The 54,824-nt window shown below is 71.1% G+C and carries 53 protein-coding genes, 1 tRNA gene, 1 pseudogene and 1 riboswitch (1 of these 56 only partly in view); of the genes and pseudogenes, 31 read left to right on the forward strand and 24 right to left on the reverse strand.

Annotation, left to right across the window (positions count from 1 at the left end; translation table 11 throughout):
* Positions 1-157 precede the first annotated feature (157 nt).
* Together murQ and ACFYY7_RS15305 are read left to right on the forward strand one after the other, a co-directional pair.
* Positions 158-1,123, forward strand: a complete 966-nt coding sequence (gene murQ, locus ACFYY7_RS15300; RefSeq protein WP_388661708.1) for an N-acetylmuramic acid 6-phosphate etherase — start codon at positions 158-160, stop codon at positions 1,121-1,123.
* A gap of 48 nt (positions 1,124-1,171) precedes the next feature.
* Complete coding sequence (locus ACFYY7_RS15305) at positions 1,172-2,731, forward strand: PTS transporter subunit EIIC (RefSeq protein ID WP_388661710.1); 1,560 nt, start codon at positions 1,172-1,174, stop codon at positions 2,729-2,731.
* Between the two features lie 96 nt (positions 2,732-2,827).
* On the opposite strand, the gene ACFYY7_RS15310 is transcribed toward ACFYY7_RS15305, so the two are convergent.
* Both ACFYY7_RS15310 and ACFYY7_RS15315 read right to left on the reverse strand, forming a co-directional pair.
* Positions 2,828-3,061, reverse strand: a complete 234-nt coding sequence (locus ACFYY7_RS15310; RefSeq protein WP_388661712.1) for a hypothetical protein — start codon at positions 3,059-3,061, stop codon at positions 2,828-2,830.
* Complete coding sequence (locus ACFYY7_RS15315; RefSeq protein WP_388661713.1) at positions 3,051-3,299, reverse strand: hypothetical protein; 249 nt, start codon at positions 3,297-3,299, stop codon at positions 3,051-3,053. Before ACFYY7_RS15315 ends, ACFYY7_RS15310 begins: the two co-directional genes overlap by 11 nt.
* A gap of 114 nt (positions 3,300-3,413) precedes the next feature.
* Between ACFYY7_RS15315 and ACFYY7_RS15320 the strand changes: the two are divergent.
* The 3 genes and pseudogenes from ACFYY7_RS15320 to ACFYY7_RS15330 form a co-directional block, all read left to right on the forward strand.
* Positions 3,414-3,680 (forward strand): annotated as a pseudogene (locus tag ACFYY7_RS15320) (helix-turn-helix domain-containing protein); the annotation flags it as partial.
* Entirely contained in the window at positions 3,654-3,872 is a 219-nt protein-coding gene (locus ACFYY7_RS15325) for a DUF397 domain-containing protein (RefSeq protein WP_388662022.1), read from the forward strand. The pseudogene ACFYY7_RS15320 and the gene ACFYY7_RS15325, both read left to right, overlap by 27 nt.
* A gap of 170 nt (positions 3,873-4,042) precedes the next feature.
* Positions 4,043-5,653, forward strand: coding sequence for an adenosine deaminase (locus ACFYY7_RS15330; protein WP_388661715.1), 1,611 nt, complete (start codon positions 4,043-4,045; stop codon positions 5,651-5,653).
* A gap of 96 nt (positions 5,654-5,749) precedes the next feature.
* Here ACFYY7_RS15330 and ACFYY7_RS15335 read toward each other — a convergent pair whose 3' ends face one another.
* Positions 5,750-6,349, reverse strand: coding sequence for a TetR family transcriptional regulator (locus ACFYY7_RS15335; RefSeq protein ID WP_388661717.1), 600 nt, complete (start codon positions 6,347-6,349; stop codon positions 5,750-5,752).
* Between the two features lie 112 nt (positions 6,350-6,461).
* Here ACFYY7_RS15335 and ACFYY7_RS15340 point away from each other — a divergent pair, with 112 nt between their 5' ends.
* Together ACFYY7_RS15340 and ACFYY7_RS15345 are read left to right on the forward strand one after the other, a co-directional pair.
* Entirely contained in the window at positions 6,462-7,652 is a 1,191-nt protein-coding gene (locus ACFYY7_RS15340; RefSeq protein WP_388661719.1) for a cytochrome P450, read from the forward strand.
* 5 nt (positions 7,653-7,657) lie between these two features.
* Positions 7,658-7,876 (forward strand): ferredoxin, encoded by a 219-nt coding sequence (locus ACFYY7_RS15345; protein ID WP_376633388.1) that lies wholly within the window; start codon positions 7,658-7,660, stop codon positions 7,874-7,876.
* A 31-nt stretch (positions 7,877-7,907) separates the two neighbouring features.
* Here the strand turns inward: ACFYY7_RS15345 and ACFYY7_RS15350 are convergent, their stop codons facing one another.
* Positions 7,908-8,363 (reverse strand): MerR family transcriptional regulator, encoded by a 456-nt coding sequence (locus tag ACFYY7_RS15350; RefSeq protein ID WP_388661721.1) that lies wholly within the window; start codon positions 8,361-8,363, stop codon positions 7,908-7,910.
* 24 nt (positions 8,364-8,387) lie between these two features.
* Here ACFYY7_RS15350 and ACFYY7_RS15355 point away from each other — a divergent pair, with 24 nt between their 5' ends.
* The gene (locus ACFYY7_RS15355) at positions 8,388-9,857 is read left to right on the forward strand and encodes an MFS transporter (protein WP_388661723.1); all 1,470 of its coding nucleotides are present in this window, start codon (positions 8,388-8,390) and stop codon (positions 9,855-9,857) included.
* A gap of 45 nt (positions 9,858-9,902) precedes the next feature.
* Here ACFYY7_RS15355 and ACFYY7_RS15360 read toward each other — a convergent pair whose 3' ends face one another.
* Both ACFYY7_RS15360 and ACFYY7_RS15365 read right to left on the reverse strand, forming a co-directional pair.
* Positions 9,903-10,688 (reverse strand): GNAT family N-acetyltransferase, encoded by a 786-nt coding sequence (locus ACFYY7_RS15360; protein ID WP_388661725.1) that lies wholly within the window; start codon positions 10,686-10,688, stop codon positions 9,903-9,905.
* A gap of 203 nt (positions 10,689-10,891) precedes the next feature.
* Positions 10,892-11,359 (reverse strand): RICIN domain-containing protein, encoded by a 468-nt coding sequence (locus ACFYY7_RS15365; protein WP_388661727.1) that lies wholly within the window; start codon positions 11,357-11,359, stop codon positions 10,892-10,894.
* 537 nt (positions 11,360-11,896) lie between these two features.
* On the opposite strand from ACFYY7_RS15365, the gene ACFYY7_RS15370 reads away from it, so the two are divergent.
* From ACFYY7_RS15370 to ACFYY7_RS15380, 3 genes are all read left to right on the forward strand, one after another.
* Positions 11,897-12,730, forward strand: a complete 834-nt coding sequence (locus tag ACFYY7_RS15370) for a hypothetical protein (RefSeq protein ID WP_388661728.1) — start codon at positions 11,897-11,899, stop codon at positions 12,728-12,730.
* A gap of 142 nt (positions 12,731-12,872) precedes the next feature.
* A complete protein-coding gene (locus ACFYY7_RS15375) occupies positions 12,873-14,114 on the forward strand; it encodes a hypothetical protein (protein ID WP_388661730.1) in 1,242 nt (413 codons plus the stop codon).
* A 236-nt stretch (positions 14,115-14,350) separates the two neighbouring features.
* Positions 14,351-14,485: a hypothetical protein gene (locus ACFYY7_RS15380; RefSeq protein ID WP_388661732.1), complete on the forward strand. Its 135-nt coding sequence runs from the start codon at positions 14,351-14,353 to the stop codon at positions 14,483-14,485.
* Between the two features lie 120 nt (positions 14,486-14,605).
* On the opposite strand, the gene groL is transcribed toward ACFYY7_RS15380, so the two are convergent.
* From groL to thrC, 4 genes are all read right to left on the reverse strand, one after another.
* Positions 14,606-16,228, reverse strand: coding sequence for a chaperonin GroEL (groL, locus tag ACFYY7_RS15385; protein WP_388661734.1), 1,623 nt, complete (start codon positions 16,226-16,228; stop codon positions 14,606-14,608).
* A 477-nt stretch (positions 16,229-16,705) separates the two neighbouring features.
* Positions 16,706-16,912: a cold-shock protein gene (locus tag ACFYY7_RS15390; RefSeq protein WP_003967346.1), complete on the reverse strand. Its 207-nt coding sequence runs from the start codon at positions 16,910-16,912 to the stop codon at positions 16,706-16,708.
* 421 nt (positions 16,913-17,333) lie between these two features.
* Positions 17,334-17,612 (reverse strand): MoaD/ThiS family protein, encoded by a 279-nt coding sequence (locus ACFYY7_RS15395; RefSeq protein ID WP_072487929.1) that lies wholly within the window; start codon positions 17,610-17,612, stop codon positions 17,334-17,336.
* A gap of 30 nt (positions 17,613-17,642) precedes the next feature.
* A complete protein-coding gene (gene thrC / locus ACFYY7_RS15400; RefSeq protein WP_351258514.1) occupies positions 17,643-18,968 on the reverse strand; it encodes a threonine synthase in 1,326 nt (441 codons plus the stop codon).
* Between the two features lie 17 nt (positions 18,969-18,985).
* Positions 18,986-19,112: riboswitch (SAM riboswitch) on the reverse strand.
* A gap of 153 nt (positions 19,113-19,265) precedes the next feature.
* On the opposite strand from thrC, the gene ACFYY7_RS15405 reads away from it, so the two are divergent.
* A complete protein-coding gene (locus ACFYY7_RS15405) occupies positions 19,266-20,222 on the forward strand; it encodes a glucosyl-3-phosphoglycerate synthase (protein ID WP_376634940.1) in 957 nt (318 codons plus the stop codon).
* Positions 20,223-20,312: 90 nt separating this feature from the next.
* The gene (locus ACFYY7_RS15410; protein WP_388661736.1) at positions 20,313-21,704 is read left to right on the forward strand and encodes a trehalose-6-phosphate synthase; all 1,392 of its coding nucleotides are present in this window, start codon (positions 20,313-20,315) and stop codon (positions 21,702-21,704) included.
* Positions 21,705-21,738: 34 nt separating this feature from the next.
* Here the strand turns inward: ACFYY7_RS15410 and otsB are convergent, their stop codons facing one another.
* On the reverse strand, positions 21,739-22,665 hold the full coding sequence (otsB, locus tag ACFYY7_RS15415; RefSeq protein WP_388661738.1) for a trehalose-phosphatase: 927 nt from the start codon (positions 22,663-22,665) through the stop codon (positions 21,739-21,741).
* Positions 22,666-22,849: 184 nt separating this feature from the next.
* Here otsB and ACFYY7_RS15420 point away from each other — a divergent pair, with 184 nt between their 5' ends.
* A complete protein-coding gene (locus tag ACFYY7_RS15420) occupies positions 22,850-23,335 on the forward strand; it encodes a hypothetical protein (RefSeq protein WP_388661740.1) in 486 nt (161 codons plus the stop codon).
* Between the two features lie 9 nt (positions 23,336-23,344).
* Positions 23,345-24,187 carry a hypothetical protein gene (locus ACFYY7_RS15425; protein WP_388661742.1) on the forward strand — a complete coding sequence of 281 codons (843 nt, stop codon included), beginning with the start codon at positions 23,345-23,347 and terminating at the stop codon, positions 24,185-24,187.
* 42 nt (positions 24,188-24,229) lie between these two features.
* Here ACFYY7_RS15425 and ACFYY7_RS15430 read toward each other — a convergent pair whose 3' ends face one another.
* Positions 24,230-24,487 (reverse strand): DUF3263 domain-containing protein, encoded by a 258-nt coding sequence (locus ACFYY7_RS15430; RefSeq protein WP_266730802.1) that lies wholly within the window; start codon positions 24,485-24,487, stop codon positions 24,230-24,232.
* Between the two features lie 39 nt (positions 24,488-24,526).
* Entirely contained in the window at positions 24,527-25,747 is a 1,221-nt protein-coding gene (locus ACFYY7_RS15435) for an extracellular solute-binding protein (protein WP_388662024.1), read from the reverse strand.
* 450 nt (positions 25,748-26,197) lie between these two features.
* Here ACFYY7_RS15435 and ACFYY7_RS15440 point away from each other — a divergent pair, with 450 nt between their 5' ends.
* The 4 genes from ACFYY7_RS15440 to ACFYY7_RS15455 all read left to right on the forward strand — a co-directional run bounded on the left by ACFYY7_RS15440 (position 26,198) and on the right by ACFYY7_RS15455 (position 30,376).
* Entirely contained in the window at positions 26,198-27,130 is a 933-nt protein-coding gene (locus tag ACFYY7_RS15440; protein ID WP_266730807.1) for an ROK family protein, read from the forward strand.
* The gene (gene nagA / locus ACFYY7_RS15445) at positions 27,130-28,284 is read left to right on the forward strand and encodes an N-acetylglucosamine-6-phosphate deacetylase (RefSeq protein ID WP_388661745.1); all 1,155 of its coding nucleotides are present in this window, start codon (positions 27,130-27,132) and stop codon (positions 28,282-28,284) included. Before ACFYY7_RS15440 ends, nagA begins: the two co-directional genes overlap by 1 nt.
* A gap of 170 nt (positions 28,285-28,454) precedes the next feature.
* On the forward strand, positions 28,455-29,465 hold the full coding sequence (locus ACFYY7_RS15450; RefSeq protein ID WP_388661747.1) for a 1-phosphofructokinase family hexose kinase: 1,011 nt from the start codon (positions 28,455-28,457) through the stop codon (positions 29,463-29,465).
* Positions 29,466-29,524: 59 nt separating this feature from the next.
* Entirely contained in the window at positions 29,525-30,376 is an 852-nt protein-coding gene (locus ACFYY7_RS15455) for a ketose-bisphosphate aldolase (protein ID WP_388661749.1), read from the forward strand.
* 83 nt (positions 30,377-30,459) lie between these two features.
* Here the strand turns inward: ACFYY7_RS15455 and ACFYY7_RS15460 are convergent, their stop codons facing one another.
* Both ACFYY7_RS15460 and cdgB read right to left on the reverse strand, forming a co-directional pair.
* A complete protein-coding gene (locus ACFYY7_RS15460; RefSeq protein WP_388661750.1) occupies positions 30,460-31,434 on the reverse strand; it encodes a carbohydrate-binding protein in 975 nt (324 codons plus the stop codon).
* Between the two features lie 152 nt (positions 31,435-31,586).
* The gene (gene cdgB / locus ACFYY7_RS15465) at positions 31,587-33,233 is read right to left on the reverse strand and encodes a diguanylate cyclase CdgB (protein ID WP_266730817.1); all 1,647 of its coding nucleotides are present in this window, start codon (positions 33,231-33,233) and stop codon (positions 31,587-31,589) included.
* A gap of 349 nt (positions 33,234-33,582) precedes the next feature.
* On the opposite strand from cdgB, the gene ACFYY7_RS15470 reads away from it, so the two are divergent.
* Entirely contained in the window at positions 33,583-34,089 is a 507-nt protein-coding gene (locus ACFYY7_RS15470) for a flavin reductase family protein (protein ID WP_383717044.1), read from the forward strand.
* Positions 34,090-34,191: 102 nt separating this feature from the next.
* Here ACFYY7_RS15470 and arfB read toward each other — a convergent pair whose 3' ends face one another.
* Entirely contained in the window at positions 34,192-34,626 is a 435-nt protein-coding gene (gene arfB, locus ACFYY7_RS15475) for an alternative ribosome rescue aminoacyl-tRNA hydrolase ArfB (RefSeq protein ID WP_266730820.1), read from the reverse strand.
* Positions 34,627-34,809: 183 nt separating this feature from the next.
* On the opposite strand from arfB, the gene ACFYY7_RS15480 reads away from it, so the two are divergent.
* Both ACFYY7_RS15480 and ACFYY7_RS15485 read left to right on the forward strand, forming a co-directional pair.
* Positions 34,810-35,385, forward strand: a complete 576-nt coding sequence (locus ACFYY7_RS15480) for a TerD family protein (protein WP_072487943.1) — start codon at positions 34,810-34,812, stop codon at positions 35,383-35,385.
* A 303-nt stretch (positions 35,386-35,688) separates the two neighbouring features.
* Complete coding sequence (locus ACFYY7_RS15485; RefSeq protein ID WP_388661753.1) at positions 35,689-37,269, forward strand: M4 family metallopeptidase; 1,581 nt, start codon at positions 35,689-35,691, stop codon at positions 37,267-37,269.
* Positions 37,270-37,298: 29 nt separating this feature from the next.
* Here the strand turns inward: ACFYY7_RS15485 and ACFYY7_RS15490 are convergent, their stop codons facing one another.
* Genes ACFYY7_RS15490 through ACFYY7_RS15505 form a run of 4 tightly spaced genes read right to left on the reverse strand, consistent with a single transcriptional unit; the run spans position 37,299 to position 41,121 of the window.
* The gene (locus ACFYY7_RS15490; protein WP_388661754.1) at positions 37,299-38,708 is read right to left on the reverse strand and encodes a M1 family metallopeptidase; all 1,410 of its coding nucleotides are present in this window, start codon (positions 38,706-38,708) and stop codon (positions 37,299-37,301) included.
* Between the two features lie 53 nt (positions 38,709-38,761).
* The gene (locus tag ACFYY7_RS15495; protein WP_388661756.1) at positions 38,762-39,925 is read right to left on the reverse strand and encodes a hypothetical protein; all 1,164 of its coding nucleotides are present in this window, start codon (positions 39,923-39,925) and stop codon (positions 38,762-38,764) included.
* Positions 39,922-40,518, reverse strand: coding sequence for an ankyrin repeat domain-containing protein (locus ACFYY7_RS15500; protein WP_388661758.1), 597 nt, complete (start codon positions 40,516-40,518; stop codon positions 39,922-39,924). Before ACFYY7_RS15500 ends, ACFYY7_RS15495 begins: the two co-directional genes overlap by 4 nt.
* A 45-nt stretch (positions 40,519-40,563) precedes the next feature.
* Positions 40,564-41,121 (reverse strand): heme-binding protein, encoded by a 558-nt coding sequence (locus ACFYY7_RS15505; RefSeq protein ID WP_388661759.1) that lies wholly within the window; start codon positions 41,119-41,121, stop codon positions 40,564-40,566.
* A 386-nt stretch (positions 41,122-41,507) separates the two neighbouring features.
* On the opposite strand from ACFYY7_RS15505, the gene ACFYY7_RS15510 reads away from it, so the two are divergent.
* The 3 genes from ACFYY7_RS15510 to ACFYY7_RS15520 all read left to right on the forward strand — a co-directional run bounded on the left by ACFYY7_RS15510 (position 41,508) and on the right by ACFYY7_RS15520 (position 44,051).
* Positions 41,508-42,788, forward strand: coding sequence for a sensor histidine kinase (locus ACFYY7_RS15510; protein WP_388662026.1), 1,281 nt, complete (start codon positions 41,508-41,510; stop codon positions 42,786-42,788).
* Positions 42,785-43,414, forward strand: coding sequence for a response regulator (locus ACFYY7_RS15515; protein ID WP_388661761.1), 630 nt, complete (start codon positions 42,785-42,787; stop codon positions 43,412-43,414). The genes ACFYY7_RS15510 and ACFYY7_RS15515 overlap by 4 nt, the downstream gene beginning before the upstream one ends.
* A 139-nt stretch (positions 43,415-43,553) precedes the next feature.
* Positions 43,554-44,051, forward strand: coding sequence for a hypothetical protein (locus tag ACFYY7_RS15520; RefSeq protein ID WP_388661763.1), 498 nt, complete (start codon positions 43,554-43,556; stop codon positions 44,049-44,051).
* A 25-nt stretch (positions 44,052-44,076) separates the two neighbouring features.
* Here ACFYY7_RS15520 and ACFYY7_RS15525 read toward each other — a convergent pair whose 3' ends face one another.
* Positions 44,077-44,757 (reverse strand): pentapeptide repeat-containing protein, encoded by a 681-nt coding sequence (locus ACFYY7_RS15525; protein ID WP_388661765.1) that lies wholly within the window; start codon positions 44,755-44,757, stop codon positions 44,077-44,079.
* Positions 44,758-44,847: 90 nt separating this feature from the next.
* A complete protein-coding gene (locus tag ACFYY7_RS15530) occupies positions 44,848-45,324 on the reverse strand; it encodes a GNAT family N-acetyltransferase (protein WP_266730829.1) in 477 nt (158 codons plus the stop codon).
* 148 nt (positions 45,325-45,472) lie between these two features.
* On the opposite strand from ACFYY7_RS15530, the gene ACFYY7_RS15535 reads away from it, so the two are divergent.
* Both ACFYY7_RS15535 and ACFYY7_RS15540 read left to right on the forward strand, forming a co-directional pair.
* Positions 45,473-46,147 carry a rhomboid-like protein gene (locus tag ACFYY7_RS15535; RefSeq protein ID WP_388661768.1) on the forward strand — a complete coding sequence of 225 codons (675 nt, stop codon included), beginning with the start codon at positions 45,473-45,475 and terminating at the stop codon, positions 46,145-46,147.
* Positions 46,148-46,198: 51 nt separating this feature from the next.
* Entirely contained in the window at positions 46,199-47,608 is a 1,410-nt protein-coding gene (locus tag ACFYY7_RS15540; RefSeq protein ID WP_388661770.1) for an NAD(P)/FAD-dependent oxidoreductase, read from the forward strand.
* A gap of 501 nt (positions 47,609-48,109) precedes the next feature.
* On the opposite strand, the gene ACFYY7_RS15545 is transcribed toward ACFYY7_RS15540, so the two are convergent.
* On the reverse strand, positions 48,110-49,615 hold the full coding sequence (locus tag ACFYY7_RS15545; RefSeq protein ID WP_388661772.1) for an MFS transporter: 1,506 nt from the start codon (positions 49,613-49,615) through the stop codon (positions 48,110-48,112).
* A 174-nt stretch (positions 49,616-49,789) separates the two neighbouring features.
* On the opposite strand from ACFYY7_RS15545, the gene ACFYY7_RS15550 reads away from it, so the two are divergent.
* The 3 genes from ACFYY7_RS15550 (at position 49,790) to ACFYY7_RS15560 (ending at position 53,495) form a co-directional block, all read left to right on the forward strand.
* A complete protein-coding gene (locus ACFYY7_RS15550; protein WP_388661774.1) occupies positions 49,790-50,515 on the forward strand; it encodes a TetR/AcrR family transcriptional regulator C-terminal domain-containing protein in 726 nt (241 codons plus the stop codon).
* A gap of 119 nt (positions 50,516-50,634) precedes the next feature.
* Positions 50,635-52,269, forward strand: a complete 1,635-nt coding sequence (locus ACFYY7_RS15555; protein WP_388661776.1) for a 5-guanidino-2-oxopentanoate decarboxylase — start codon at positions 50,635-50,637, stop codon at positions 52,267-52,269.
* Positions 52,266-53,495 carry a Glu/Leu/Phe/Val dehydrogenase dimerization domain-containing protein gene (locus ACFYY7_RS15560; RefSeq protein ID WP_388661778.1) on the forward strand — a complete coding sequence of 410 codons (1,230 nt, stop codon included), beginning with the start codon at positions 52,266-52,268 and terminating at the stop codon, positions 53,493-53,495. Before ACFYY7_RS15555 ends, ACFYY7_RS15560 begins: the two co-directional genes overlap by 4 nt.
* 133 nt (positions 53,496-53,628) lie before the next feature.
* On the opposite strand, the gene ACFYY7_RS15565 is transcribed toward ACFYY7_RS15560, so the two are convergent.
* Positions 53,629-53,702: transfer RNA gene (locus ACFYY7_RS15565), tRNA-Thr, on the reverse strand.
* Between the two features lie 156 nt (positions 53,703-53,858).
* Between ACFYY7_RS15565 and ACFYY7_RS15570 the strand changes: the two genes are divergently transcribed.
* A protein-coding gene (locus tag ACFYY7_RS15570) for an RNA-guided endonuclease InsQ/TnpB family protein (RefSeq protein WP_388661780.1) crosses the window boundary here: on the forward strand, positions 53,859-54,824 show its 5' portion. It continues 435 nt past the right edge of the window; 966 of the gene's 1,401 nt are visible here — the first part of the coding sequence; the start codon lies at positions 53,859-53,861; its stop codon lies beyond the right edge, outside the window.

Here is a 54,824-nt window from a genome sequence, read left to right on the forward strand (position 1 = left end):
CCCTCTCACCATCATTTTTTTGTTATGGTTTTTATTTTGTTGTCCTCTGCCGAATCCCCCCCCCCCCCCCCCCCCCCGCCGGGCCCCCCCCCCCCCCCCCCCCCCCGCAGCCGCAGCCGCTGAACCGCACGCGACCGAGAAAGCAGAGCCGCCCTCCATGACCTCCACCACCGACGCCGACCCCACCGCCTCCGACGGCTACGGGGAGCTGCGCGCCCAGCTCGCGACGCTCACCACCGAGGCGTTCCGGCCCGAGCTCGCCGAGATCGACCGGCTCGGCACACTTGAGATCGCCCGCATCATGAACGGCGAGGACCAGTCCGTCCCGGCCGCCGTCGGCGCCCGGCTGCCCGAGATAGCCGCCGCCATCGACGGCACGGCGGAGCGCATGGCGCGCGGCGGCCGGCTGATCTACGCGGGCGCGGGCACCGCCGGCCGGCTCGGCGTGCTCGACGCCAGCGAGTGCCCGCCCACCTTCAACACCGACCCCTCCGAGGTCATCGGCCTGATCGCGGGCGGCCCGACCGCCATGGTCAAGGCCGTCGAGGGCGCCGAGGACAGCAAGGAGCTGGCCGCCGCCGACCTCGATGCCCTGGACCTCACCGCCGACGACACCGTGGTCGGCATCTCCGCCTCCGGCCGCACGCCGTACGCGATCGGGGCCGTCGAGCACGCCCGCGGCAAGGGCGCGCTGACCATCGGTCTCTCCTGCAACGCGGACTCCGCGCTGGGCGCCGCGGCGGAGCACGCCATCGAGGTCGTCGTCGGCCCGGAGCTGCTCACCGGCTCCACCCGGCTCAAGGCGGGCACGGCCCAGAAGCTCGTCCTCAACATGCTCTCGACGATCACGATGATCCGGCTCGGCAAGACGTACGGGAACCTGATGGTCGACGTCCGCGCCTCCAACGAGAAGCTGCGCGCCCGCTCCCGCCGGATCGTCTCGCTCGCCACCGGAGCGTCCGACGAGGAGATCGAGGCCGCCCTCGCCGCGACCGACGGCGAGGTGAAGAACGCCATCCTCACCATCCTCGGCCAGGTCGACGGCCCCACCGCCGCCGACCTCCTGACCGCGTCCGGCGGCCACCTCCGCGCCGCCCTCGCCGCCGCCCCCCGCACCACCTGAACCACCGGCTCCATCCCCGCACCCCCGCACAGCAAGGCACCACGCACCATGGCAACAGAAGACAAGAACCGCGCCACCGCCGCCGCGATCCTTCCGCTCGTCGGTGGCGCCGCGAACGTCAGCACCATCGCCCACTGCATGACCCGGCTCCGGCTGGGTCTGCACGACCGCTCCCTCGTCGACGACGAGGCCCTGAAGGCGGTCCCCGCCGTCATGGGCGTGGTCGAGGACGACACGTACCAGATCGTCCTCGGCCCGGGGACCGTCGCCCGGGTCACGCCGGAGTTCGAGCGACTGGTTGAGGAGGGCGCGGAGGGCCGGGCAGCAGCCCCTGATCCGGGCGAAGCCGCGCCCTCGGCATCCGCCTCCGCCTCCGCCTCGGCGGACGAGCTGGCCGCCCATGGTGCCGCGATGAAGGCGGCCCGGAAGACGAAGAACGCCACCCCGTTCAAGCTGTTCCTGCGCCGGATCGCGAACATCTTCGTCCCGCTGATCCCGGCGCTCATCGGCTGCGGCATCATCGCCGGCCTCAACGGCCTGCTGGTGAACCTGGGCTGGCTGACCTCGGTCACCCCCGCCCTCGCCGCGATGGCGTCCGGTTTCATGGCGCTGATCGCCGTCTTCGTCGGCTACAACACGGCGAAGGAGTTCGGCGGCACGGCGATCCTGGGCGGTGCGGTCGCCGCGATCATCGTCTTCCCGGGCGTCGCGAACATCGAGGCGTTCGGCCAGAAGCTCTCCCCCGGGCAGGGCGGTGTGCTGGGCGCGCTCGGCGCGGCGGTGCTCGCGGTGTACGTGGAGAAGTGGTGCCGCCGCTGGGTGCCCGAGGCACTGGACGTACTGGTCACCCCGACCCTCACGGTCCTGGTCTCCGGCCTGGTGACGATCTTCGGCCTGATGTACGTGGCCGGCGAGGTCTCCACCGCCATCGGTACGTTCGCCGACTGGCTGCTCTCCAACGGCGGTGCGGGCGCGGGCTTCGTGCTCGGCGGTCTCTTCCTGCCCCTGGTGATGCTGGGCCTGCACCAGGCGCTCATCCCGATCCACACCACCCTGATCGAGCAGCAGGGCTACACCGTGCTGCTCCCGATCCTCGCGATGGCGGGCGCCGGCCAGGTCGGCGCGGCCGCGGCGGTCTACTTCCGCCTCCCGCGCAACGAGTCGATCCGCCGCACCATCAAGTCCGCGCTCCCGGCCGGTCTGCTGGGCGTCGGCGAGCCCCTGATCTACGGCGTCAGCCTCCCGCTCGGCCGCCCGTTCATCACGGCGTGCGTGGGCGGCGCGTTCGGCGGAGGCTTCATCGGCCTGTTCAACCAGCTCGGCGACAAGGTCGGCTCCACGGCCATCGGCCCGTCCGGCTGGGCCCTGTTCCCCCTGCTCGACGGCAACCACGGCCTGGGCACCACGGCCGCGATCTACGGGGGCGGCCTGCTGGTCGGCTACCTCGCCGGGTTCCTCGCGACGTACTTCTTCGGATTCAGCAAGGACCTGCTGACGGAGTTCAACGTCTCACAGGAACCCGCCGCGTCCACGGTCACGGCAACGGGCGCCCCGGCGTCCCCGGCCCCCGGCCCCGACACCCCCACGAAGGAACCGGCCGGAGTCTGACCCCGGTCTGAGCAGGCATGGATGAGGGCGGCACCCGACCGGGGTGTCGCCCTTCCGTGTATCCAAAGCCGGGTCACACCCGGCGCAACAACACCTTCACGGCAGCCTCCCCTCCCTGTTGACCTCCCGGACCCGGGCCCGCAGCACCTCCCCCAGCGGCGCCGGGCGCACCGACTCCGGCGGGCAGTCCCACTCCGCCCCACCGCCCGGCGCCCGCAGCTGTACGTACGGCCCGACGTGCCCCATCACGCGCCCCACCCGCCCGTCCCGGGTGTCCACCGCGAACGAACCCGGCTCCGGCGCGCTCGACTCAGGTCCTTCACCGTTCATGACCGGCCAGTCCCTGCGCCTCCAGCACCACACTCAGCCTCAGCACCGTGTCGAGATTGCACCGTCCGAGGTCCACCAGCGGCGTCCCCGGGTCGCTCCCCGCACATGACACCGGGTCGATCCGCAGCGATGGCAGCGTGATCCCGACACCCGAGAACCCCTCCTTCAAACGCGCCACCGCGTCCTCCGCTGCCCGCACTCTGCCCTCCGTCGCCCTGCGCCGTTCCTTGATCGTCATGATCCATTCCTTTCCACGCTGAGTAATGACAATGCATACCCAGCGTGTCCAACGTGTCGCTAACCTGGAAGAGGCGCAGAACCAACAACCGCACATGTGTCACAGGGAGTTGTCATGCCGGGGCCCAAGAAGCTCGACCCCTCCTCCTCTCCACGCGCCCTGCTCGGCGCGGAGCTCCGCCACCGAAGAGAGGGCGCGGGTCTCTCGCAGGAGGCGCTGGGCATCCCGCTGTTCGTGAGCGGTTCCTTCATCGGGCAGTTGGAGTCCGGTACGCGTCGGATGCAGTTGGATCAGGCCGAGAAGCTGGACGAGATCCTGAAGTCGGAAGGCTTCTTCGTCCGCAACTGCGCGGCCCTGAAGAAGTCGAAGTACCCGGATCACGCATTGCCCACCGCGACTTGGCGGAAGTCCACGTACAGCGACGGCAGCGGCGGCGACTGCCTCGAAGTCGCCGACGGCCACCCCGGCATCGTCCCCGTGCGGGACTCCAAGGTGGCCGAGGGGCCGGCGCTCGTGTTCCGGGACGCCGCGTGGACGTCGTTCATCGCGGACCTCAAGAGCGTCCGGGCCTGACGGAACGGGCCGGATCGACCGAGGCCGTCGGTCGGTCCGGCCCGCGTCCGGTCCAGTGGTCAGGCCCTGACCCGACCGCCGGGCGGTGCACCCACTCGATCGAGTGGAGGTTTCAGGCCATATATGCGGTTTGCGTGAAGAATACCCTCGGCTGACGCGATCATTCGGCGGTGAACTCAACATTCCGGACGGCCCACCGTCCCAAGTCACTGCGTGCGGCCGGATTCGGCGCGCTCGCCGTGCTGACCCTGCTTCCGGCGATCCCGGCCGCCGCCTCCACCGCGAAGGAGGCGTCACCGCGGCCCGCGGCGCAGGCGATGCACCGCCCCGTCACCCAGGCCGAGGCCAGGACCTCCGCGCGCCTCGACTCGTTGCAGGGCAGGCCGGAGAAGCTGAAGGCGTTCTTCAAGGCCCTGCCCAAGGGCGGTGACCTGCACAACCACCTGTCGGGGGCGGTCACCACCGAGTACCTGATCCAGCTCGCGAGCGAGGCCGGGCTGTGCATCGACGCGACGGACACGGCCGTGGCGCCGCCGTGCGGGCCGGGTACGAGGCCGGCGGCCGACGCGCAGCACGACGCCGCGTTCCGGCAGCGGATCATCCGGGCCTGGTCCATGCAGGACTTCCCGGCCGACCAGTCCGGGCACGACCACTTCTTCGACACGTTCGGCAAGTTCGGCATGGCCACCTGGTACACCCGCGGCAAGATGCTCGCGAACGTGGCCAACACCGTGGTCGAGCAGAACCAGTTCTACCTGGAGACCCTGGTCACCCCCGCTTCGGACGCCGGCAGGGCGCTCGCCGACAAGGTGGGCTACGACGCCGACCTGGCCGCCCTCCACGCCAAGCTCGTGGCCGGTGGCCAGCTCGACCGGGTGGTGGACGAGGCGGTCCAGGAGGCCGACGACACCGACGTGCAGTTCCGCGAGGCCGCGCACTGCGACACGCCCCGCCCCGACCCGGGCTGCAAGCTCCCCGTCAGGTGGATCTCCCAGGTGTCCCGGGGCAGCTCCCCGGTACGGGTGTTCACGCAGATGGCGGTCGGCATGCGACTGGCCGAGCGCGACCCGAGGTTCCTCGCGGTCAACCTCGTACAGCCGGAGGACGGCGAGAGCGCGCTGACCAACTACAGCCTCCAGATGCGGATGCTGAAGTACCTGCGCGGCCAGTACCCGGACTCCCACCTCACCCTGCACGCCGGTGAGCTGGCCCCCGGCCTGGTCAAGCCCGAGGACCTGACCTTCCACATCCGTGAAGCGGTGCTCGTGGCCGGAGCCGAGCGCATCGGCCACGGCGTGGACCTGGTCCACGAGGACGACTGGCGGCAGCTGGCCCGCACGATGGCGCGGCGCAACGTGGCCGTCGAGGTGCCGTTCTCCAGCAACAAGCAGATCCTCGGCATCGCGGGCGACGACCACCCGTTCAACGCCTACCGCCGCTACGGCGTCCCGATCGTCCTGGCCACCGACGACCCGGGCGTCTCCCGGATCGACATCAGCCACGAGTACCAGTACGCGGCCAATACGTACGGCCTCGGCTACGTCGAGCTGAAGGACCTGGCCCGCGCCTCGCTGGAGTACGCGTTCCGCGAGGGCCGCAGCCTGTGGGCCACCGACTCCGCCCGGTCCGGCTACCGCCCGGTCTCCGCCTGCCAGGGCAACCGGCCGGGCACCGACCGCCCGAGCTCGCGCTGCGCCCGCTACCTCGCCGACAACCCGAAGGCGGCGACCGAGTGGCGCCAGGAGACGGCCTTCGCCGTCTTCGAGCGCGACAACCGCTGACCCGAGCGCCCCGGGCCGGGTACGGGGCTTGAGCCCCGGGCCCGGTACGGGGCTTGAGCCCCGGGCCCGCCGCGCTCTCCGTACGGGCGTCAGGCGTCACTCGCCTCGTTCGTCCTGCTCCGCCGCCCACAGATGGCCGAGCGTCCCGAGGACCAGACGGCAGACGTCGTCCGGATCGGCCCCGGCCAGGGGTTCCCGGGCGACGACCGTCCGCATCAGGCCGATTCCCAGCAGCCAGGCCATGGCGAGATCCGCGCGCAGCGCGCCGTCCTCGGCCCCGGACAGCCCGGCCAGCGCGCTCTGGTACGCCTCGCCCAGCTCCCGCAGGGTTCCGGCCGCCTCGTCGCCCCGCCCGACCGACCGCAGATAGACCTCCAGGGAACGGTCCTCCGGCCCCTCCGCGCTCCGGGTCAGCATCGAGCGCAGGGCGGTCTCGAACAGCTCCTCCGGCGGCGTCGCCCGCAGCTGCTCCAGCCCGCCGAGCGCGACGACCTCCGTCAGCAGCCCCCGCTTCGAGCCGAAGTACCTGAACAACAGGGCCTGGTTGACCCCGGCCCGCGCCGCTATCTCCCGGACCGTCGCCCCCTCGTAGCCACGCTCCGCGAACAGGTCCCGGGCCGCCTCCAGCAAGCGGCGACGGGTGGCCGCGGCGTCCCTGCGGCGCTCTTCGGGCTGCGGGGCGGAAGCGGTCTCCATGGCGGCTTTCCTCTCGAACGGCCCGTCAGGATAACGGCCTTAAAGCGTCGTTGACTGCCTGGGAAGACCACTTCTACCGTTGTAAGCAGCTGCTTACATCCGGGAGGCCGCAGTGAACACAGCAGATACCGAACCCCTCGCCTACCCCTTCAACACCCCCGACGGGCTCCAGCTGGCCGAGGCCTACGAGCACGTACGCGAACGGCCGGGGCTCTTACGGGTCCAGATGCCGTACGGCGAACCGGCCTGGCTCGTCACCCGCTACGCCGACGCCCGGCTCGTCCTCGGCGACCAGCGCTTCAGCCGGGCCGCCGCCGCCTCGCACGACGAGCCCCGGCAGTCCGAGGGGCAGCGCGACGGGGGCATCCTCGGCATGGACCCGCCGGACCACACCCGGCTGCGTTCCCTGGTCGCCAAGGCGTTCACCGTCCGCCAGGTCGAGAAGCTGCGCCCCCAGGTCCGGGAGCTGACCGCCGGCCTGCTCGACGAGCTGGAGACCGCGGGGCCGCCCGCCGACCTGGTCGACCTGTTCGCACTTCCGTTGCCGGTCGCCGTGATCTGCCGGATGCTGGGCGTACCAACTGAGGACCGGCCGCGCTTCCGGGTGTGGAGCGACGACGCGCTGTCGACCAGCTCCCTCACCGCCGAGGAGTTCGACGCGAGCCGCGAGGAACTGCGCGCCTACATGGCCGGGTTGATCGACCAACACCGCCGCGCACCGCAGGACGACCTGATGACGGCGCTCATCGAGGCCCGCGACGGCGGCGACCGGCTCTCCGAGCTCGAACTCGTCGATCTGTGCGTGGGCATCCTGGTCGCGGGGCACGAGACCACCGCGTCCCAGATCCCCAACTTCGTCCTCACCCTGCTCGACCACCCGGACCAGCTGGCCAGGCTCAGGGCCGAACCCGAGCTCGTCCCGAACGCGGTGGAGGAGCTGTTGCGCTTCGTCCCCCTGGGCAGCGGTGCCGGTCAGCCCCGGTACGCCACCGAGGACATCGAGGTCGGCGGGACCCTCGTCCGGGCGGGCAGCCCGGTCCTGGTCGCCGTCGGCGCCGCCAACCGCGACGCACTGCGGTTCGCCGCCCCGGGCGTCCTCGACATCGCCCGCGAGGGCAACCAGCACCTCGGATTCGGCCATGGCGTCCACCACTGCCTGGGCGCCCCGCTGGCCCGGCTCGAACTCCAGGAGGCGCTGGCCGCCCTCATCGCCCGCTTCCCGGAGCTGCGGCCGGCCGGGGATGTGACCTGGAAGTCCGAGATGCTGGTGCGCGGCCCGCGCGTCATGCCGGTGGAGTGGTGAGCGCCATGGCCTGGAACGTACGCGTCGACCCCCAGCTCTGCCAGGGCTCGGGCATGTGCGCAGGGACGGTCCCCGAGGTGTTCGCCCTGGACGGTGAGCGCGCCCGTGTCCGGTCCGACGGGATCGAGCCGGACGAACGGGTCCTGGACGCCGCCGACATCTGCCCGGCCCTGGCGATCACCGTGCACGACGGGAACACCGTCATCGGCCCCCGCCGCGACTGACCCGTCCCCCAGCCGGTATCGGCCTGACTTCTCAGTGGCCGTCCGGTGCGCGGTGGGGTGCCCACAGCTGGTCGGCGTCACCGGCGGCGAGTCTGCCCCGGTAGACGTCGACCTTGTGGGCGATGAGCTTCAGGTTCTCCTGGAGTTCGGCGATCCGGGCGAGCACCTGGTCCTCGTGCGCTTCGAGCAGCTCCAGTCGCTGCTCCTCGTTGCCCCGGCCCGCCGCGACAAGTTCGGCGTAGCGGCGGATTCCTCTGATGGGCATGCCGGTCGCCCGGAGCCTGGTGCAGATGGTGATCCACTCCAGGTCGAACGCGCGGTAGCGGCGCCGGCCGCCGTGGGTCCGGTCCACGGGGGTGACGACCAGTCCGGCGCGTTCGTAGTAGCGCAGGGTGTGTGCGCTCACCCCGGTACGACGGGCGGCCTCGGCGATGCTCAGCCCCGACTCGGGTACGGGCTCGGGCAGTTGTTGGTTGACTTCGACCACGCTCTAGAACCTAGCGTCCCGGACATGCCCGAATCCGTGCCCGTACTCAGTCCTCGCCGTCGGCTCCTGGTGCTCACGATCTGCTGCGCGAGCGTGATCGTCGTGGTGATGGACATCTCTGTCGTCAACGTCGCCCTGCCGTCGATCCGCCACGACCTGCGGGCCTCGGTGTCCGGCCTGCAGTGGACGGTCGACGCGTACACCCTGGTGCTGGCCGGCTTCCTGGTGCTGGCCGGGTCCACCGCTGACCGGTTCGGCCGTCGGCGCGTCTTCCAGGCCGGCCTCGCCGCCTTCGGGCTCGGCTCGCTGCTTTGCGGACTGGCGCCGGGCATCGGCTGGCTGGTCGCGGCGCGTGTGCTGCAGGCTGTCGGCGGCACGATGCTCAATCCGGTGGCGATGGCGATCGTCGCCACCACGTTCCCCGAACCGGCCGCGCGGGCCAGGGCCATCGGTGTGTTCGGCTCGATGACCGGCCTGTCGCTGGCACTGGGGCCGGTCATCGGCGGCGCCCTGGTCGACGGCCTCGGCTGGCACTCCGTCTTCTGGGTCAACGTGCCGATCGTCGCCGCCGCGATCGTGTGCACCGCGCTGTTCGTACCCGAGTCCCGTGCCCCGCGAGTGCGCCGCTTCGACCCGGTGGGCCAGGCTCTGGTGATCCTCGTACTGGGTGGCGTCGTCTTCGCGATCACCGAATCCAGGGCCCTGGGCTGGACCTCTCCGGTCATCCTGGGCCTGCTCTCCCTGTCCGTCCTCGGCGTGCTCGGCATACTCGGCCACCAATCGCGCCGGGTGGACCCGCTGTTGGAGCTGCGCCTGTTCCGCAGCGTGCCGTTCAGCTCGGCGATCCTGATGGCGCTCTTCGCTCTGTGCGGGTTCGGCGCGTTCCTCTTCGTCACCACCCAGTACCTGCAGAACGTACGCGGCATGTCGGCGTTCACGGCCGGGCTGTGCCTGCTCCCGGTCGGGGGGCTGGTCGTCGCGCTCTCTCCGTTCACCGGCAGGCTGGTCGGTGCGCGCGGTCCGAGAGTGCCGCTGGTGGTCGCCGGGTGCGCGCTGGCGCTGGGCGGCGGCGCATCGCTCTGGCTCACACCGGCCACCCCGCTGCCGGCCCTGCTCGCGGTCTACCTCCTGTTCGGCATTTTCCTGAGCACCGTGAACCCACCGATCACCAACACCGCCGTCTCCGGAATGCCCCGCTCGATGGCCGGGGTGGCGGCCTCCCTGGCCTCCGCCGGCCGCCAGACCGGCACCACTCTGGGCGTCGCCGTCTCCGGAACGATCGTGGCTTCGGCCCTGCCCCGCGGCGGACCGGCGTTCACCGACGCGGAGCACACCGTGTGGTGGCTGGTACTCGGACTGGGCCTCGGCATCACGGCCCTGGGCCTGCTCAGCACCGGCCGCTGGGCCATGAACACCGCCACCCGAACGGCGACACTGTTCGAGCAGCTGGACCACGGCACGGCCCTCCGGACCGCCCCTGCCGCCCGGCGGTGATCGGAGGCGCGGCCGAGCGGCAGAGCATCTGCGAAACCGTCCCGATCAGGCCAACCGAATGCTGAGCTGGGAACCGAGCTCGCTGAACCCCAGCGCGACCGCCACCTTCCTCGATGCCGGGACGCGGGCCCGCCATTGCAGCAGCAGGTCCTGTGCGAGCGCGTGCCGGACCGAGGCGGATCCGGTCGCGCGGGCAAAGCCCCTTCCGCGCCAGGCGGGCGAGGTCAGCACGCTCACGTGAGCCGTCGAGTTCGGCCATACGCGATATCCGGAAGCAGCGACGATCTCACCGTCGGTCCGCAGAACGAACGCGGGTGAGGTGATCTCGGCGAGGGATGCCTCTCCGACATCCTCCGCCCCCGCCGCCTTCTCAAGGGCCCTCACCTCCGCATGGTCGGCGGGCAGTACCTCCACACGTGGCTCTGCGAGCGCTACTGGCCGGAAGCCACCGGCCTCTGCATAGGCGAGTGCGGCGGGCCCGAGAACCTCACCGATCGGGAGAACCCTCCCCACCGCTTCCGGGTCCGTCAACCTGTCGGCAGGCAGCTCAGCCACAGCCTGACGGACCCGGGCAGCGGACTTCACGCTCGGAGCGGTGACGACGGCTGCTCCGCCCAGGAGCACGATGCCCACCCACCCAGGTGGGCAGAACCTCGAATCAGGAGAGGCGACGACGCCGACCTCGCCCACCGCCCCGAACGAGACCGGCGCCGACGCCACCTCCTGCCATAGGCCTTGGGCCCTGATCAGCAACGAATCGTTGGACATGAACCGACCCTTCCAGAGCCGCGTGCTCGCACGCACTCGGAATGAATGCATCAGGACCGGCATCGAAGACCACCCCGACTGACGGAGAGCCGAGCACTTCTGACCGCGAGCGCGCTGCCGTAGGCGAGGTCGACGCCATCGGCCGACAGAATCTCCGAACCACTGACCTCAAGTGGTTCCGGAGCGTTGCCAACGCTGCGCCCCCTCAGAGACACGACCGGGCCCGGAGCTCAAGCCCCGGGCCCGGTCGCGGAAGGCGAGGGGCGCTAGCCGACCCGTACCAGGACCCACTCGCGCTCGCCCTGGCCGCCCAGCCTCGCGCGGTCGTCCTGCGGGGTGAGCGTGCCCAGGTTCGAGGCGCCGTCGAGGCTCAGGGCGACGCCCAAGCCGTTGGACGAGCCATGGATCAGCCACTGGTCCGGAGAAGTGTTGCACTCACGCTCGGCCACGGCGGGCGGGTAGATCTTCAGGGGCGACAGGGCCAGGCAGCGGTTCTCGTCGTTCGCCTCGCGGAACTGCACGGACCCGTTCGGCAGGTTGATCGCGTGCCAGCCGGAGTTGCTGCCGCAGTCGCCGAGCTCACCGCCGAACACGCCTCCGCCGGAGTTCAGACACTGGCCGCTCTCGGCGTTCTGGATCAGGTAGTAGCCGTTGTCGACGGCCTGGGCGGGGGTGGAGAGCGCCACGACCGCGACGGCGGACGCGGCCAGCGACAGGATGGATCGGATACGCACGGGACTCCTCGTACGACTTGAGTGGGGGGATTCCGGGCCAATCCGCCCGGCGCGGGCCGATGTCGACCGGCCCGGCACCCAAGATCACAGGGGCCGCCGCCCCTCTCCCGCATCCCGCGTCGCGCCCCCGCCGGTCCACCCCGTCAGCAGAGGCGCACTTGGAGCGCGCTCGGCGCATTCGGAGTGGGGCGCGCGCCCCCTCTCACCAGCGGCGTTCCGCCCGGGGCTCAAGCCGCGAAGTCCGAGCGCTCTTTCAGCGGAATGGGAGGTGGGCCACTTCCCACCCACCCACCCCGAGCAGCGAGTTGACATTTTGTGACCGACTTGCCACCGACAGTGGTGACGCTCTAGCGTGCCGAATGCAGAGCGATGCTCCGTGACGCAGATCGGCCCCTGCCGGTGGTGGAACACCAAACAGGGGCCTGACCACTTCGACCGCTTACAAGGAGCGATCTGATGGCTGTCGGCCAGCTTAGTGCTGCCCCGTGCGCCCCGCACGTACCCCTGCCAGCACCCCCGCACCCTCACCCGCACCCGATGGCCAATCCGGGGTACGGCAAGCGGTCCGCACCCGGCCAACACCCTCGTACCGAGCGCGATTTCGCTCACCTTCCGGCTCGCGAGGCGTCCATCGCCGCGTATCTCGACCGGCTGCCCGAGGGCTCCGACATCTCCGTGAAGACGCTGGCCAAACACCTCCCGTACGGGCAGTGCGCGCTGCGCACCGCCCTCAACCGGCTCCAGGACGCCGGGCATCTGCGGCGCGGCAGCGAGTGCGTCGCCAACGAAGAGGTGCTGCTCTGGGTGACCCGTACGTTCTTCTCCCGGACCGCTCGGGACGACGAGTGGTGGGCGGCGTTCACCCGGGGTGACGTACCGGTCGATCAGCCCCGACGCCCCACCCGGTCCCGCGCGTTCGCGCTGCTCGCCGCGCTGGGCCGTACCGCGCCCACGCTCACGCTGTCGGCGGCCGACTGTACGGCGCTGGAGCCGCAGGTCGGCGAGTGGTTCGAGCGCGGGGCCACCGAGGCGGAGCTGCTGCACGCCCTCACCGACGGGCTGCCCTCACCCGTCCACCACGCGGCGGCCCTGGTCCGCAGGCGGCTCGCCGACAAGATGCCACCCGAACGGGTCGCTCCGGCGCAACGGCGAACGGTGTTGCGCACCCTCGAATGCAGCGAGTGCCGCTCACCGGGCAGCGCGGAGGCCCTGATCGGCGGCCGGTGCAGGCCCTGCCGGGGCGAAGCGGCCGTCGCACCAGCCGGGCCCAGCGGGGCCGTACCGGCGGACGGCGTACGGAATCGGATGAACGACGTACGGGCCGGGCTCGTTCGACGGTCCGTCAGGCCGGGGCACCCCAGGAGCTCATGAGGCCGCGAGGCCGAGCCGTCACCCGGTGTCCGAAAGTGGCTCCCACCTGGGAGTGGTTTGAATCGCCTTCGGCGACCGGTCGCTACGTTCCGTGTTCCTCTTGGCGCGCATCGTAATCAACTGCCCCAAAGGGGAACGAACCATGTCCGAACCCACCCATGAGCAGATCGTCTCCGGGCTCCACGACCGGCCCCCCATCGCGCTGGCCCCCGGCCCACGCCTGGACGCCGAGAGGCCCAGCTCCCTTCCGTTGCCGCCCAGCGATGTGTGGGAGCTGCCGGGCGGTACCGCCTGGGTCTACTACGGCGAGGGGAACCCCGGTCTCGTCCGGCCGGTGGTCTTCTCCGACGGCTTCAGTACGGGGCCGAGCGAACTGGAATTCTCCTGGCAGATCATGGAGTTCGGCGACTACGCGCTGATCAGCGAGCTGCGCCGCCGTGGCCACGATGTCGTCCTGCTCGGCTATCACGAGCGCAGTGCGTCGATTCTGGACAACTCCCGTACCGCGCAGGCCGCGATCGCGCGGGCCATCGCGGAGCGGCTGGGCGACACGCCGCTGGCGGTCGGCGGGTTCAGCATGGGCGGGCTCGTCACCCGGCACGCGCTGGCCAAGATGGAGAGCCGGGGCATCGACCACCAGACCTCGCTGTACTTCTCGTACGACAGCCCGCACCGGGGCGCCTGGATCCCGATCGCGCTCCAGGCGTTCGCGCACTACATCAAGGACCTCGACAGCCGATTCTCCGACCAGATCAACAGCCCGGCCGCCCGCCAGCTGCTGTGGCGGCACATCGAGAAGTGGGACAGCACTCCTGACCAGAGCGACGAGCGCGGCGCGTTCCTGGCCGAGATGCAGGCGGTCGGCGAATGGCCGCGCAGGCCCCGGCTGATCGGTGTCGCCAACGGGACGGCCGACGGGACCGGCACCGATGTCCGGGCGGGTGAACTGGCCCTGGAGGGCAAGGGCCTGACGGTTGTGGGTACCAAGCTCTACACCCAGGCACCCGGGCTCGACGAGCTCGTCGCGAAGCTGCGGGTGGTGACGCTGAAGACCAACGAGGTCCGTACGAAGGGGCTCCCGTCGATCGACGGCGCGCCCGGCGGCTCATTGGAGGGCTTCGGCATCCTCGCGGACGCCTTCAACGCCCTGAACCCGTTCCTCGGCTTCAAGACCGATGTACGTATCCGGTCGCACTGCTTCGTACCGTCCGTCAGCGCGGTCGATGTCGCCGACCTGGACACGGACGACGAGCTGTACAAGGACATCTCCGCGCTCCCGGAGGGCACCGGCGGGCTGGACGAGTTCAAGCTCGCTTCCCGGAACGAGGGGCACACCCTCGTGACGGAGGAACTCTGCACCTGGCTGCTCGACCGCCTGCCGTAGGAAGGTCCGTGGAGCGGGACGGCGGCGCGGCGTACGGTGCCCCGTCTCATACCGGGGAGCCCTCATACGTGGGTGCCCGTGGTGTTGTACTCCCCCGGGCTCGGCGACCTGCGCATCTGGAGCACCGCGCTCGTGGAGGACCTGGCGAGCCGGGGGTACGCCGTCGTCACGATCGACCACGCCCACGAGGCGACCGGGGTCGAGTTCCCGGACGGCCACGGGGCGCCGCCGGGACGGTGCCGTCGCACCGCGCCCTGGCCGCGAACCGGGCGTACGTCGTGTCGTTCTTCGGCCGGTGGCTGCGCGGGCACGACGACCATCTGCTGGACGGACCCTCGGAACGCTTCCCGGAGATGGTGTTCGCCCGGTAGGGCGGCAGCGCCAAAGAGCCGGCCCCAGAGTGTCAGCACAAAAAAGCGTCGGCCCCTTGGACCAGCTGGTCCAAGGGGCCGACACCTTAAAGCTGTACAGGAACTACCGATCCGTCAGGATCAGAAGTCCATGTCACCGCCCGGCATGCCGCCCGGAGCGGCCGCGCCGGCCTTCTCCGGCTTGTCGGCGATGACGGCCTCGGTGGTGAGGAAGAGCGCGGCGATGGACGCGGCGTTCTGCAGAGCGGAACGCGTGACCTTCGCCGGGTCGAGGATGCCCTCGGCGATCATGTCGACGTACTCGCCGGTCGCGGCGTTCAGACCGTGGCCGACGGCCAGGTTGCGCACCTTCTCGACGACGACGCCGCCCTCAAGACCACCGTTGACGGCGATCTGCTTGAGCGGGGCCTCCAGCGCCAGCTTGACGGCGTTGGCGCCGGTCGCCTCGTCACCCGAGAGCTCCAGCTTCTCGAAGACGGCCGAGGCCTGGAGCAGAGCCACGCCACCACCGGCGACGATGCCCTCCTCGACGGCGGCCTTGGCGTTGCGCACCGCGTCCTCGATGCGGTGCTTGCGCTCCTTGAGCTCGACCTCGGTCGCGGCACCGGCCTTGATGACGGCCACGCCGCCGGCCAGCTTCGCGAGGCGCTCCTGGAGCTTCTCGCGGTCGTAGTCCGAGTCGGAGTTCTCGATCTCGGCGCGGATCTGGTTGACCCGGCCCTGGACCTGGTCGCTGTCACCGGCGCCGTCGACGATGGTCGTCTCGTCCTTGGTGATGACGACCTTGCGGGCGCGGCCGAGCAGGTCGAGACCGGCGTTCTCCAGCTTGAGGCCGACCTCCTCGGAGATGACGGTGCCACCGGTGAGGATGGCGATGTCGCCGAGCATGGCCTTGCGGCGGTCACCGAAGCCCGGGGCCTTGACGGCGACGGACTTGAAGGTGCCACGGATCTTGTTGACGACCAGGGTCGACAGGGCCTCGCCCTCGACGTCCTCGGCGATGATCAGCAGCGGCTTGCCGGACTGCATGACCTTCTCCAGCAGCGGAAGGAGGTCCTTCACGTTGCTGATCTTCGAGTTGACGATCAGGATGTACGGGTCGTCCAGGGACGACTCCATGCGCTCCATGTCGGTGGCGAAGTACGCCGAGATGTAGCCCTTGTCGAAGCGCATACCCTCGGTGAGCTCCAGCTCCAGACCGAAGGTCTGGGACTCCTCGACGGTGATGACGCCTTCCTTGCCGACCTTGTCCATGGCCTCGGCGATGAGCTCGCCGATCTGGGTGTCGGCGGCGGAGATGGAGGCCGTCGAAGCGATCTGCTCCTTGGTCTCCACATCCTTGGCCTGCTCCAGGAGGGCGGCGGAGACGGCCTCGACGGCCTTCTCGATACCCCGCTTGAGGGCCATCGGGTTGGCACCCGCGGCGACGTTGCGCAGGCCCTCGCGGACGAGAGCCTGGGCGAGAACGGTGGCGGTGGTCGTACCGTCGCCGGCGACGTCGTCCGTCTTCTTGGCGACCTCCTTGACCAGCTCCGCACCGATCTTCTCGTACGGGTCCTCCAGCTCGATCTCCTTGGCGATGGAAACACCATCGTTGGTGATCGTGGGGGCGCCCCACTTCTTCTCAAGGACGACGTTGCGACCCTTGGGGCCAAGGGTGACCTTGACGGCGTCGGCGAGCTGGTTCATGCCGCGCTCGAGACCGCGCCGGGCCTCCTCGTCGAACGCGATGATCTTGGCCATGTGAAGTGGTCCTCCCGGACAGGGGTGGATTTCTCCGGACCGAGTGGCGCCCGCGACGGACGGCCTGCGTGAGCCGGTGGTTCCTTGCCCCACCGGCCCGCGGGCCTCACCGGCCCGGTCCAAGTTCTGTCACTCTCACCTGGAGAGTGCTAACGCCAATGATTAGCACTCGACCCCCTTGAGTGCAAGCGTCCCCCTCGGGATGTGGACAACCCCGGAGGGTCGCGGAGGGGTGCGGGGGCTGTGGAAAACGTCCGGCGGCGCAGGTCGGGACGGCATGCGCCGCCTTGTGTGCGCGGGGGCGCACCGGCGCGCGCAAGGCGGCCGCTCGTACACATACGTCTCGGCGGCCCGGTAGTCGGGCGCGCCGGCGCGCGCAGGGCGGCCGCGACGCACCGAGGGCCCGTACCCCCTGGGTACGGGCCCTCAGCGCGTGAGTGCAGTGCGTGAATGGTGTCGTTGGCCGACCGTTCGAACTCAGCCGACGGCGAGCTTGACCATGTCTGCCTGCGGCCCCTTCTGGCCCTGCGAGATCTCGAATTCAACTCGCTGACCCTCTTCGAGGGTGCGGTACCCGTCCATCTGGATCGCGCTGTAGTGGACGAAAACATCCGCACCACCGTCGACCGCGATGAAGCCGTACCCCTTCTCCGCGTTGAACCACTTGACGGTGCCCTGAGCCATGCCTAACTCCCCTATTACTGGCCCTTGCGCAGGACCGCACTTCGCGGACCCGGGTCAGAACTCACCCTCCGACAGGAGAGGGTGTGTGCGCCGGAACGCGTCGACCGCGGCTGAATGTATCTGCCCAACTGCCCTCTGCAACAGGTCAATCGGACGAGAATTCTCGGCCGCACCGAACGCCCGAATATGGGGAATTCATAAGATTCCTGGGCAAGTCGGGCCAGGCAAAGGCGACTTATGCCGCAAGCACATCGCACACTTTGGCTGCATCTTGTCGCGGCCGGGCGCATTCTCATATGCGGGCGGCACGGGCAGCTGGGGGGACTTCCCACACTCTACCCCGCTCAACCATGCAGAATTGCCCCCTCCGCGATTGAAGCGGAGGGGGCAATTCGATAACGCGGTGGGGTCGGACGGGGCGTCAGCAGCCGCCGGCCACGGCCGGGATGATCGAGATTCCGGCACCGTCCGGCGTGGCCGTCTCCAGACCGCCTTCAAAGCGCACGTCGTCGTCGTTGACGTACACGTTCACGAAGCGGCGCAGCTTGCCCTGGTCGTCCAGGACGCGGGCGGCGATGCCCGGGTGGTTCTGCTCCAGGGACTCGATGACCTGGGAGAGGGTCGAGCCCTCGGCCGGGACCTCGGCCTGGCCGCCCGTGTAGGTGCGGAGAATGGTGGGGATGCGGACCTTGACGCTCATGGTGGGTGCCCTTCCTGGAGTCTCGGGTGGTCAGCTGGTGGCGAGGCCGGCGGCGCGGAACGCGTCCAGGCTGGGACGGATCGTCGCGGTCGCCTGAGAGGTTTCGGCCACCGCGTCGAGGGTCTTGAGACCGTCACCCGTGTTGAGTACGACGGTGGTCAGCGACGGGTCGATCAGACCGGCCTCGATGAGCTTCTTCGTCACGCCGACCGTCACACCGCCCGCCGTCTCCGCGAAGATGCCCTCGGTGCGCGCCAGCAGCTTGATCGCGTCGACGACCTGCTCGTCGTTCACGTCCTCCACGGCGCCGCCGGTGCGGCGGGCGATGTCCAGGACGTACGGGCCGTCGGCCGGGTTGCCGATGGCGAGGGACTTGGCGATCGTGTTCGGCTTCTGCGGCCGGACGACGTCGTGGCCGCCCTTGTACGCGACCGAGACCGGCGAGCAGCCCTCGGCCTGGGCGCCGAAGAGCTTGTACGGCTTGTCCTCGACCAGGCCGAGCTTGATCAGCTCCTGGAGGCCCTTGTCGATCTTCGTGAACTGCGAGCCGGACGCGATCGGGATGACCAGCTGGTCCGGGAGCTGCCAGCCCAGCTGCTCGCAGATCTCGTACGCCAGGGTCTTGGAGCCTTCGCCGTAGTACGGACGCAGGTTGACGTTGACGAAGCCCCAGCCCTCGCCGAGCGGGTCGCCGATGAGCTCGGAGCAGAAGCGGTTGACGTCGTCGTAGTTGCCCTCGATGCCGACCAGTTCACCGCCGTACACCGCGGCCATGACGACCTTGCCCTGCTCCAGGTCGTGCGGGATGAACACGCAGGAGCGGAAGCCGGCTCGGGCGGCGGCGGCGCCGACGGCACCGGCGAGGTTGCCGGTGGAGGAGCAGGAGAGGGTGGTGAAGCCGAAGGCGCGGGCGGCCTCGATGGCCTGGGCGACGACGCGGTCCTTGAAGGAGTGCGTGGGGTTGCCGGAGTCGTCCTTGACGAAGAGCTTGCCCTGCTCGACGCCGAGCTCACGGGCGAGGTTGTCGGCCTGGACGAGCTTGGTCCAGCCGGGGTTCAGGTTCGGCTTCTCGGCGACATCGGCGGGGACCGGCAGCAGCGGCGCGTAGCGCCAGATGTTGGCCGGGCCGGCCTCGATGCGCTTCTTCAGCTCCTCGGGAGAGCCGCTCGGCAGGTCGTACGCGACTTCGAGCGGCCCGAAACAGGACGCGCAGGCGAAAATGGGGCCGAGTTCGAAACGCTCGCCGCACTCGCGGCAGGAAAGGCCTGAGGCGGGGCCGAGGTCGACGGATTCAGCGTTGACGGCTTCGGCGTCGACGGAAGAATCGGTGCTTACTGCAACGGTCTGCGCAGCCATGGTGGCGAGGCCCTTTCTCCTCATCTTCCTCGCGGCGCGTTTCGCCACGAGACGGAATTGGCACCTTCCTCACCGGACCTCACGGTCGGTGGGGGGGTTGCCGGGACTTCAACGGGCCGTTCCCTCAGTCCCTCTGGATGAGCGCTGTGGCACCGGATCTTCGATCCGGGCATTTATCGGCGGACGGACCCCGGCATGCGATGGTCGTCCGCGTTGTTCAAGACTGTAACCGAAGCACCGGACTCTTGAGATAGTCGTCCGAACCGCGAGATGGATCACATACAGGGAGTATCGACCGTGCTGGAAGAGGTCGAATGCTGGCTGGCCAGGCGTTCCTGGTCGGCCGCCGACCGCCCGCTGGACAGCCTGCTGGCCGCCAGGGCCAGGGCCGGGGAATCGAGCCGCGGGAGCGTCAGTGTCGTACTGCCGGCGCTGAACGAGGAGGCGACGGTCGGCGAGATCGTCGCGACGATCCGGCGCGAGCTGATGGAGAAGGTCCGGCTGGTCGACGAGCTCGTGGTGATCGATTCCGGTTCCACCGACGCCACCGCAGAGGTGGCCCGGGAGGCCGGTGCCCGGGTCGTGCACCGCGACGCGATACTCCCCCGGATACCGGCCGTGCCCGGCAAGGGCGAGGTGCTGTGGCGGTCGCTCCTGGTGACCGGTGGCGACATCGTCTGCTTCATCGACGCCGACCTGAAGGACTTCTCGGCGGACTTCGTCTCCGGCATCGTCGGACCGCTGCTGACCGACCCGGACGTGCAGTTCGTGAAGGCGATGTACGACCGCCCGTTCGGTGACACGGCGGGGCAGGGCGGCCGGGTGACCGAACTCGTGGCCCGGCCGCTGCTCAATCTGCACTGGCCGCAACTGGCCGGTTTCGTGCAGCCGCTGGGCGGTGAATACGCCGTACGCCGCTCGCTGCTCGAACGGCTGCCCTTCCCCGTCGGCTACGGCGTGGAACTGGGCCTGCTGGTCGACGCGCTGCACACGGTGGGGCTGGACGCGCTGGCCCAGGTCGACGTGGGGGTGCGCAAGCACCGGCACCAGGACGGGCAGGCGCTCGGCCGGATGGCGGCGGCGATCTACCGGACCGCGCAGCTGCGGCTCTCCCGCGGCCACCTGACCCGCCCGGCGCTCACCCAGTTCGAACGCGGCGAGAACGGCTTCGTGCCGCGCACCCATGCCGTGGACACCGAGGAGCGGCCGCCGATGTGCGAGATCGAGGAGTACGTTTCGCGCCGCGCGGCGTGATGCGGTCGGGCCACGTGGTCCGGCCACGTGGCCTGATGTGGTCTGACTTCGCACGTTTGGGCGGTTCGTGATCGGGCTAGATTCCGCAACATGGTCTCCGAGCACGATGCCCAGCCCGCTGCCCAGGTCCTCGTCGCGTCCAATCGCGGCCCGGTCTCCTACACCCTGGGCGAGGACGGATCGCTCGACGCGAAACGGGGCGGCGGCGGTCTCGTCTCCGGGCTGAGCGCCGTGGACGACAAGCTGTGGGTGTGCGCCGCGCTCGGTGACGGGGACCGGGAGGCGGTCCGGCGCGGGGTCGCCGAGCAGGGCGTACGAATGCTCGACATCGACGCGCGGGTGCACGCCGACGCGTACAACGGGATCGCGAACTCGGTGCTCTGGTTCGTCCACCACATGCTGTACCAGACGCCGCTGGAGCCGGTCTTCGACGCGGAGTTCCGGCGGCAGTGGGCGTCGTTCGAGACCTACAACCGGGCCTTCGCCCAGGCGCTCGCCGAGGAGGCGGGGCAGGGTGCGGCGGTGCTGGTGCAGGACTACCACCTGGCGCTGGTGCCGGGCATGCTCCGCGAGCTCCGCCCCGACCTGCGGATCGGCCACTTCTCGCACACCCCGTGGGCGCCCGTCGACTACTTCCGGCTGCTCCCCGACGACATCGCCGAGCAGTTGCTGCACGGCATCCTGGGCGCGGACCGGGCGGCGTTCCTGACCCGGCGCTGGGCGGACGCGTTCATCGGCTGCTGCACCCAGATCCTGGGCGGCACCGGGCGGACCAGGATCGGGGTGCACGGGCTCGGCGCGGACGCGGACTTCCTGCGCCGCCGGGCCCACGAGGCGGATGTGGACGAGCGGATGGCGGCACTGCGCGAGCAGACCGGCCCCGGCCGGAGGACGATCGTACGGGTGGACCGAACGGAACTGTCCAAGAACATCGTGCGCGGCCTGCTCGCGTACCGCGCGCTCCTGGACGAGCGGCCCGAGTGGCGCGAACGCGTCGTCCATGTCGCCTTCGCCTACCCCTCGCGGCAGGACCTGGCGGTGTACCGGGACTACACGGCCGAGGTGCAGCGGGTCGCCGACGAGATCAACACCGTGTACGGGACGGAGGGCTGGACTCCGGTGGTCCTGCACGTCAAGGACGACTTCGCCCGCTCGCTCGCCGCGTACCGGCTGGCCGACGTGGCGCTCGTCAACCCGATCCGTGACGGCATGAACCTGGTCGCCAAGGAGATCCCGGTCGTCTCCGACCACGGCTGCGCGCTGGTGCTGTCGCGGGAGGCGGGGGCGTACGAGGAGCTGGGCAGCGACGCGGTGGTGGTGAATCCGTACGACGTCTCCGCTACGGCGGCGGCGCTGCACGAGGCGCTGACCATGGCGGAGGACGAACGGGCCGCGCGCACGGAACGCCTGGCCGCGGCGGCGGTCGCGCTGCCGCCGCAGCAGTGGTTCCTGGACCAGCTTGACGCGTTGCGGCGGGGCTGACAGCGGCCGGGTCCGGTCGGATCCGTCGGGGCTGTCAGAGCTGCTGGGCCAGTGTCGTCAGGAAGGCGACCACGTCGCCCGGTCCGGCCAGCAGCAGATCGGCCCGCTCGGCCAGTTCGGGCACCTCCGCGCTGCCGCTGCACACCAGCAGGCCGGGGATGCCGTCGGGGCCCTCGGTGCGGAGCTTCTCCACCGCCGAGTACGCGGCGAGGTCGCCGAGGTCGTCGCCCGCGTACAGCACCGACTCGGCGTCCGTCTCCCGTACGTACTGGGCGAGCGCCACGCCCTTGTCCATGCCCGGCGGGCGCAGCTCCAGGACCAGCCGGCCCGGCTCGACGATCAGTCCGTGCCGGGCGGCGAGTTCGCCGAGCGGGCCGCCCAGCGCCTCGAACGCGGCCTGCGGGTCGGCGGCCCGGCGGGTGTGGACGGCGATCGCCCGGCCCTTCTCCTCTATCCACGTGCCGTGCCAGGAGCCGGACCGGTCGAGCACGCCGGGCAGTTCGGCGCGGACCGAGGCGATGCCGGGGTGCGGGGCGGGGGCGTGGACGGTGCCGGACACGGCGTCCCAGCGTTCGGCGCCGTAGTGGCCGAGGACGACGAGGTGGTCGAGGCCCGGGACTCCGGCGAAGCCGCCGTGGCGGACCGCGACGCCGGCCGGGCGGCCGGTGATCACGGCGACGGAGGCCACTTTCGGGGCGAGCGCGGCAAGGGCCTCGACGGCGCCGGGGTGGGCGCGGGCCTGTTCCGGGTCCGGGACGATGTCGGCGAGGGTGCCGTCGAAATCGAGCGCGATGACGGCGCGGTCGGGGCGCGCGAGGATCGCGGCGAGGGCCTCGCGGCCGGGTGGGGTGGCGGGGGTCGGGAGCTCGGACGGGGTTTCGCTCGACGCGGGTGCGGGTGCCTGCGCGGATGCGTGTGTGGGTGCGGGTTCGGGTGCGGGTGCTTCCGGGTTGCTGCCCATGGGGCGAGCCTATAGCGGCGGGCCCGGAGCCGGCTCTCCTGCGGCGTGACGGGCAAGGCGCAGCCGACCGCCACGCGAGCATGAGGCATCGAACGGATGAACGGCACCGGCCTGGCGTGTGGTGCCCGTGGGGTGCGGACAGCGATCAGGGCGACCAGTCCCCCCACCATCGGGAGCGGCCCTGATGCGCAGGTCTCTTGTCCTTTCCACGGTGCTGGCGGCTCTCCTCGCGGGTGCCTCCCTCTCCCCCGCCCCGGCTCAGGCCCGGCCGGCCGGGCCGAAAGCCCGGCACGCGGCGGACGCCGGCCTCTTCTACACCAACGGCGACCACGTCCACGTCTCCAGTACGCCCCCGGCGACGGCGTCCGGACACGGCTGGTGGGTGCGGGTGAAGGGAGGGAAGCCCGGCGAGAAGGCCAAGGTCACCATCTGGCTCCAGGCGAAGGACCGGCACGGCAAGTGGAAGTCCGTGGCCAGCGGGTCGAAGAAGGTGAAACCGACCAAGGGCAAGGCGAGCAGCACCCATCGGGCCAACGCCCGTAAGGCGTGCGAGGGCCGGAAGAAGACGCAGTGGCGGAGCCTGATCGACGTGGACGTCATCGGCGAGGCCGACTCCCCGGAGAAGGCCGTCACTGACACGATGACCTTCAACTGCGGCGCGGGCGTGTAGGGAGAGGCAATGGGTGATGCGGTGCGGGACGCGACCCTGCTCATGGGCGTGCACGGAGTCCTCACCCGGCATCCCTGGCTCACACCGCCCGAGGGCGCTTCGGCGTCCGGCCCGCCCGAGGACACCTCGGATTCCGGTTCCGACGTGGCCGAGGACGCCTCGGAAGCCGAAGACGTCGACGTCTTCGGCCTGGCGGTGAACCGGGCCGAGGCCTACGGGTGGAGCAGCACCCTGCTGGGCGCCGGCATGGAGCTCGGCGGAAGCCGCTGGGGGCACAACGACGCGGGGGAGGACTGGACGCAGGACGGGCGCGTCCGGGAGATCGGCTGGCTCCAGGTGGACGTGTCCTCCTGCCTGAACCGGCAGCGACTGCCCGTGCTGCCGGTGGCGACGGTCCTCGGCGATGTGCTGCGGCAGGTGGGCGATGTCCGGGTCACCGGAGTGCACACCGTTGCACCGGTGCATCTGGCGCCGGATCCCGCCGCGGCTCTGCTGTACGCCGCGCATTGGTACGAGCTGGCCGATCCGGGCGCGGCCAGGGACATCACCGTGACCGTGTCGGGCCGCGATGCGGGGCTGCCGGGCCGGGCCGGGCGCGTCCGCGACGAGGCGCTGGCGTGCACCTACGGCCGGATGACCGTCGAGCCGGAGAGCACCGCCGTGAACCTCCCGGGTCTGTCCCGGTCGCCGACCGGGAAGGTGCAGACCGAAGGGATGCGCCGGGCCCTGGCCTTCCGCTGCCGGGTGCCGGTGTGGTCCCTGGACGCGGCGGCCTGGACCACGGAGGTCTTCGTCGAGGCGCTCCGTTCCACCGGCACCGCGGAGCCCGTCCTGATCACCGTCTCCTGCTGAGCGGACGCCGGTCCCAGCGCCGCCCCGCCCCGTACTTCGGCCTCAGCGCCGTTCGCGTTTCGCGTCCCGCACCCGGCGCAGGCGGTTCACCGTGACCGGGTCCTCCTCCAGTGCGCGGCGGTCGTCCAGCAGGGCGTTCAGGAGTTGGTAGTAGCGCGTGGGCGAGATGCCCAGCTGTTCACGGATCGCCCGCTCCTTCGCCCCGGGGCCGGACCATGACTGCCGTTCCACCGCGAGCACGGCACGGTCCCGGTCGGAGAGGCCGTCCGTGTCGTCGGGGCCATGCGTGGGGGCGGTCATATCAGCCAACATATCGCCCGTCCGGAGGGCCGCCACCCGCTACTCCGCGCGCTCCGCCGCCGCCGAGTCGCGCGCGATCCTCCCCAGCACGCTCCGGGGGCTGCCGCCCGGTGCGACCGCCTTGCCGATGTTCTCCTTGATCGACTCGCTGGACCGGGCCCAGGACGTCTTGCCGAACGGGTAGAACTGCGAGTCCGGCAGCGCGGCCAGGAACTTCCACAGCGGCTTGAACCTGGCGTCGGTCTCCATCGCCGCGGAGGCGCTGTCGGTGACCGGCAGCAGGTCGTACTCGTCGGCGAAGTCGATGACGTTCTTGTCGCTGAACATGTAGTCGAAGAACTTGCCCAGCGGCACCCGGTGGCCGTTCTGCTTGAAGCCCATGATCCAGTCGGCCACGCCCAGCGAGCCCTTGCTCGGGCCGTCGATGCCGGGCAGCGGCACCATGCCGACGGAGATGCCCTTCCGCTCGGCCTCCTGCATCAGGGTGGGATGGCCGTTCAGCATCCCGACCTTGCCGTCGGTGAACGCGTCGAACGCCTTCTGGCGGTCGAGCTTCCCGGGGGCGACGGGGCCGACGAGGCCCTTGTCGACCAGATTCGATTTCAGCCAGTCGAAGGTCCGGATGTTCTCGGCCGAGTCGATCGCGTACGAGCCGCTGTCGTCGGTGAAGCCGCCGCCCCCGCCGAGCAGCCACATCGCGGTCTCGGCCTGCGGCTCCTCCGGGCCGAGCGGCAGCGCGTACGGGTAGGCCACCCCGCGCTGCCTGAGCACCGTCGCGTCGTCGCGTATGTCGCTCCAGGTCTTCGGGGCGTCGAGGCCCGCCTGCGCGAAGAGCTGCTTGTTGTAAAAGAGCAGCCGGGTGCTGGCGACGAACGGCAGTCCGTACTGGGTGCGGTCCACGCTGCCCGCCTCGGCGAGGGGCGGCAGGAAGTTGGCCTGGGTGCGGATGGAGAGCATCTGGTCGGCCCGGTAGAGCTTGTCGGCCTTGGCGTAGTCGGCGTACGCGCCGATCTGGGCGATGTCGGGGGCCTGCCCCTTCTTCACCATCGCGGCGACCTCGCGGTCGACCTTCTTCCACGAATAGACGTTGACGTCGACCTTGATGCCGGGGTGGGTGGCCTCGAAGCCCTTGACCAGCCTGTTCCAGTACTTCTCGGAGCTGTTGGCCGGGCCGGTGCCGTAGTCGGCCGCTACGAGCTCGAGGGTGATGTCCTCCGGGCCGCCACCCATGCTGCCGCAACCCGACAACGTCGCTGTCATGCCCAGAGCGGTCACTGCCGCGATCAGTACCCGGTGGCGCAGCTGCACAGCCCAGTCCGTCCTCGTCCATGGCGTCGTCCGTGCCGGCCACGCCGTCGTGGGGCGCTCCGGACGAGGTGCGATCCTCCCCCAGGCTGTTGCCGATGGTCTACACCAAAGCGGTCTCGCTTTCGCAACGTAACCGGGCCTGCACCCGGTCGTGTTGGGCCTGACCGGGGGGCATGGCCGACGCCCGACGCCTACCGCTGAGCAGGCTTCGACGCGGACACGACCCGGACCGGCCGCGCAACCTCTCGCGCAGCGTGATCCTTTCCTCCTGAGACCGACCGGAGCGGTCCGGGACGGCCCGGGTCCCGCGCCACGCGATCTTGGCAGCGATTTTGTATGGATCCGCAACAAACCGGGATAGTGGACTAGACCTTTTTGGATCCTCGGGCGAAACTGTTTCCCGTGAAACACGTCATCGCCCTCGATGTGGGCGGCACCGGAATGAAGGCCGCACTGGTCGGGGCCGACGGCACCCTGCTGTACGAGGCGCGGCGGGCCACCGGCAGAGAGCGCGGCGCCGAAGCCGTCGTGGAGTCGATCCTCGCCTTCGCCTCCGATCTGCGGGCGTACGGCGAGGAGCACCTCGGCGAGAGCGCGGTAGCGGCCGGTGTCGTCGTGCCCGGCATCGTCGACGCCGAGAACGGGGTCGCCGTCTACGCCGCGAACCTGGGCTGGCGCGACGTGCCCATGCGGCAGCTGCTCGGCGAGCGGCTCGGCGGCGTCCCCGTCGCACTCGGCCACGACGTACGCACCGGCGGGCTCGCCGAGGGCCGGATCGGCGCGGGCAAGGGCGCCGACCGCTTCCTCTTCGTACCGCTGGGCACCGGCATCGCCGGGGCCATCGGCATCGCGGGCAGGATCGAGGCGGGCGCGCACGGGTACGCGGGCGAGATCGGGCACATCGTGGTCCGGCCGGACGGGCCGGACTGCAGCTGCGGGCAGCGCGGCTGTCTGGAGACCCTGGCCTCCGCCTCCGCCGTCAGCCGCGCCTGGGCCGCCGCGTCCGGCGACCCCGAGGCGGATGCGGCGGACTGCGCGAAGGCCGTCGAGTCCGGCGACCCGGCGGCGCTGGAGGTCTGGCGGAACGCGGTGGACGCGCTCGCCGCCGGACTGGTCACCGCGCTGACGCTGCTCGACCCGAGCACGCTCGTCATCGGTGGCGGTCTCGCCGAGGCAGGGGAAACCTTGTTCACACCACTCCGTGCGGCCGTCGAGGAACGCGTCACGTTCCAGAAGCTGCCCCACATCGTCCCGGCGGCCCTCGGGGACACCGCCGGATGCCTGGGCGCAGGGCTGCTCGCCTGGGATCTTCTCTCCACGGAGGTATCCGCCTGATGGCCGGACGCGCAGACAGCACAGTTCTCGCAGGCGCCCGGGTGGTGCTCCCCACCGGGACGGTCGAGAACGGCCGGGTGATCGTCGAAGGCACCCGGATCGCGGGCAGCGCGGCCGAGGACGCCCGGACCCTCGACCTGAGCGGCCACTGGGTGGTCCCCGGCTTCGTCGACATGCACAACCACGGCGGTGGCGGCGCGTCCTTCACCTCAGGCACCGTGGACGAGGTCCTCACCGGCATCCGGACCCACCGCGAGCACGGCACCACCACGCTGGTCGCCTCCACGGTCACCGGCGAGATGGACTTCCTCGCCCACCGGGCCGGCGTCCTGTCCGAGCTGGTGGAGCAGGGCGACCTGGCCGGCATCCACTTCGAGGGACCGTTCATCTCGCCGTGCCGCAAGGGCGCGCACAGCGAGGAGCTGCTGCGCGACCCGGACCCGGCCGAGGTCCGCAAGCTGATGGACGCGGCGCGCGGCACCGCGAAGATGTTCACGCTCGCCACCGAACTGCCGGGCGGCATCGACTCGGTGCGGCTGCTCGCCGAGCACGGCGTCATCGCCGCGATCGGGCACACCGACGCCACGTACGAGCAGACCGTCGAGGCGATCGACGCGGGCGCCACCGTCGCCACGCACCTCTTCAACGCGATGCCGCCGCTCGCCCACCGTGAGCCCGGCCCGATCGCGGCGCTGCTGGAGGACGAGCGGATCACCGTCGAGCTGATCGACGACGGCACCCATCTGCACCCCGCGGCCCTGGAGCTGGCCTACCACCACGCGGGCGCCCACCGCGTCGCGCTGATCACCGACGCCATGGACGCGGCCGGCTTCGGCGACGGCCTCTACCAGCTCGGCCCGCTCGCGGTCGAGGTCGAGGACGGCGTCGCGCGGCTGGTCGAGGGCGGATCGATCGCCGGCTCCACGCTCACCCTGGACACCGCCTTCCACCGGGCCGTGACCATCGACGGGATCCCGGTCGGCGACGTCGTGCAGTCCATCTCCGCCAACCCGGCCCGGCTGCTCGGCGTGTACGACAGGGTCGGCTCGCTGGAACCGGGCAAGGACGCGGACCTGGTGGTCCTGGACGCGGACTTCGGGCTCAAGGGCGTCATGCGCAAGGGCGAATGGATCAAGGAGCCTCAAATCGGCTGATCCGTCCCAATATTGACGACCGTTCGAATAAGTAACGAAGAGACGGCGGTTGGTCCACAGCTCTGGGCCGACCGCCACCTCTTTGGCATGATCGCCTGGAAAACAGCTGGAGAAAGCGCATTCCTTCCAAGGTCTCGCGCTTCGGAGCAGGGATCGAGGGAGCGGCCGCGGTGATCCTCACGGTCACACTGAATACGGCACTCGACCTGACGTACGGCGTCCCGGAACTCGTCCCGCACGCCAGTCACCGCGTCAGTGAGATGTCCGAGCGCCCCGGCGGCAAGGGACTGAACGTGGCCCGGGTGCTCTCCGCACTAGGCCACGAGACGGTGGTCACCGGCTTCGCCGGAGGCTCCACCGGGGCGGTGCTCCGCGAACTGCTGGCCGGCCTGCCCGCCACGGACGCGCCCGGCCCCGGAGCCCCCGCGCCTGAAGCCCCCGCGCCGACCACCCCCGCCCCCATCGCTCCCGCACCGATCACCGACGCTCTCGTCACCGTCGCCGGGAACACCCGCCGCACCATCGCCGTCGTGGACCGGGCGACCGGCGACACCACCCAGCTCAACGAACCCGGACCGCCCGTCACCGCCGACGAGTGGGCCGCCCTCCTCGGCCGGTACGAGGAGCTCCTCGCCGGGGCCGACGCCGTCGCGCTCTGCGGCAGCCTGCCGCCCGGCATACACGTCGGCGCCTACGCCGAACTGGTCCGTGCGGCCCGCGCCGCCGGTGTCCCCGTGCTGCTGGACACCAGCGGCGAACCGCTGCGCCGCGGCATCGCCGCCCGCCCCGACCTGATCAAGCCGAACGCCGACGAGCTCGCCCAGCTCACCGGCTCCCGGGAACCGATGCGCGCCACCCGCGACGCCCGCCGCCGCGGCGCGCACGGGGTCATCGCCTCGCTGGGCCCGGACGGCATGCTGGCGGTCACCCCCGACGGAATCTGGCAGGCAGCGCCGCCCGCCAGGGTCCTGGGCAATCCGACCGGCGCGGGCGACTCCGCGGTGGCCGGGCTGCTCTCCGGACTCGTCGAGGGGCTGAGCTGGCCGGACCGGCTGCGGCGGGCGGTGGCACTGTCGACGGCGACCGTGCTCTCCCCGACAGCCGGTGATTTCGACCGCGCGGCCTACGAGGAGCTGCTGCCGCGCGTCGGAGTCGAGGAACACACACCGGCGGCCCGATAGGCCGCGCCCGTCCCGAACCGGCCCGACCGCTGGTTCGAAAGAAGTAGCAAGAGGTCAGCATGCCGCTCGTCAGCACCGGTGAACTCGTCTCCGCCGCCCAGGCCGAGGGACGCGGGATCGCCGCCTTCAATGTCATCACGCTGGAGCACGCGGAGGCCATCGCGGCCGGCGCGGAGCGCGCCGGCGCCCCCGCCATCCTCCAGATCTCCGAGAACGCCGTGAAGTTCCACGGCGGACGGCTCTCCGCGATCGCCGCCGCGGCCGCCGCCGTCGCCCGCACCTCCGGCGCCCCGCTCGCCCTCCACCTCGACCACGTCGAGTCCGTGGAGCTGCTGCACCAGGCGCACGCGGAGGGCTTCGGCTCCGTCATGTTCGACGCCTCCAAGCTGCCGTACGAGGAGAACGTACGGGCCACAGCCGCCGCGGTGGCCTGGGGCCACGAGCACGGCATCTGGATCGAGGCCGAGCTCGGCAAGGTCGGCGGCAAGGAGGGCGAGGCCCCGCTCGACGCCCACGCCCCCGGCGTCCGTACCGACCCGGCCGAGGCCGCCGCGTACGTCCGCGACACCGGGGTGGACGCCCTGGCCGTCGCGGTCGGCTCCTCGCACGCCATGACCGAGCGCACCGCCGCCCTGGACCACGAGCTGATCGGCCGGCTCCGCGACGCCGTCCCGGTCCCGCTGGTGCTGCACGGCTCCAGCGGCGTCCCGGACGAGGAGATCCGCCGGGCCGTCGCCGCCTCCGGCATGGTCAAGATCAACGTGGGCACGGCGCTGAACACCGCGTTCACCGGTGCGGTACGGGCGTACCTGGCCGAGAACACCACGGGCGTCGACCCGCGGAAGTACATCGCCCCGGGGCGCGAGGCGATGGCCGCAACGGTGGCCGGCTTCCTGGCCCTGATGGGCTGACCGACCGGGCATCACGCAGTGGAAAACGGTCCGGCCCCATCGCCTCGCTCGGGCGATGGGGCCGGACCGTTCTCGTCACACACTCAGCGCTTCACGTGACCGGCCTTCAGCGACAGCTGGTCCAGATTGGCGTCGCACTGGTCGCCCTCGTTGCAGGAGATCATCAGGGTGTTCGCACCCTTGTTGAGATTGACGTAGGCGAACGTGTTCGTCCAGCCCTTCTCCAGATCGCCCTCGGGGGCGTTCGCGTAGTTCTTCATGTTGATGCCGCGCGGGGCCTCGGAGTTGACCGTGAGGGACGTCTTGGCGTCCTTGCCCGGCACTCCGTACGTCACGAACAGCGTGTACGGACCGGCCTCCGGCACCTCGACCGACCAGGTCGCGGACCTGCCGACCTCGTTGAGGTTGATGTACTGGCCGTTGGAGCTCTCGGCGCCCTTGACCGTGTTGTCCAGCTGGGCCGTGCCGCCGAGCTTCAGCGTCGCCGCGTCCTGCTCGGGCAGCTCGACCGGGGCCTTGGAGCTCGGCGACTGCTGGGGCTTCGGGGACTCATCGACCTGGCTGCCGGGGCCCGCCGAGGAGGTGCCCTCGTCCCTCTTCTTGTCCTTGTCCGGGTCACCGGTGAGCAGCGCGGCGCCGATCCCGATGAGCACGACCAGAACCACCGCGACCGCGGCGATCAGCAGGCCCTTGGTGTTCGGCCCGCCGCTGCCGGAGGAACCGCCGGACCGGCCGCGGCCACCCTGCTGCGGAACCTGCGCGGTGGAGGCGCCGGGGTACGTCTCGGGGGCGGCGTACTGCGCGTTCGGCTGGTGGTACCCCTGCTGCTGGCCGTACGCCTGCTGCTGCGGCACCTGCTGGCCGTACTGGCGCTCGCCGACGGTGCGCACCTGGTTGTACGAGGTCCGGGGCACACCCGGCTGCGGGGCCGCCGGTCCCGGGTAGCCGTAGCCGCCCTGCCGCGGCGGCTGGGCGCCCGCCGCCTGTCCGTCCTCGTACAGGTAGCCGAACGGATCGTCGTCCTCGGGCTTGTTTGCGCCGTTGTTGCCGGCCGTCATCCCTGGGTCACTCCTCACCATGTCGCCAGCCGTCGCCGGATATCGCCAGCCGTGGCCGACCGGCCGAGCCTACCCCGAACGGACGACGCCGAGAATTGCCGTCGGCCGTACCGGAAGCACGGCGGAGCACGGGGACCGCGCCCCCGTGAACGTCAGCCGGCCCTGCGGTGAACCTTCGACCGCGACCGCTTCTCCACGTACATCCGCTGGTCGGCGGAGCGCAGCACCTCTTCGGCGGTCATGCCGCAGGCGGCCCAGCCGATGCCGAAGCTCGCCCCCACGCGCACCGCCCGGCCGTCGACCCGGATCGGCGGAATGATGGCGTTACGGAGGCGTACCGCCAGGTCCGCGGCGTCCGCGTTGCCGAGCCCGTCGGCCAGGACGACGAATTCGTCACCCCCGAGCCGGGCCACGGTGTCGCCGTCGCGGACACAGGTGGTGAGCCGGCGGGCGACCTCGATCAGCACGGCGTCACCGGTGTGGTGGCCGAAGCGGTCGTTGATCGACTTGAAGCCGTCGAGGTCGCAGAAGAGGACCGCGAGCCCCTTCGCCCCGTCGTCGTGCTCGGTGTCGGGTGCGACGGAGTGCACATGGTGGTCGTACGGGCCGCCGGGCGCCGGGTCCACCTCGTAGCCGTGCGCCATCCGCGCGTCCGGGTCGTCGACGTCGCCGTAGGCCGCGTCCAGCGCCTCCACCGGGGTGGTGGCCGTGGAGTCCGGGCGTTCGCAGAGCCGGGCGCCCAGCCGGGAGCGCAGCTCGGCGCTGTTGGGCAGTCCGGTGAGCGCGTCGTGCGAGGCGCGGTGCGCCAGATGCAGCTCGTGGCGCTTGCGCTCCTCTATGTCCTCGACGTGGGTGAGCAGGAAGCGCGGGCCGTCCGCGGTGTCGGCGACGACGGAGTTGCGCAGCGAGACCCAGAGGTAGGTGCCGTCCCGCCGCCCGAGCCGCAGCTCGGCGCGCCCGCCCTCGGCGGAGGTGCGCAGCAGCGTGCCGATGTCCTCGGGGTGGACGAGGTCGGCGAAGGAGTAGCGGCGCAGGACGGACGCGGGACGGCCGAGGAGCCGGCACAGCGCGTCGTTGGTGCGCAGCAGCCGGCCGTGCTGGTCGCCGCCCATCTCGGCGATGGCCATGCCGCTGGGGGCGTACTCGAAGGCCTGGCGGAAGGACTCCTCGCTGGCCCGCAGCGCCTGCTGCTCCCGTTCGAGCCGGACGAGCGCCCGCTGCATGTTGGCCCTCAGCCGGGCGTTGCTGATCGCGATGGCGGCCTGCGACGCGTACATCTGGAGGGCCTCGCGGCCCCAGGCGCCGGGGCGGCGGCCGTTGCGCGGGCGGTCCACGGAGATGACGCCCAGCAGATCGGCATCGCCGCCGGACGCGTACATCGGGGCGTAGAGGCGGTCCTGGGGGTGCCACTCGTCCTCGAACCGGGGGTCGGGCCCGTCGGTGTGCCACTGCGGTACGTCGTCGTCGAGGAGGACCCAGCCGTCGGTGTGCGGTATGAAGCGGAGCTCGTCCCAGGCCCGCCCCATCGACAGCCGGCGCTCCCAGGAGGTGCGCGAGCCGACCCGGCCGGTGATCAGGGCCTCGGCCGCGCTGTTGCCCGCGAAGGCGGCGACGACGAGGTCACCGTCGGCGCGGACCAGGTTCACACAGGCCAGCTCGTAGCCGAGACCGTTGACGATTCCGTCGGCCACGGTCTGCAGCGTGTCGGCCAGGCTCCGCGCCGTATTGAGATCGGCGACGGCCTGGTGCAGCTGCCGCATCGTCGCAAGGCGGACGTACGGCTCCGACTCGGCCTCCATTGCTCGCACTCCCCGAGACCTCGACAGCACTCCAGGTTTCATATCGACGTACTTACTGCAGTGTCACCGCAACTGAATCACAGTGAGCTGTGCAGTCGGTACACAGGGTCAACAAATATTGCGCTCTGTGACTCAAGTCACAACAGATGGTAAAGGGTCGCGAGTGCCGTACGGATCCGCTCCGTACGTTCCTTGAACGCGGATCCTGGCTCTCCCTGACCACGGGTCCTAGGACCCGGCTGGTCCCCTGGCCCGATGCGGAGGCACGCGCCGCGCGATTAGCGTGCCCGATGTGTTGCAGACGAAGACCCCCGCCCCGCACCCCCGGCCCATCCCCCATGCTGAGGGGGTGAGCAACGATGAGTTCCGTGGCGCCCTCGCCCGGCTGGCCGCAGGCGTCGTGCTGATCACCGCCCAGGAGCCGCCGCTGGACGAGAACGGGCGCGGCGAGGACGTCGGCATGACGGCGACCGCCTTCATGTCGGTCTCGCTGGACCCGCCCCTGGTGATGGTCAGCCTGCGCAACGACTCCCGGATGGACGACCTGCTGTCGGAGCAGCCGCTGTGGGCGGTGTCGGTGCTCGCCGAGAGCCAGCGGCACGTCGCCGGACGGTTCGCGATGAAGGGCCGGATCAGCGACCGGCTGCTGTTCGAGGACATCCCCTACAAGCGGGGGGAGGTCACCGCCGCGCCGTTGATCTCAGGAGCGCTGGCCACGCTGGAGTGCCGGACCGAGCAGCGGGTCGTGGCCGGTGACCACACGCTGGTGATCGGCCGGGTGCTGAGCGCGGCGCTGCCCAGCGCGGAAGGGTCGCCGCTGACGTACTTCCGGGGGCGGTACCGGCAGCTGGGGTGAGGACGGGGGCGGGGGCGGGTGCGGGCGCCGGCGCAGGAGTCCGGGCCGTCACGGGTCACCGAGCCGCCGCAGGCACCCGGACCGTCGCAGGTACCCGGACCGTCACCAGTCGCGGCCGGAGCGGCCGCGCTTGGTCTCGCCGCGCTGCTTCTTCTCGCGCAGCCGGCGTTCGTTGATGCCCCGCGGGATGCGCGTCTTGCGGCGCGGCCTCGGGGGCGGCGCCGTCGCCTCGGCGAGCAGCGAGGCGAGCCGTACGAGAGCGGTCTCGCGGTTGCGCCACTGGGAGCGGTGCTCGGAGGCGCGCACCGAGAGCACCCCGCCCACGAGCCGGCTCTCCAGGCGCTGGAGCGCCCGCTCCTTCCACACCTCGGGGAGCGACTCGGTCGCCGCGAGGTCGAAGCGGAGCTCCACCTGGGAGTCGCTGGTGTTGACGTGCTGCCCGCCGGGCCCCGAGGACCGCGAGAAACGCCACATGAGCTCGGCCTCCGGCAGGGAGACCGAACCGCGGATGACATAGGGCCCGGACATGGCACCCATGTTCCCCGGACCGAGGGGTGTTCGTCACCTTCTTTTGCAGTACCGCCCGTCGGGCCGACCGGGGGATTTCGGTAAAGAAAGTAAAGGGGTCAGGAACCTCCTGACCCCTTCCCCGCGTTATGGCCTGTGACGGTAGCTTCGTGATGGCATGAAGCCCGCATTCGACGATGAAAGGGACTTCCCATGGCTGTAAGCCTGTCCAAGGGCGGCAACGTCTCCCTCACCAAGGAGGCCCCGGGCCTGACCGCCGTCACGGTCGGCCTCGGCTGGGACGTCCGCACCACCACCGGCACCGACTTCGACCTCGACGCCTCGGCGATCGCGGTCAACCCGGCCGGCAAGGTCGTCTCGGACGGCCACTTCGTCTTCTTCAACAACAAGTCGACGCCCGACCAGACCATCGTGCACACCGGTGACAACGTCACGGGCCAGGGCGAGGGCGACGACGAGCAGATCAACGTCAACCTGGCGGGTCTGCCGGCCGACGTCGACAAGATCGTCTTCCCGGTCTCGATCTACGACGCCGAGACCCGCAGCCAGAACTTCGGCCAGGTGCGCAACGCGTTCATCCGCATCATCAACCAGGCCGGCGGCACCGAGATCGCCCGCTACGACCTGAGCGAGGACGCCGCCACCGAGACCGCCATGGTCTTCGGCGAGCTGTACCGCAACGGCGCCGAGTGGAAGTTCCGCGCCGTGGGCCAGGGTTACGCCTCCGGCCTGCGCGGCATCGCCCAGGACTTCGGCGTCAACCTCTGACGCACAGGCACCATCGCGAAAGCCCCCGGCCGTTGGGCCGGGGGCTTTCGCATGCGCGCGGCCCGATCGCGTGCGCGCCGGCTTCTGCCGGGCGCGCGGCCGGATCAGGTGCACAGCGCCCCGTATGCGGCGTCACCGGACATCCATGCCCAACTCCCGTCGATTAACGAACACATGTGTATTCCATTCGGACAAGAAGTGGTCAAATAAATGTGAGGTATTTGTTAGTGCACCGTCAATGTTGCTCATTCGGTGGCACGCTCTCCGCTCGTAACCCCCCACGGAACGAGCAACGGAGAACGCATGACCCCCCACATGAACACCCGTCGCGCCGCAGCCCTGGCCGCCGTGGCCGCGATGGTCGTCGTAGGCATGCAGACCGGTGCGGCGAACGCCGTGCCGGACAACGGAAATGACGCCCCCTCCGCCACTCGCAGCGCCGTCCCCTTCGGCGCGAACAAGGCCTCGGTGCGCACCGCCGCCATCAAGTCCGCACAGGGCGAAGCCTCTTCGACCGCCGACTCGCTCGGTCTCGGCGGCAAGGAGAAGCTGGTCGTCCGCGATGTGATCAAGGACGCCGACGGCACCGTCCACACCCGCTACGAGCGCACCTACGACGGTCTGCCCGTCCTCGGCGGCGACCTCGTCACCCACACCGCCCCGGGCGGAAAGCTCAAGGGCGTCACCAAGGCGACCAAGGCCCGGATATCGGTGCCGTCCACCACCCCGAAGATCAAGACCGCGGCCGCCGCCCGCAAGGTGATCTGGGCCGGCTCCGGCAAGCCCGTCCTCGCCCTGGAGACGGTGAAGACCGGCGTGCAGAAGGACGGCACGCCGAGCCGGCTGCACACCATCACCGACGCGCTCACCGGCAAGAAGCTCCAGAGCTACGAGGCGGTCGAGACCGGCGTCGGCCACAGCCAGTACAGCGGCGACGTCGACCTGACGACCACCGGGTCCGGCTCCGGCTTCGAGCTGACCGACGGCGACCGCGGCGGCCACAAGACGTACGACCTCAACCAGGGCGAGAGCGGCACCGGCGACCTCGTCACGGACGACGACGACACCTGGGGCGACGGCACCGGCGACGACCGCCAGACCGCCGCCGTCGACGCCGCCTACGGCGCCGCCCAGACCTGGGACTTCTACAAGTCGGCGTTCGGCCGCGACGGCATCGCCGGTGACGGCAAGGCCGCGTACTCGCGGGTCCACTACGGCGACGCGTACGTCAACGCGTTCTGGGACGACAGCTGCTTCTGCATGACGTACGGCGACGGCGCCGACAACAAGAGCGCGCTGACCGCCCTGGACGTCGCCGGCCACGAGATGAGCCACGGCCTGACCTCGTCCACCGCCAACCTCGACTACTTCGGTGAGTCCGGCGGCCTGAACGAGGCGACCAGCGACATCCTCGGCACCTCGGTCGAGTTCGCCGCCGACAACAGCACCGACGTCGGCGACTACCTCATCGGCGAGAAGATCGACATCAACGGCGACGGCACCCCGCTGCGCTACATGGACGAGCCGAGCAAGGACGGCGGCTCGGCCGACTACTGGGACAGCAGCGTCGGCGACCTCGACGTGCACTACTCCTCCGGCGTCGCCAACCACTTCTTCTACCTGCTGTCCGAGGGCAGCGGCGCGAAGACCATCAACGGGGTCGACTACGACTCCCCGACCTCCGACGGCTCGACCGTCACCGGCATCGGCCGGGACAAGGCCGTCCAGATCTGGTACAAGGCCCTCTCCGAGTACATGACCTCGTCCACCGACTACGCGGGCGCCCGTGAGGCGACCGAGAAGGCGGCGACCGACCTGTACGGGGCGGACAGCGCCGAGCTCACCTCCGTCCAGGCCGCCTGGAGCGGCGTCAACGTGAAGTAGCCCGAACAGCGCGGTACTCCGGGAGCCGGTCAGCCCTTCGAGGCGGGCCGGCTCCTGCCGTACAGCCAGGTGTCCCACAGCTCCGTCAGGTCCTGACCGGTCGTCTTCTCCACGTAGGCGGTGAAGTCGGCGGTCGACGCGTTGCCGTGCCGGTGCGCCTTCGTCCAGCCCTTGACGAGCGCGAAGAACCGCTTGTCGTCGTCCACAGCCTGCCGGACCTTGTGGACGACCATCGCCCCGCGCCCGTAGACCGGCGGCTGCGAGATGTCAGCGGCCGTCGGCGGATCGGCCGGCGGGAAGGCCCAGTTGTCGTCGTCCGCGAAGGCGTCGTCGAACAGGTCCTGGATCGGGACGCCCTCCTTGTCGGCCTCCCACAGCCACTCCGCGTAGGTCGCGAAGCCCTCGTTGAGCCACATGTCGCGCCAGCTCCGGGGCGTCACGGAGTCCCCGAACCACTGGTGGGCCATCTCGTGGACGAGCAGCCCGGCGTCCGGCGGCCCGGGGAAGAAGGACCGGGTCTGGGCCTCCAGGGCGTAGCCGGCGTCCCCGTGGCGCTCGACGACCGCGCCCGTGGCGGAGAAGGGGTACGGGCCGAACCGCTCCGCCTCCCACTTCATGACCTCGGGAATCCTGGCGAGAATCCGCGCGCTGTCCTTCGCCACCGTCGTGTCCGCGGCGGTGAACACCTCGATGCCGTCCGCGGTCGTCGAGGACTTCGTTTCGAAGCGGCCGATGGCGACGGTCGCGAGATAGCTCGCCATCGGTTCGGGGGCGTGCCAGCGGAACGTGGTGGTGGTGCCCGAGCCGCGCCGGGAGACCAGCTCGCCGTTGGACACCGCCGTCAGCCCCTTGGGAACGGTGACGGCGATGTCGTACGACGCCTTGTCGCTGGGGTGGTTGTTGCCGGGGAACCAGGCCATCGAACCGGTCGGTTGACCGAGCGCGACCGAGCCGTCCGCCGTCCTCAGCCAGCCCTCCTTCGACCCGTCGGGATCGGTGATGGTGAGCGGGGAGCCCGAGTAGCGGACGACCGTACGGAAGGTCCTGCCCTTGCGCAGACGGTCGGCGACCTCCGCGTCGGGGCGCAGCGTCAGCTCGTTCCCCGCCCGGTTGACGGCGGCGGGGCGGCCCTCGACGGTCGCGGAGTCCACGGTGAGCCCGGCTAGGTCGAGGTTGAAGGCGCTGAGGTCCTGGGTGGCGCGTGCGGTGATCGTGGCGGTGCCGCGCAGCCGGTGGGCGGCCGGGTCGGCGTCCAGCACGAGGTCGTAGTGCGCGACGTCGTAGCCGCCGTTGCCGAGCTTCGGGAAGTACGGGTCGCGCAGCCCGGCGGAGCCGGGCCTGCCCTCGACGCCGCCCGAGCAGCCGGTGGACGTCGTCAGCACCAGCAGGACGAGCGCGGCGGCGCGTGCCGTGCGGCGTACGGGTGTTCGCTGATCCACAACGGCGATCCTAAGCGTGGAATGTCCGATTCGTGGGATGTCGGTCAGCGGATTCAGAGGATCGCGATGCCCAGCGGACGCGCGCCCGCGACCAGTTCGAACGGGCGCTTCCTGCCCGTGAGGTCGACGACGGTGATGCCGTTGCCGTACCCGTCGCGGGTGAAGCCCTCGGTGACGTACGCCGTGCGGCTGTCGGCGGAGACCGTCACGTCCTCGTGCGGCCCGTCCAGCGGCACGACCCGCTCGGAACCCCCGGGGGTACGGATGGTCAGGGACGGGCCCTTGTCGTCGGAGAGGATCGGGCCGGTGCCGACGACGAGCAGGCTGCCGTCGGGGGCGAGCGTCGCGCCGTGCTGGTGGGTGTTGGCGGTCATGCGCTCGATGGTGCTCCGCCCGGTGCGCGGATCGAGGACTACGAGGCGTTCGCCCTCGAACGGCAGCAGCAGCTTGCCGTCCGCGGGGCGCACGACGGCGTAGTGCGGCTTCAGCCAGGAGCCGAGGCCGCCCTCGGTGCCGTACGGGGCGACCTCGTGGCGCCGCGTCCTACGGCTGGACGTGTTCACGGCCGTGACGTCGAAGGAGTCGTGGCCGGTGGCGTAGACCTCGGTGCCGTCCGGCGAGACGTCCACGTCGAAGGGGCGGCGGCCCACCGGAACCGTGTCGGTCACCTTGCGGGTCGCGGTGTCGATGATCTCCAGCACACCGTTGCGGCCGGGCACGTTGACGCCGACGTAGACGTGCCGGCCGTCGGGGGCCAGGGCGATGCCCATGCCGCCGCCCCGGTACTCGCCGGTCGTGACGGGGCCGGTCCGCGTCTCGTACGGGATCCGGGCGAGGCGGGTGCGGGTCGCCGTGTCGACGACCGCGACGCCCTCGGCGGTCGCCACCCAGGCGGTGCCCTTGCCGTCGACGACGAGGCCGTACGGGGCGGTGCCGACCTCGACGGAACCGAGCGTCCGCCGGTCGTGGCCCGGATCCGGGTCGACGAACGTCACGGTGTCGGCGCCGAAGTCGGCGACGAGGAGTGTGCCGTGCGGGGTGGCCGCGGCGGAGGGCTTCGACGGGGCCGGTGAGGGGGCAATTGGGGCGGTGGCGGTCGGGGTGGTCGGTGCGCTGTCCGGCGTGCCGGGCGTGGCCGGGGCTGCCTGGGTGCCGCCCGCACAGCCCGCGAGGACCGCCGCCGCGGCGAGTGCCGGCACCGCGTGGCGCACGTTCACCGGGCACCCCTCAGCAGCGCGGCGATGTCCGCGAAGCCACGGCGCTCCGCGTGCTCCAGCGCGGTCATCCCGTCGCCGTCCGCCAGGTACACGTTCGCACCGGCCGCCAGCAGGAGCTCGATGACCTCCTGGTGCGCCCGGCCGCCGTCGCCGAGGATCACGGCCTCCAGCAGGGCCGTCCAGCCGAGCCGGTTGACGTGGTCGACGTCGATGTCGGTGACGCGGAGCAGCTCCCGTACGTAGGCGGCGTGGCCGCGCTCGCTCGCCGGGATGAGCACGATGCCGCCGAAGCGGTTGCGGAGCTTCGGATCGGGGCCGGCCGGCAGCAGGACGTGCAGCATCGGGACGCTGCCGGTGACCCCGGTCGCCAGCCAGGGGCTCTCCTCGCGCCCGTCCTGGGCGTTCGGGTCCGCGCCCGCCGCGACCAGCAGCCGGGCGGCCTCGACGTGGTCGCCGTGGACGGCGAGGAGCAGCGGGGTGCGCAGCTCCTCGTCCCGGCAGTCGACCCTGGCGCCGCCCTCGATCGCGGACCGCACGCGGTAGGTGTCGCCGGTGCGTGCGGCGTCGAGCAGTTGTCGATCGAGGGCGTTCATCTCGTACTCCTGTTGCTGAGCTTGCTCGACGGGTCGGGCTGCCTGCTACTTGGCGAGCTCGGCGACGCCGGCCTGGGCGAACTTCTCGTCCAGGTCGCCCGACGGGGCGCCGGCCACGCCGATGCCGGCGATCGGGGCGCCGCCGGCCTGGACCGGGGCACCGCCGCCGAGGAAGAGGGTGCCGGGGATGTCCTTCAGGGTGGGGGCGTTGGCCAGGCGCTTGACGAGCTCGGAGGTGGGGGCGTTCCATGAGACGGCGGTGAACGCCTTCTTCTCGGCCGCCTCGTAGGACTGCGGGCCGGCACCGTCGCCGCGCAGGGTGACGATGGTGTTGCCGTTGCGGTCGACGACGGCGACGGATACGCGCTGGTTCTCCTTCTCCGCGGCGTCGAGGGTCGCCTGTGCGGCCTTGGTGGCGGCGGCGATGGTCAGGTGGGTGGTCTGCTGGAGGTTGCCGTTCGAGGCGTCGGCCTTGAGGGCGACCGCGGGGGCGGCGGCCGGGGTGGAGGCGCTGGCGGACACGGCGCCGAAGGTGCCTGCGCCGAGGGCGGCGGCGGCGACGGCACCGGTCAGGACGCGGGTGCGCAGCGACAGCTTCTTCATGGTGGACTCCTCAGCAGTGGTGGATGAGCATCTGTGGGGCGGTGGGGCGGTGGGGCGGTGAAGCGGTGGGGCGGTGAAGCGGTGGATGAGCTGTTCGGCTCCGGGATCAATCCTCCGGCCGCAACCCGCCCCGCACAGTCGACGGACCGGCTCGACGCCGCACGCGGGACGGTCGACGGCCCCATCAGCCGATCGGTTGATGCGAGGGTGGTCGTCCGGGGTGACCATGGGTGTATCCGTGCAGCTCAGCGGCGCCGCTGACGGTGAGGAGCGAGAGGTACGACGTGAAGCACCGAAGCCGATCGGCACCCCGCACGGGCCCGGGAACGGACCTGGACACGGACCTGGACGCGGGCATGGACATGGGCGTGGACCTGGACACCGACATGGGCGCGGGAACGGGCAGGACGCCCGGGAACGGGAACGCCGCCCGGGACCGGTCCGGTGACCCGGACGCCCGGTGGCTCACGTTCCTGATGCACGCCGCGTTCTTCCTGCTGCTCGGCGCCTCGCTCACCCGCTTCCTGCTGCGCCACCCCGGCGAGGCCCGCACCCCGTGGATCATCGCGCTCTCCGTCGCCGCCGCCGTGCTGTACGTGGTCGGGCCGGTGCTGGGCTCGCGTCCGACGCCGCGCTCCCTGCTGTGGCTGGGAGTGCTGGTCGCCGTGTGGATGGTGCTGGTGGTCCTCGCGCCGAGCTTCGCGTGGTGCGCGGTCCCGCTCTTCTTCACCGGGCTGCGCATCCTCCCGCCGCGCGCCGCACTCGCGCTCGTCGCCCTGCTCACCTTGTTCGTCGTCGCCGCGCAACTACGGCTGGCCAAGGGCTTCGACCCGAATCTGGTGCTCGCCCCGCCCGCCGTGGCGGCGGTCGCGACGGCGGTCTTCGTCCATATGCAGCGTCAGGCCGTGCGCCAGCGCGAGCTGTCCGAGCGGCAGGGCGAACTCATCAACGACCTGCTGCGCACCCGCCGCGAACTGGCCGCCACCGAACGGCGCGAAGGAACCCTCGCCGAACGCCAGCGGCTCTCCATGGAGATCCACGACACCCTCGCGCAGGGCCTCTCCAGCCAGCAGATGCTGCTCCAGGCCGCCGACCGCACCTGGGACGCCGACCCGGCGACCGCCCGCAGCCACGTCCGTACCGCCACCGGCATCGCGGAACACAACCTCGCCGAGGCCCGCCGCTTCGTCCACGACCTCGCGCCGGCCGACCTCGCGGAGGGCGGCGGCCTGGAGGCGGCCCTGCACGCACTGGCCGCCCGCGAGACGGTGCAGGAGCAGGGGCGGCTCACCGTCCACTGCCATGTGGAGGGCGAACGGCACACCGCGCTGCCGGACCGGGTGCAGTCCGCGCTGCTGCGCATCGCCCAGGGCGCGCTGGCCAATGTGAAGGAGCACGCGAACGCGACGGAGGCGGCGCTGACGCTGACCCACCTCGACGACCGGGTCGTCCTGGACATCGCCGACAACGGGCAGGGCTTCGTCCCCGACGGGCGCACCAGGGCCACCGGCAGCGTGCGCGGTCACGGGCTGCCCGCGATCCGGGCCCGGCTCCAGCAGCTCGGCGGCACACTGACGATCGAGTCGGTACCGGGCGAGGGTACGGTGCTGTCCGCCGCCGTCCCCCTCACCGCCGCCCCGCCGACCACCCCGGAGGACCTCGCATGAGCGCGACGCCGCCCGTACGCATCCTGCTCTGCGACGACCATGTCGTCGTACGCGCCGGTCTGCTCGCCCTCCTCGGCAGCGAACCGGACATCGACGTCGTCGGCGAGGCCGGCAGCGGCGAGGAGGCGGTCGCCCTGGCCGCCAAGCTCACCCCGGACGTCGTCCTGATGGACCTCCAGCTCGGCGAGGGCATCGACGGCGTCGAGGCCACCCGCCGCATCGCCACCACCGGTGTCCATGTGCTGGTCCTCACCACGTACGACACGGACGCCGACATCACCCGGGCCATCGAGGCGGGCGCCACCGGCTATCTGCTGAAGGCCGAGCGCCCCGAGGAACTCTTCGCCGCGATCCGCTCGGCCGCCCAGGGCCGTACGACGCTCTCCCCGCCGGTGGCCAGCCGCGTCATGGCCCGGATGCGCAAGCCCCTGCCCACGCTCACCGACCGCGAGCTCGACATCCTGGCCCAGCTCTCCCAGGGCCTGGGCAACCGCGACATCGCCCGCGCCCTGTTCATCAGCGAGGCCACCGTCAAGACCCACCTGGGCCGGATCTACGACAAGCTCGGCGTCGACACCCGCGCCGGGGCGGTCGCCGTCGCGAAGGAACAGCGACTGCTGTCATAGGAATGCCATAGGAACCACCGCCCGGCGGCCCGGGAGCCCCGGGCCTGCGCCGGACTCCAGGCCCGCCCGAACCGGGCCCCGGAGCCCGGCAGAAGGTCTCCCGGCACCGGCGCCCCGCCGGGCATGACACCATCGAAGCGTGCTCGACATCGGCTACTCCCTCTCCCGGCGCTTCCCCGATCCCCCGCAGACCGACTACCGCCGCGCGGACGTCCATGCCCTGCGGCACGACCTGTTCTCCGGGGACGTCTACCTCGCGGACACCAAGGAGGACCGCGAGGTATCCACCGCCTGGGGATGGGTTCCGGTGCTCGACTTCGCGTGGGCGCTGTGCGACATCGTCGAGCAGATCGACCAGGACCCGCGCGGCAACCGCTCGCACCGGGAGCAGTTCGCCGAGCTGGACTTCACCGAGTCTTCCGACCGGATGCTCTTCGCGCGCCGCTTCGGCTGGGTCGACATCGAGGCCGACTGGATGCCCGGCGACGAGCCCCCGCTCACCTTCAGCCACTCCCTGCTGCGCCGCGAGGCCCGCGACTTCCTGCACGACCTGATCGCCGACCTCGCCGACATGCACGAGGGCCTCGCCGACAACCCCACGATCTGGGACCTCCAGGCCCGCTTCCCCCGTATCTGACCCCCCGTCCGGGCCTGCCGGACGGCTACGCCTCCACTCGCACCCCGATCTGCGCCGCGAACGCCGGCGCCAGCTCCATCAGCTGGGCCGGGCTGATCACCGCACCCGCCAGCCGCTCCACCCCACGCGCGATGTCCAGCTCCGCGACCGTACGCAGGTCCACCGACTCCATCCGTGCGGAGCTGAAGTCGGCCCGCTTCAGCACGCAGTCACGGAACTCCACCCGCACCAGCTGCGCGTCCCCGAAATCCGGCTCGGACAGCACACAGCCCTCGAAGACCACGTCCTTGAGCCGCGCCTTGCGCAGATTCAGGTAGTCGATCTTCCCGCCGCGCACCAGCACCCGCTCCAGCACCCCGCCGTGCAGCTGCACCCCGCCCAGCCGTGCGTCCACCACCTCCACGTCGCGCAGCGACGCCCCCGCGAGATCGGTGCCCACACCCCGTACGCCCGTCAGCACCGAATCGATGAAACGGGCCCTGACCAGCTCCGTGCGGTCCAGCGCGCAGCCTTCCAGCGCACAGTCCATGAACCGGGCCCCCGGGCCCGACTCGTCGGCGAGATCCGCCCCGTCGAACCGCACACCGTCGTAGTCCCCGTCCGGCTCCAGGCCTCCCCCGTCGTACGGAACGAGGGGTGGGAGCCGCACTTCCGGGCGCCGGGCCGCCGGGATGGTGTCCTTCTTCCTGCTGTTGCTGCGTGCCATGCCCTCCATCGTCACCCATGCCACTGACAACGCCCCCGGGACCGGTGCCACGGACGCGCCCGGACCAGGACGGAGGGCCCGGCCGCCCTCCTACCGCTGCCCGCCGAGCCCGGCCAGCGCCTCGTCCGTCAGCCGGTACACCGTCCACTCGTCCTGCGGGCGCGCGCCCAGCGACTCGTAGAACGCGATGGACGGGGCGTTCCAGTCCAGCACCGACCACTCCAGGCGCTCGTAACCGCGCTCCACGCAGATCCGCGCCAGCTCCGTCAGCAGCGCCTTGCCGTGCCCGCCGCCGCGCCGCTCCGGGCGTACGTACAGGTCCTCCAGGTAGATGCCGTGCACCCCGCGCCAGGTGGAGAAGTTCAGGAACCACAGCGCGAAGCCGGCCACCTCGCCGTCGTCCGACTCGGCGATGTGCGCGTACGCGGCGGGCCGCTCACCGAACAGCGCCTCGTGCAACTGCTCCTCCGTGGCCTTCGCCTCGTGCAGGGCCTTCTCGTATTCGGCCAGCTCACGGACCATGGCGTGGATGACGGGGACATCGGCTGGGACAGCGGTACGAATCATGGGGGCAGAGTAAGCAGAGCCCCCGGCCCCGCTCGCTCCACCCCCTCGTTCCCCCTCGCACTGCTCCCCCTCGCTCCGCGCCGCCCGGCTCCGCCCCTTCCGGAATGTCGATGACGCCACCGGTCCCGGGGCCGTGCGTCAATCGGATATGACCCCGAGCAGCCCCGCACCGCCCACCCGGCGCCGCACCACCGCCGGCTCGTGGCTCCGCAGCGCCGGCTCCTGGATCCGCAGCGCACCCGGCACCTACATCTGGCTGGCCGCGCTCTTCGTCACCACGGTGATCGTCCACCAGATGTCACCGGACTTCGAAGAGGACTTCCTGCGCCAGCGCTCGACCAACATCCACGAACTCACCGAGGACCCCCTGCGCGTCCTGTTCGCCAGCGCCTTCTGGATCGACGGCGGCCGCTGGCTCCCCTACGCCGTCCTGTACACCGTCTTCCACGCCTCCGCCGAGCGCTGGCTCGGCACCCTGCGCTGGCTCGCCGTCGTCCTCCTGGCGCACGTCCTCGCCTCGCTCGCCAGCGAAGGCGTCCTGGCCTGGGCGATCCGGCACGGGCACGTGCCCTGGTCGGCCGCGAACACCCTCGACGTCGGCGTCAGTTACGCGCTCGCGGGGGTCGTCGCCGTGCTCACGTACCGCATCCCGCAGCCCTGGCGGTACGTGTACCTCTTCGCCGTCCTCGTCTTCTACGGCATCCCCCTCGTCACCGGCCGCTCCTTCACCGACCTCGGCCACTTCACCGCCGTGCTCATCGGCCTGGCCTGCTACCCATTGACCCGGTCCCGGCACGGGACGGGAACGCCTGTCGCGCAGTAACGTCCCGCCCGAGAGCCAACAGGGCTTCACACCGGACAAATCAGGGGCAACATGAGCACCGTCAGCACCGTCAACGGCGGCATATCGTTCTGGTACGCGGACCAAGGCACCCCCCTCGCCCGGGAGCCTCTGCCCGGCGACGCCACCGCCGACATCTGCATCGTCGGGGGCGGGTACACCGGGCTGTGGACCGCCTACTACCTCAAGAAGGCCGTCCCCTTCCTCAACATCACCGTCCTGGAAGCCAAGTTCTGCGGCTACGGCGCCTCCGGGCGCAACGGCGGCTGGCTCTACAACGGCATCGCGGGCCGTGACCGCTACGCGAAGCTCCACGGCCACGAGGCCGCCGTCCGGCTCCAGCAGGCGATGAACGAGACGGTCGACGAGGTCGTACGGGTGGCCGCCGAGGAGGGCATCGACGCCGACATCCATCAGGGCGGCGTCCTCGAAGTCGCCTACACACCCGCGCAGCTGGCCCGGCTCAAGGACTTCCACTCCGTCGAGATCGCCTTCGGCGAGACCGACCGTGTGCTGCGCGGCGCCCATGAGACCTGCGAACGCGTCAACGTCACCGGGGCCGTCGGCTCCTCCTGGACCCCGCACGGCGCCCGGCTGCACCCGGTCAAGCTCGTCCAGGGCCTCGCCGCGACCGTCGAGGCGCTCGGCGTCACCATCCACGAGTCGACGCCGGTCACCGAGATCAAGCCCAAGCACGCGCACACCCCGTACGGCACCGTCCGCGCCCCGTACATCCTGCGCTGCACCGAGGGCTTCACCGCGAACCTCAAGGGCCAGCGGCGCACCTGGCTCCCCATGAACTCCTCGATGATCGCCACCGAGCCGCTCCCCCAGTCGGTCTGGGACACCATCGGCTGGGACGGCCGCGAGACCCTCGGCGACATGGCCCACGCCTACATGTACGCCCAGCGCACCGCCGACGACCGCATCGCGCTCGGCGGCCGGGGCGTCCCTTACCGCTTCGGCTCGGGTGCGGCGCACTTCAACGACACAGCCCGCACCCAGCCCGCCACCATCGAGGCCCTCCGCGACATCCTGGTCCGCTTCTTCCCCGCCACCGCCGGGGCCCGCATCGACCACGCCTGGTCCGGCGTCCTCGGCGTCCCGCGCGACTGGTGCGCCACGGTCACCCTGGACCGTTCCACCGGGCTCGGCTGGGCGGGCGGCTACGTCGGCTCCGGCGTCGCCACCACCAACCTCGCCGCCCGCACCCTGCGCGACCTGATCCAGCAGGACTCCGGCCAGTCGGGCCCCACCGATCTGACCACCCTCCCCTGGGTCGGCCACAAGGTCCGCCGCTGGGAGCCGGAACCCTTCCGCTGGATCGGCGTCCACGGCATGTACGCCGCCTACCGCGCCGCCGACCGCCGCGAACTCGCCTCGCCGCGGGCCGGCACGGACCCCGTCGCGAAGGCCGCGGACCGGCTGGCCGGGCGGCACTGACCGAACGAACCACGGGCACCCGCCACCACCCGGTGGCGGGTGCCCGTGGTTCGTTCGGTCAGCTCTGCGGAGGTCGTGTCACTTCACGTGGCAGATGTTCTTGCCGTGGCACGGCTTCGGCTTCGGCTTGCAGTGCCACCAGCCCCAGCACGCCGAGCCCTCCCGTGGCCAGCCGCCCCAGCCGGCTCTGTCCACGAATCCGGCCACGACTCCTGGTCGGGGCACCGAAATGTCTCAGCACACGAGGATGTCTCAGCGGCATGCCGCGCAAGGTATGGACTCGTCCCGGCGGCCGGACCAAACACGCCCCGCGACCGCCGCCCTCACTTCTTCCGGCGTACGCATCCGGATTACCGCCGCAGGCAGCGGGGCGCCCGAACGGCTCCGGTCGCTCGCGACCGCCGCCGGCAGCCGGAGCGAGGAAACGGGCCGGGGCAGCCGGGAGCCGGGAACGGCGGAAGGCCGGCGCCCCTCCAGGGACGCCGGCCTTCCTCGCGGGGGTCAGGCGACGAGCTCGGCGTCCGCCGCCTCGGCGGGCTCGGGCTTGGTGTCGCGCATGACCAGGGCGGCCAGGACCGCGGCTGCCAGGACGCCGATCGCACTGATGGTGAAGGTGGTCGACATCGAGGAGGTGAAGGCGTCCCGGGCGGCCCGGATCGGGCCGGCGTCGCCGTGGGCCAGGGACAGCGCGTCGGTGATCGAGCGCTTCGCCTGCTCGGGGGCGTCGGCGGGCATCTCACGGGCGTAGCCGCTGGACAGGAGCGAGCCGAGGATCGCGATGCCGAGCGCGGTGCCGGCCTGCTGGATGGTGTCGTTCAGGGCCGAGCCGACGCCCGCCTGCTCCGCCGGGATGGTGCCCATCAGCGCGCCGATCGCGGCCGGCATCGCGACCCCCGCGCCGAGGCCGAGCAGACCGAGCGCGACCGCCGGGAGCGTGAAGCCGGTGTCCGGCGAGACGGAGGTCAGCAGCGCGAAGGCGCCGGCCATCACGATCATCCCGGCCAGCACCAGCGGCCGGTTGCCGGTCCTCGCGGCGAGCCCGGCGCCGACGGTGTTGCCGATCAGCGCGGCGACGGCCAGCGGCACGAACGCCAGGCCCGCCTTGACCGGCGAGTAGCCGAGCACGAACTGCAGGTACTGGGTGAACACCAGCAGCAGGCCGCCGTTGCCGATCTGCACCAGGGTCAGCGAGAGCGAACCGCCGCTGAAGTTGCGGTGCTTGAACAGGACCAGCGGCACCATCGGCGCGGAGGTGACGTTCTCCCAGACCACGAATCCGACGAGGGCGACGACCGCGACGGCCAGGGTGATCGCGGACCGGCCGCCGAAGGCACCGTGCTGCGGGATCTCGATGATCCACCAGACCAGGGCGGTCATGCCGGCCGCGGAGAGCACCGCGCCGAGCGGGTCGGCCTTCTGCCACGGCCCCTTCGACTCCGGCATGAGGGTGAGGCCCGCGATGACGGCGAGCACCACGACCGGGACGTTGATGAAGAAGATCGAGTGCCAGGAGAAGTGGTCGATCAGCACACCGCCGAGCACCGGGCTGCCGACCAGGCCGAGCATCGCCACCGAACTCCACACCGCCATCGCCCTGCCGCGCTCCTGCTCGTCGAAGACGGTGATGAGGATCGACAGCGTCGACGGCATGATCAGGGCCCCGCCGACACCCATCGCGATCCGCGCGGCGATCACCTCACCGGGGTTCGCGCAGAACGTCGCGGCCAGCGACGCCGCCCCGAAGAGCAGCAGGCCGATGATCATGACCTTCCGGCGGCCGAACCGGTCGCCGAGGCTGCCCGAGGTGAGCAGGAGACCGGCGAAGACCAGGATGTACGAGTCGAGGATCCACTGCGTGTCCTGGGCGCTCGCGCCGATGTCCTCGGTCATCGACGGCACCCCGACGGTCAGCGCCATGCTGTCGACCACCAGCACCAGCGAGCTGAGGCACAGCACGATCAGGATCCACCAGCGGCGTGGATCACGGGTCTCCGTGACGGTTTCCATGAGGCTCCCCCTTCGACTTGGCCGCGCACACCATTCCCTGGATGCGCACATCGTTCCTTCGACGCGAACGCCGTTCCTTCGTTGCGAACACTGTACGCAGACGAGTACGACGTGCGCAACAGCCCCTCATGTACGCTCGATGCGAACGGTGTACGCACCCGAGGAGGAGCCGTCATGGCAGCCAGGACCAACCCGATCCCGTCCGTATGGACCCGACAGCGGCGCGAGCCCGATCAGCCCGCGCTCAGCCGGACCGCGATCATCCGGGAGGCGATCGCGATGCTGGACGCCGACGGCATCGAGGCGCTCAGCATGCGCAAGCTCGGCGCCCGGCTGAACGCCGGCGCGACCTCGCTCTACCGGCACGTCGCGACCAAGGACGAGCTGATGGAACTCGCGGTGGACGAGGTCTTCGGCGAGATCACGGTCCCCGCCGCCGACAGTCCGGACTGGCGCGCCGCCGCCACCGAGGCGGCCCGGTCCTTCCGCTCGACGGCCCTTCGCCACCCCTGGCTGGCCTCGGTCCTCGGCCAGGCGGGCCTCGCCTACCTGGGCCCCAACCTGATGTCGTTCTCCGAACGGCTGGCCGCCCTGTTCGCCGCCATCGGCTTCCCCGAGCCGAGCCGCGCGATCGACACCGTGATGACCTACGTCATCGGCGCCGGCACCACCGAGGCGGCCTGGCTCACCACCATCGCCCGCTCCGGCGAGACCGAGGCCGGCTTCATCGCCCGCCTCCTGCCGGCCGCCCAGCAGGCCGCGGCCGAACACGACCACCTCGCCGGCTCCTTCGACGCCCCCACGGAGACCGCCCCCGAGGAGATCCGCGACGCGAAGTTCGCGTACGGCCTGGAGGTCGTCCTCGACGGACTGGCGATGCGAATCCCGCCGCCCCAGTAGCCGCCACCACCCGACAACTGAACAAACGTTCAGCACCCACACGCATTGACACGGGCGATCCGCACTCCAAATACTGACTACTCATTCAGTAAGGAGCCTGTGAAGTGCCTGGACACCCCATGCCGGATCCCCCCGCCGCCCCCACCCCGGTCACCGGCGGGGAAACCCTGGTCCGGGCGCTGGCCGCGCACGGGGTGACCCGGGCCTTCGGCATCCCCGGCACCCACAACCTGGAGATCTACCGGCACCTGGCCGCCTACCGGATCGACCACCTCAACCCCCGCCACGAACAGGGCGCGGGCTACGCCGCCGACGCCTACGCCCGGGTCTGCGGGCAGCCCGGCGTGGCGATCACCACCACCGGACCGGCCCTGCTGAACATCGCGGCCGCCGTCGGCCAGGCGTACTCCGACAGCGTCCCGCTCCTCGTCGTCTCACCCGGCATGCCGCTGCGCCACCCCCGGCAGCCCACCGGCCTGCTGCACGAGATGCGCAGCCAGACCGAGGCGCTGCGGGGCGTCGCGGCCGTCAGCCACCGGGTCTCCTCGGCCGAGGAGATCGGCGTGGCTGTCGCCCGCGCCTTCACCCTCTTCCGTACGCGGCGCCCCCGCCCCGTGCACATCGAGATACCCCTGGACCTGCTCACCGCCGTGGAACCGGCCGGGCCGGTACGGACCGCCCCGCCGTCCTCCCCCGCGACGGCGGACCCGGGCGCGCTCGCGGCGGCCGGCGAGGCACTGCGCTCGGCCGCCCGGCCCGCGATCGTGCTCGGCGGCGGAGCGCGCGCGGCCGCCGCCGAATGCCTGCGGCTGGCCGAGGAGCTGGGCGCCCCCGTGGTGACCACCGCCAACGGCAAGGGGATCATCGCCGAGACCCACCCGCTTTCGCTCGGCGTCTCCCTGCACAGCCGGGCCGTCCGGCACTGGCTGGCGGAGCGCGACGTGGTGCTCGCCGTCGGCACCGAACTCGCCGAGTCCGACCTGTGGGAGCCCCTGCCCACGCTCGGCGGCACCCTCGTCCGGGCCGACATCGATCCGGCACAGATGTACGCGGGGCTGCCCGCCGCCGTTCCCCTGGTCGGCGACGCCCGCCACACCCTGCGCGCCCTCCTCACCGCCCTCCCCCCGGCCGCCGGTGCGCACCCCGGAGCCCACCGGGCCGTCGCCGCACTGCGCGAGGCGCGCAACGCCGAGACCCGGAGCGAGGACACCCCCCTCCTGCCCTACCTGGCGGCCATCAGGTCGGTGCTCCCGGCTGACACGGTGCTCACCTCCGACAGCGCCCAGTGCTGCTACTACGGCGCGATCCCGCACCTGCCCGTCGCCCCGGAGGGCCGCTACCTGCACCCGACGGGCTTCGGCACGCTCGGCTACGCGCTGCCCGCCGCCATCGGCGCCAAGACCGCGGATCCCACACGGCCGGTCGTCGCCCTGAGCGGCGACGGCGGCCTCCAGTTCTCCGTACAGGAGCTGGCCACCGCCGTACAGCTGCGGCTCCCGCTGCCCGTCGTGGTCTTCGACAACGGCGGCTACGGCGAGATCCGCGACGAAATGGTCTCCCGCGGCGACCGCCCCACCGCGGTCGACCTGCCGCCGGTCGACCTGCCCGCCCTGGCCCGCGCCTACGGCGGCCACGGCGTACGGGCCGACTCCCCCGAGGCGCTGGCCGAGGCACTGCACCACGCCCTGAACACCCCCGGCCCCACCCTCATCACCGTCCCCCTCGCCACCGCCCCCAGGGAGCTCCCCCGATGACCACCGCTGCCGCCACCGACCCCGTCCCCGCCCCTCCCCTGATCTCCCTCACCTGGACCGACCAGGAGACCGGGCACCAGGGGCACCTGGTCATCGACCGCCTGGTGCGCGGCGTCTCCAGCGGCGGTCTGCGGATGCGCTCCGGCTGCACGCTGGCGGAAGTCACCGGCCTGGCCCGGGGCATGACGATGAAGGAGGCGCTGCACTACAACCCGCAGGGCCGCTACATCCCGCTGGGCGGCGCCAAGGGCGGCATCGACTGCGACCCGCGCGACCCCGCCGCCTACGGCGTCCTCGTCCGCTACCTGCGCGCCGTACGCCCCTACATCGAGAACTTCTGGACCACCGGCGAGGACCTCGGCCTCACCCAGGACCTGGTCGACCGGGCCGCCGCCGAGGCGGGCCTGGTCTCCTCCATCCAGGCCGTCTACCCGCTCCTGGACGACGAGGAGGCCGCCCGGCGGCGCCTCGCCGACGCGTTCGCCATCGACGTGGACGGCATCGGCCTGGACGAGCTGGTGGGCGGCTGCGGCGTCGCCGAATCGGTGCTCACGGCCCTGGACCGGGCCGGCGTCGCCCACCGGGAAACCCGTGTCGCGGTGCAGGGCCTCGGCACCATGGGCGGCGCCACCGCCCGCTTCCTGGCCCGCGCCGGGCTGCGCGTCGTCGCGGTCGCCGACATCAAGGGCACCATCGCCAACCCCGCCGGCCTGGACGTCGAGGCGCTGCTCGCCGCCCGCGACGGCCACGGCACCGTGGACCGCGCCGCACTCCGCGCCGAGGACCGCGAACTGCCGGCCGACGCCTGGCTGACCGCCGACGCCGAGGTACTGGTCCCGGCTGCCGTCTCGTACGCCGTGGACACCGTCAACCAGGCGGGCATCACCGCCCGTTGGATCGTCGAGGCCGCCAACATGCCGGTGGTGCCGGAGGCGGAGACACTGCTGGCCGCCCGCGGCATCACCGTACTGCCGGACGTGGTCGTCAACTCCGGTACGAACGCCTGGTGGTGGTGGACCCTGTTCGGCGACATCGGCGCCGACGCCGACGAGGCGTTCACGTACACCCGCCGCTCCATGCGCGCCCTGGTCGACCGGATACTGACCCGCGCCGAGTCCGGGAACACCACCCCCCGGGCCGCCGCACACGCCCTGGCCGCGGACCGGCTCCCGATCCTCGCCGAACGCTTCGGACCGTTCCGCCAACGCATCGAGAACGAAAACTGACGACAGACTTCAATCGACGAGCCTGATGGAGCTGTACGGCGCGCAGTCGTAGCCGTGGTGCGTGCCGGCAGGTCGCCCCCCGCCGCAGCTCATGAAAAATCCCAGGTCAGCATGGGTGCCAACCTGGGGATTGAGCCGCCTGTCGGACTCGAACCGACGACCTATTGATTACAAATCAATTGCTCTAGCCAACTGAGCTAAGGCGGCGTCGCACGAATCGCATGAACACGCGCGAGTTCTCACTCTACACAGCGCCCACCAATCGATCCACGAAGTTCCGCCCACCCCCGTGACCACCCGAGCACCCGTGCGTTAAGAACACTGACGCACTGATCCGGATATCGGACAGTCGGGGAGAGGGTCATGACGGACACCGCAGACCAGCCGACACGGGTGACGGGCGACGAGGCCAAGCGCATCAAGCGCGAAGCTTTGGGCATCGCCGACCGCAAGAAGCACCGCGATCGGGCGACAACCGCCATGATGAGCCGGGCCAAGGAGCCCGGCACGCAGCAGCGCGTGTACCGGTACCGCTTCTATCCGACCCCGTCGCAGGCCGAGCAGTTGAACAAGACCTTCGGGGCCTGCCGCTGGGTCTACAACGAGGGACTGGCCCTCCGGGTGGGGGCCTGGGAGCAGCACCGGGTCTCGGTGGGGTTCGCTGAGACCTGCCGGGCGTTGACGGGGTGGCGGCAGGCGTCGGAGACGTCGTGGCTGCGCGAGGTGTCGTCGACGGTGCTGCAACAGTCCCTGCGGCACCTGGACGGTGCGTTCACTCGGTTCTTCAAGCAGTTGGCGAAGTACCCACAGCGAAAGAGGAAGCACCGGTCGCGGGATTCGGCGACGTACGTACGGACTGGTTTCCGTTGGACGGAGGATCCGGAGCGGCCCGGTACGGGGCTGGTGACGCTGGCGAAGCAGACGGTGCCGCTGGACGTGCGGTGGTCTCGGCCGTTGCCGGCAGGGGTGGCACCGGTGAAGTTGTCGGTGACCCGGGACCGGGCGGGCCGGTATTTCGTGGCTGTGCTCGTGGAGGAAGTGATCGCCCCCCTGCCTGCGACCTTCGTGCCCGGCGGGCGCGAGCCGAAAGCCGTGGGGATCGATCTGGGACTGGCTGCGCTGGTGACGCTGGACGACGGAACGAAGGTGGATCATCCGCGGCTGTTGCAGAAGTACGACGGGGAGCTGGCTCGGCTGCAGCGGCGGCTGCATCGCAAGACGAAAGGATCGAAGAACCGGGGGAAGGCCCGGGAGCGCATCGCCCGGCTGTACGCGCTGATCAGCGACGCACGCAGGAACATGCTGGACCAGTTGACCACCCGCCTCGTG

It is taken from the genome of Streptomyces sp. NPDC001933 (genome assembly GCF_042890955.1).
Classification (GTDB): Bacteria; Actinomycetota; Actinomycetes; order Streptomycetales; family Streptomycetaceae; genus Streptomyces.

What these genes read in the sequence shown, in the direction of transcription:
- ACFYY7_RS15410 (WP_388661736.1), top strand. Translation starts at nt 20,313, where the DNA reads ATGGTCTCCGAGCACGATGCCCAGCCCGCTGCCCAGGTCCTCGTCGCG.
- ACFYY7_RS15540 (WP_388661770.1), top strand. Translation starts at nt 46,199, where the DNA reads ATGAGCACCGTCAGCACCGTCAACGGCGGCATATCGTTCTGGTACGCG.
- ACFYY7_RS15500 (WP_388661758.1), bottom strand. Translation starts at nt 40,518, where the DNA reads ATGAACGCCCTCGATCGACAACTGCTCGACGCCGCACGCACCGGCGAC.
- ACFYY7_RS15370 (WP_388661728.1), top strand. Translation starts at nt 11,897, where the DNA reads ATGGCCAATCCGGGGTACGGCAAGCGGTCCGCACCCGGCCAACACCCT.
- ACFYY7_RS15305 (WP_388661710.1), top strand. Translation starts at nt 1,172, where the DNA reads ATGGCAACAGAAGACAAGAACCGCGCCACCGCCGCCGCGATCCTTCCG.
- ACFYY7_RS15555 (WP_388661776.1), top strand. Translation starts at nt 50,635, where the DNA reads ATGCCGGATCCCCCCGCCGCCCCCACCCCGGTCACCGGCGGGGAAACC.
- ACFYY7_RS15315 (WP_388661713.1), bottom strand. Translation starts at nt 3,299, where the DNA reads ATGACGATCAAGGAACGGCGCAGGGCGACGGAGGGCAGAGTGCGGGCA.
- ACFYY7_RS15310 (WP_388661712.1), bottom strand. Translation starts at nt 3,061, where the DNA reads ATGAACGGTGAAGGACCTGAGTCGAGCGCGCCGGAGCCGGGTTCGTTC.
- ACFYY7_RS15345 (WP_376633388.1), top strand. Translation starts at nt 7,658, where the DNA reads ATGGCCTGGAACGTACGCGTCGACCCCCAGCTCTGCCAGGGCTCGGGC.
- ACFYY7_RS15430 (WP_266730802.1), bottom strand. Translation starts at nt 24,487, where the DNA reads ATGACCGCCCCCACGCATGGCCCCGACGACACGGACGGCCTCTCCGAC.
- thrC (WP_351258514.1), bottom strand. Translation starts at nt 18,968, where the DNA reads ATGGCTGCGCAGACCGTTGCAGTAAGCACCGATTCTTCCGTCGACGCC.
- ACFYY7_RS15335 (WP_388661717.1), bottom strand. Translation starts at nt 6,349, where the DNA reads ATGGAGACCGCTTCCGCCCCGCAGCCCGAAGAGCGCCGCAGGGACGCC.
- ACFYY7_RS15375 (WP_388661730.1), top strand. Translation starts at nt 12,873, where the DNA reads ATGTCCGAACCCACCCATGAGCAGATCGTCTCCGGGCTCCACGACCGG.
- ACFYY7_RS15530 (WP_266730829.1), bottom strand. Translation starts at nt 45,324, where the DNA reads ATGATTCGTACCGCTGTCCCAGCCGATGTCCCCGTCATCCACGCCATG.
- ACFYY7_RS15425 (WP_388661742.1), top strand. Translation starts at nt 23,345, where the DNA reads ATGGGTGATGCGGTGCGGGACGCGACCCTGCTCATGGGCGTGCACGGA.
- ACFYY7_RS15360 (WP_388661725.1), bottom strand. Translation starts at nt 10,688, where the DNA reads ATGCCGGTCCTGATGCATTCATTCCGAGTGCGTGCGAGCACGCGGCTC.
- ACFYY7_RS15525 (WP_388661765.1), bottom strand. Translation starts at nt 44,757, where the DNA reads ATGGCACGCAGCAACAGCAGGAAGAAGGACACCATCCCGGCGGCCCGG.
- ACFYY7_RS15510 (WP_388662026.1), top strand. Translation starts at nt 41,508, where the DNA reads ATGGGCGCGGGAACGGGCAGGACGCCCGGGAACGGGAACGCCGCCCGG.
- ACFYY7_RS15355 (WP_388661723.1), top strand. Translation starts at nt 8,388, where the DNA reads ATGCCCGAATCCGTGCCCGTACTCAGTCCTCGCCGTCGGCTCCTGGTG.
- ACFYY7_RS15395 (WP_072487929.1), bottom strand. Translation starts at nt 17,612, where the DNA reads ATGAGCGTCAAGGTCCGCATCCCCACCATTCTCCGCACCTACACGGGC.
- ACFYY7_RS15480 (WP_072487943.1), top strand. Translation starts at nt 34,810, where the DNA reads ATGGCTGTAAGCCTGTCCAAGGGCGGCAACGTCTCCCTCACCAAGGAG.
- cdgB (WP_266730817.1), bottom strand. Translation starts at nt 33,233, where the DNA reads ATGGAGGCCGAGTCGGAGCCGTACGTCCGCCTTGCGACGATGCGGCAG.
- ACFYY7_RS15545 (WP_388661772.1), bottom strand. Translation starts at nt 49,615, where the DNA reads ATGGAAACCGTCACGGAGACCCGTGATCCACGCCGCTGGTGGATCCTG.
- ACFYY7_RS15455 (WP_388661749.1), top strand. Translation starts at nt 29,525, where the DNA reads ATGCCGCTCGTCAGCACCGGTGAACTCGTCTCCGCCGCCCAGGCCGAG.
- nagA (WP_388661745.1), top strand. Translation starts at nt 27,130, where the DNA reads ATGGCCGGACGCGCAGACAGCACAGTTCTCGCAGGCGCCCGGGTGGTG.
- otsB (WP_388661738.1), bottom strand. Translation starts at nt 22,665, where the DNA reads ATGGGCAGCAACCCGGAAGCACCCGCACCCGAACCCGCACCCACACAC.
- ACFYY7_RS15535 (WP_388661768.1), top strand. Translation starts at nt 45,473, where the DNA reads ATGACCCCGAGCAGCCCCGCACCGCCCACCCGGCGCCGCACCACCGCC.
- ACFYY7_RS15420 (WP_388661740.1), top strand. Translation starts at nt 22,850, where the DNA reads ATGCGCAGGTCTCTTGTCCTTTCCACGGTGCTGGCGGCTCTCCTCGCG.
- ACFYY7_RS15390 (WP_003967346.1), bottom strand. Translation starts at nt 16,912, where the DNA reads ATGGCTCAGGGCACCGTCAAGTGGTTCAACGCGGAGAAGGGGTACGGC.
- ACFYY7_RS15485 (WP_388661753.1), top strand. Translation starts at nt 35,689, where the DNA reads ATGACCCCCCACATGAACACCCGTCGCGCCGCAGCCCTGGCCGCCGTG.
- ACFYY7_RS15460 (WP_388661750.1), bottom strand. Translation starts at nt 31,434, where the DNA reads ATGACGGCCGGCAACAACGGCGCAAACAAGCCCGAGGACGACGATCCG.
- murQ (WP_388661708.1), top strand. Translation starts at nt 158, where the DNA reads ATGACCTCCACCACCGACGCCGACCCCACCGCCTCCGACGGCTACGGG.
- groL (WP_388661734.1), bottom strand. Translation starts at nt 16,228, where the DNA reads ATGGCCAAGATCATCGCGTTCGACGAGGAGGCCCGGCGCGGTCTCGAG.
- ACFYY7_RS15550 (WP_388661774.1), top strand. Translation starts at nt 49,790, where the DNA reads ATGGCAGCCAGGACCAACCCGATCCCGTCCGTATGGACCCGACAGCGG.
- ACFYY7_RS15435 (WP_388662024.1), bottom strand. Translation starts at nt 25,747, where the DNA reads ATGACAGCGACGTTGTCGGGTTGCGGCAGCATGGGTGGCGGCCCGGAG.
- ACFYY7_RS15515 (WP_388661761.1), top strand. Translation starts at nt 42,785, where the DNA reads ATGAGCGCGACGCCGCCCGTACGCATCCTGCTCTGCGACGACCATGTC.
- ACFYY7_RS15560 (WP_388661778.1), top strand. Translation starts at nt 52,266, where the DNA reads ATGACCACCGCTGCCGCCACCGACCCCGTCCCCGCCCCTCCCCTGATC.
- arfB (WP_266730820.1), bottom strand. Translation starts at nt 34,626, where the DNA reads ATGGGTGCCATGTCCGGGCCCTATGTCATCCGCGGTTCGGTCTCCCTG.
- ACFYY7_RS15505 (WP_388661759.1), bottom strand. Translation starts at nt 41,121, where the DNA reads ATGAAGAAGCTGTCGCTGCGCACCCGCGTCCTGACCGGTGCCGTCGCC.